Below are 57,614 nucleotides of genomic sequence, written 5' to 3' on the forward strand. Positions count from 1 at the left end.
GGCGTCCAGCCGGGCTACCGTGACGGCGGTGACCCGGTCGACCCCGGTCGCCGCACGCCGCTCGGTCCGTTTCGGTCCGCTACCGCTTTCCGGGGAGGGTCAGTTGACCCAGATGGGCGGGTTGCCCGGGCGGGAGATGTCGAGGACCTGCCCGTAGGTGGCGGTGAAGTAGCCGGCGGCGAAGCAGGTGCTGGGGCCGGAGTACTTGCTGAAGGCCTGGGAGGCGAAGCCGATGGTGTTACCGGTGTTGTTGGTGGTGCCGGAGAGGCTGCCGGGCGCGCGGTAGACGCAGGTGATGGTGCCGAGGATGGTGTTCAGCACCATGGTGGTCTGGATCGGCGCGGCCGCGCTGGACGGGCTGAGCGTCACGGGGTTGCCCGCGGCATCGCTCACCGAGTTGGTGAACGGCAGGTTGTTGACCGTGATGCTCTGCACGCCGGTGAGGCCGAGCACGTTGGACGTGCAGGAGGCGAAGGTCTGGCTGTTGAGCTGCTCGGTGGCGACGCCCGGCGCGGCCGGGTTGGCGGTGACGGTCGCGGAGAAGGAGGAGCCGGCGCACTTGATGCCGCTCGTCCCGGTCGCGCTGGAGTAGAAGCTGGCGTAGGTGCCGGGGACCAGGTTGGCGCTGAGGACGTCGCCGACGGGGACGTCGGTTCCGGCCGAGCCGGCACCGCCGTAGGTCAGCACGGCGGAGCCGGCGGCCTGGGCGGGGGTGACGGCGGCGGTGGCCAGGGCCACGGCGGCCAGGGCTGCGGTACCGAGGGTGCGGCGGATGCGCATGAGGGTGTGCCTCTCTCCGTGAGGAGCCGGGTGGGGTGCCCGCCGGAACGCGTGGAGGTGCGCGCGGACGTGGGCGGGGGGCGCGCCGACGTGAGCACGACGTGAGCACGGCGGGTGCGGTGCGGGTGTGCGTCGTTCGTGCGTCGTTCGTGCGCCGGACGGGCGTTGGACGTGCGGCACGGTGGACGGCGACTCGGCGGGCCCGGCGCCACGGGCCCGCCCGTACGGCGAGAAGGTGCTGGCGGTGCAGGAAGGTGCAGGGAGGTGCGAGGTGGTGCGGGGAGTGCGGTGGGGGTGCACGTCGACGGCTGCCACCGCCGGGTATGCGTTCGCCGTACTGAACAGCCGGAACGCGTGGAGGTTTCCGGCGGCTCGTCGCCGTCCGATTGGAAACCTGCGAGTGTTGTAAACCAGCCCCTGCTTCAATGTCAAGGCAGAGAACAGGAGTTGGCCATGGACCTGAACACCGTCCGGAGTGACGGGACGCCGCTGCTGCCCGGTGCCCGCACCGGGCGTGACCCGGCCCGGTCGATCAAGCGAGGCCCGAGCCGGCTGCCGCCGGACGTGGTCGCCGCCACCCAGCGGGAGCGCCTGCTCGACGGCCTGGTCCACACCGTCGCCGAACACGGCTACCAGCGCGCCACGGTGAGCGACATCTGCCACGCCGCCGGGGTGACCAGGCCGGTCTTCTACGAGCTGTTCAGCGGCAAGGAGGATGCCTTCCTGGCCGCCCACCGGCACGGCACCGGTGTGGTGATCCGGCGGATGGCGGCCGCCTTCGCGGCGGCGCCCGACTGGTGCTCCGGCATCCGTGAGGCGCTGCGCGCGATGCTCTACCTGCTCGCCGGCGTACCGGCGTTCGCCACCATGGCGGTGATCGAGATCGACGCCGTCGGCCCGGCCGGGCGTCGCGAGCGCGACCAACTCCTCACCCGATTCCGGGCGTTCTTCGCCGAGGTGCCACAACCTCCGGGCGGGGTACCGGTGGAGGCGTTGGTGGATGCGGTGGTCGGCGGTGTCTACAGCGCGCTCCACCGCCGCATCGATGCCGACCGGACGGATGAACTCCCTGATCTGCTACCGGCCTTGAGCCTGTTCTGCCTGGCGACCTTCCTCGGGCCGGCCGAGGCCGCCCGGCGGCTGGGCGGTGCCGTCGGCGGACGATGATCCTTCGTGCACCCGTATTGACCCGTCGGATACCGGGCAGTAGCTTCCCAGTTACCCAACTGCGGTCCGTCCGGCCCGCCCCGCTGCCGAGGGGCGTCCGAACCGGTCGGGCCCGCAGAACGCTGTCCGCGCCAGGACAACGTGCCAGTGCCTGCCCATCCCACTCATCGAGGGAGCACACATGGCCACGTCCGAGGACGCAGCCCCCACGCCCGAAACCGCCGGGACGCCCGCCGGGACACCTGCCGGGTCCAGAGGCCGGGTCCGGCTGCGGCGTACGGCCCTGATGGCGGTACCCGCCGTCGTTGCCGGCGCCGTGCTGATGACCCTCACCGCGCAGGGTGTACTCGCCGCCCAGTTCTCCATCTCCGGAATGCCGTTCACCGTCACCGCCGACAGCCTCGACGGTGTGGGCTTCGAACAGTTCGGCAGCCTGGACCACATGATCGACGACAGCCCGAACGCCGGGGACACCGGCGGGCAGGTCCTGGTCGCGGTCTCGGCGATCAAGAACGCCTCGCTCACCAAGCTCTGCCAGAGCGTCGACCTCGGCGGCATCAACCTGCTGATCAAGGCCGGCGACGCGGGCACCCCCGTCACCGCCACCGACCTCACCACCGACTCGGACCTGTTCTCCGGTGACGCGTCGTTCACCAACATCGAGATCGGCGGCGACGCCAGCACCTACACCAAGGCCGGGGTCAAGGGCCTGCCGGGTGTGTTCGGGCAGCAGGCCGACACCGTCACCGTCCACAACCTGCGGCAGCACAACTATGCCACCACCGCAGGGGCGTTCAGGCTGCCCAACCTGCGGCTGAGCTTCAGCTCGGAGGGCTGCTGACGGTGTCCGATCCCGTACCCGACGGCGCGGTGCCCGGTGCGGCCGAGGCCGTCGAGCCGGTGGTTCCGGTGCCTGACGCCGCCGTGCCCGAAGCCGTCGTGCCTGAAGCCGCCGTGCCGAGCGCTGTCGTGCCGAGCGCCACCGTGCCGGGTGTCGCCGGTGCCGAGGCCGTCGAGCCGGTGGCCGTCGAGCCCGGGGCCCCGGCGTCCGCTGGGGCCCCGGCCGGCCGAACGGGCTGGCGTGGCTGGCGGGGCCGGCGGCCGTTCTGGGGCGGTCTGCTGGTGCTGCTGGGCGGCGCCGAGATCCTCTTCACCCTGCGGGCCCCGCTGCCCGTCGTCCTGCACATCGGGATGCAGGGGCTGACCGGCTACCTGGTACCGGCCCTGATGGTGGTCTGCGGCGCGCTGATCCTGTTCAACCCGGCCCAGCGGCTGTTCTACTCGGTCCTCGCCGTGCTGAGCTCGCTGGCCAGCTGGATGACCTCCAACCTGGGCGGCTTCCTGCTCGGCATGCTCACCGGTGTGGTCGGCAGCTGCCTGGCCTTCGGCTGGCTGCCCGACCAGCCCCCGCGCCGCCGCCGGCTTCGGCGCGCCGCGCGCGGCAAGACCGCCGGACCGGCCGAGGTGGGGCCGCCGGCCAGGGCCTGAGCTCCGGCCCCGGCGTCACCCGGCCCCGGCGGGCGACGCGGGCCGGAACCCGACGCGGCGCCCCGCCGCCGGTGATGGGAGAGCACCGGCGGCGGGGCGCCGTACCGGGCGGCGGCCTCCGCCGGCCCGCCCCCAAGGGGCCGTGGGTCCTCACCACGAGCCCCCCGTTGGGCCGGTGGTCCCGGTCTTCCCGGGACCACCGGCCCTTCTCCGGGCGGTGCGGGCGGCCGTTTACTGGACCTGTCAGCCCCAGGGCCCGACCCTGCCCGGAACCGGTCCGGAAGTGGACGGCGAACATGAACATCCGCTTTCCAGAAGGTGTCTGATGAATGGTTAGGCTGCTGGCCATGGAGATCACCAGCACCACCACCGAGTACGACCGGTTGATCGCGCGCCACCACGCCATGCGCCTTCGCCGGCAGATCCTCGCGCCGGCGTCGTCCTTCCAGACCGGGCCGGACCAGTCGGCGCCCGCCGGCCCCACCGGCCACCCGGCCGGACCGCAGGGCGGCTACCCGGACGGCTTCGACGCGGCCGCCGACCAGCGGCTGATCCTGGACACCCTCGGGCTGGTGACCCCGCTCGCCGACCTGATCGACCACCTCTACGCGTTCATGTTCCGGCGCCGGCCCTACCTGCGCTCGCTCTTCCCCGAGTCCATGGAGTTCCAGCAGACCCATCTGGAACGGATGTTCAACCACCTGATCGATCACCTCGACCGCCCCGCCCAGCTCGCCGCCACCCTCAGCCAGCTCGGCCGCGACCACCGCAAACTGGGCGTCCGCCCGGTCCACTACGAGGCCTTCGAGGAAGCGTTGTGCCAGGCGATCCGCCACCGCGCCGGCGCCCGGTGGAGCGATGGCCTGGAGGCCGCCTGGATCCGGATGCTGCGCTTCGCCGTCCGGGCGATGGTGGCCGGCGCCGAGTCCGCGCTCACCGAACCCCCGTACTGGCACGCGGTCGTGGTCGGCCACGAACGCCGCCGCCCCGACCTGGCCGTGCTGCGCGTGCGGACCGGCGAGCCCTACCCCTACCGGGCCGGCCAGTACGGCACCGTGGAGCACCCGCGGCTCCCGCACACCTGGCGGCAGTACTCGATGGGCTGCGCCCCGCGCGAGGACAACGAGGTGGAGTTCCACGTCCGCCGCACCGGCCCGGGCGGGGTCAGCGAGGCGCTGGTCGAGCGCACCGCCGTCGGCGACGAGCTGCGCCTGGGCCCGCCGCGCGGCACGCTGATGCCCGAGGACGACACCCGCGATCTGCTGCTGGTGGCCGGCGGCACCGGGCTCGCCCCGATGAAGGCGATCGTCGAGGAGCTGGTCGAGCACCGCCCGCGTGGCCGCCGGGTCCATCTGTTCGTCGGCGCCCGGGACCGGGCCGATCTGTACGACTGGCCGGACCTCTCCGAACTGGTCGGCCGCAAGCCCTGGTTGGAGCTGATCCCGGTCGCCGACGGCGGCCCCCGCCCGGGCGGGGGCTCACGGCTCGCCGACGCGGTGAGCCGCAGCGGCGACTGGGCGGACCACCTCGCCTGCGTCAGCGGCCCGGCCGGGATGGTGGACGAGGTCCGCACCCGCCTGGTCGCCGCCGGCCTGCCCGCCGCGCACGTCCACCACGACCCGGTGCTGGGGCGGGTCTGACGCACCCGCGCGGCGAGCCGCCGCGGCGCCGAGGGTTTGTTACCGGTAGCAGTACGAGTCCGAGGAGGCGTCGCCGCCCGCGAGGTGGGTCTGGTGCACCCGCAGGCCCCGGAACTCGTCGCCGTGCGGGAAGAAGCGGTGGTCGACCGAGAGCCCGCCCGCGTCGGTGTCGGCGTCCAGCTTGATGATCCACGGCTCGATGCCGTCCGGGTAGAACTGGTCGTCCCACGAGCCGTACAGCGAGTTGGTGAGGTAGAGCCGCCGTCCGTCCCGGCTGATCTCGACCATCTGCGGCCCGCCGCTCAGCGGGCGTCCGGGCTCGGCCGGGTGCGGCGTCCTGGCCGTCACCCCGCCGAGTCGTACCGAGCCCGCCAGCCGCGGGTGGAACGGGTCCGACACGTCGTACTGGAACAGCTCGCCGGTGCCCCAGGCCGAGACGTACAGCCAGCGGTCGTCCACCGACAGGTTGATGTCGGTCACCAGCGGTGGCACGGCTCCGAAGGGCTGCAGGGCCGGCGGCAGGTCCTCGGCCTTCGCCGGCTCGGCCGGAATGTCGATCACCTTGCGCGCGGTGAACGCCGCGCCGTCCCGGTACCAGAGCCAGACCGAGGAGGAGAGGTCCTCGACGTTGGTTACCACCCCGGCGAACCCCCACTCGGCCTGCGGGTCGTGGGCCGGCCGCAGCTCCAGCACCATCTGGTACTGGTCACCGAGGTCGATCCGCTGGAGGTGGCGCCCCGAGTCCAGCTCCCAGAAGTGCAGCGCGTGCCCGTACTTGCGGCCCAGCAGCAGCTCCGGGACGACCCCGTCCTCGACCATCCACGGGGTTCCCCACTCGCTGGTGATGCCCACGTTGGTCCCCAGGTGCCACCACACGTCGTAGGCGAAGTGCTGCGGCCCGCGCTCCGTCTCCCAGGCGCGCAGCACGTCGAAGGTGGTGTGGTCGAGCAGCGCCACCCCGCCCGGCCCGTCGGAACCGTCCGAGCCGTCCGGGCCGTTCGCGCCCGCCGCCCCGCCGAGGCAGGAGAGGAACACGCCGTCCGGCCCGCAGTGCAGCGTGTGCGGACGCGAGTAGCCCGCTCTGGCCGCCAGTTCCTCGGCCTGGACGGTCTTGACCAGCCGGGGCCGCACCGGGTCCGGCCGGGTGTCCATCACATGCAGCCGGGACGAGCGCAGCCCGGGCAGCAGCAGGTAGCGCCGCTCCGGGTTCTCGTGGCAGGCGTGCGCGAGCGCGCTGGAGCAGGCGTTCCAGCCGAAGTGGTGCAGTTCGTCGCCCAGCCCCGGCAGTTCGGAGAAGTTCAGCACCCGGCCGTAGCTCGGCGAGTCCGGGTCGGTGTCGACGGTGATCAGCGCGTCCGGCCGCTGCGCGGACCGGTCGAACCCGGCGACGTACGCCAGCTTCTCCGGTGGCGCGGCGATCGCCTCGGCGGGGGTGCGGTAGAGGGACGGATCGGTGTGGCCGGCCTGCGGCTCGTGACCGTGTGGCATGCGGACTCCTCAACTCGCCTTGCTGGCACAGGGAGTGACAGTGGTCCGGGTAGCGTTCCACAGGAACACGGGCGCACAGCAGGCGCACGGGGAGCGGGGGAGGGGTGGCGCGACCTGCCGCCGGATTCGGGCGCGGGGCCAGGACGGGCTGCGGGGCCCGCTCGCAGGGGGCGCTCGTACCGGTGTGCGGTCCCGGGGTCCGCGGGGGCGCCCCGGGACCGCACACCGGAGGTGCTCAGCCCTCCACGCCGTAGTACTGCGCGAGGAAGTTGATCACCTCGGCCGCGTGCGGCAGCAGTTCGGGCAGCTGGGCGGCGAGGGCGGCGCGGGTGGCCTCGGCCAGCTCGGGCAGGCCGGTGGCGGCGCCCTTCACATACGGGTCCAGACGGCGGACGAGTTCGTAGTTGCTCTCCACGTCCACGTCGCGCATGGCCTTCTCCAGCGCCGGAGCCCCGGCCGGAGGCACCGCGGGCAGCACCCGGCTGACGAAGGTGACCCGGTGCAGCACCCGCCAGCACGGCGGCTTGCGGTCCGACTGGCGGGCCTGGCGCAGCGCCGCCGCGTCGGGGTCGCCGCCGTTCTCCAGCCAGCGCGGGTCGACCACCTTGTGGAAGAAGGTGTCGAAGTGCTCGCTGTCCTCGCCCAGGTAGAAGCTGAGGAAGCGGTAGGCGTCCACCTTGCCGGGGACCTTGACGGGTTGCCCGTCCTGGTCGAAGACGGGCTTGCGGTCCTGGTCGTAGCGCTGGAGGTCGCCGGCGGGGGCGACTTCCACGTTCAGTCCGAAGGAACGGGTGGCCTCCTTGCCGCGGGCCCGGGTGGCGGTCATCCCGCCGCCGACGGAGGCGTCCAGCTGGGCGCCGATGCCGATGCCGGCGATCCGGAAGGAGGTGCCGATCGAGGTGCCGACCGAGCCCGACAGGGAGTAGGAGCCCGCGGTGGTCTCGCTGACCACGTCGGTGGTCTCGGTGGTCTCGGCGAAGAAGCCGCCGGCGGCCGTCCAGACGTAGGTGTTGACCAGGTCCCGGCGGGAGAAGCCCTGGCCGGTGGCGCTGCCCGTGGTCTCCCGCCGCTGGGCCGGGGAGGCGTCGGCGCCGATCGCGCCGCCGAGCACCCGTCCGGCCCGCTGCGCGGTCGGGTCCGGGGCGTGGGTCTCGGTGGAGACGGTGTCGTAGTAGCTGTGCAGGCGCTGCTGGTCGCGCTGGATGCGGCGCTTGAGCGCGTACGCCTCGCGGGGCTTGAAGTAGCTGTACTCGCCCCGCTCACGGGTGCCCTGGTAGTCGGGGTCGGCGACCTTGCCGCGTTCGTTGAAACCGACGGTGCCGTCCAGGGTGCCCTGCTTGGTGTAGCGGGGGTTGATCGGGAACGGGATGACGTTCCAGTCCCTGGGGATGTCCGGGTTCGGCTGGATGCGGTAGGCCACCAGTGCCCCGCTGTGCGCCAGGCGCAGGGCGAAGACGTCGGCGGTCTGCGACTGGACCACGGCGAAGCCGGTGTTGGCCGGGACGTAGCGGCGGCCGGTGGCGGGGTTGAGGAGCCGGCCCGGGTCCTCCCAGTGGCCGGTGAGCGAGACCTTGGTGGTGCGGGCGGTGTTCTCGCCCTGGGAGACGGAGGTCTCCTCGGCCCAGCTGTTGGAGAACTCCAGGTTGCCGCGCACACCGGCGGAGACCCCGCCCTTGGCGATGGCCTTGGCGATGCCGAAGCCGAGCGGGGCGGTGATCATCCAGATGTCGACGTCCACCTCGTTGGACAGGGCGAAGCCGAAGGCGGCGTCCACGCTGCGCTCCTTGGCCGACGACAGCGAACGCACCACCTGCTCGGCCTCGGTCAGCTGGACCGAGGAGGCCCCCTCGAAGGTGTCGCTGCCGGGGTCGGTGAGCCCGGCGGTGAGGTTCTCCGAGGGCACCGGCGGCGCGCCCTCCACGTAGCCGACGAGCTGCGGGTCGAACTGGATCTGACTGACCCACTCGCTCACCAGCTCGCCGACCTTGTAACCGGTGACCAGGTGCCAGCGTCCGTCCCGCAGATAGCTGTAGGCGCGCTTGAGGACACCGAACGCCTCGCCGCGGGCGCCGTACTGCATGTCGGCGTACTCGGCCACCGCCGGGGCGGCGGTGACGGTCTCGTGGAACGGGGTGCGCATCCCGGCCAGCGCCGAGCGGACCTGCGCGGTGTCGGTGGAGACCGGCGCGCTGGAGAGGACCGTGCGCGGACGGGTCGCCTCGGCACCGAGGCGCAGGTGGTTGCCGCGCAGGCCGTCGTCGCGGACCTGGGCGACATCCGGTTCGGTGGAGTCCCGGTCGAACGGCCAGTAGGCGACCAGGTCCTCCTTCTCCCCCTTGAGCCGGGTGAAGAGGTTGTCCAGCAGCTGCTCGTGGGTGCGGGCGGTGCGCCAGATCCGCACCTCCTCCAGAACGCCGTTGAAGGACTCGGCGGCCTTGCCGCCCTTGAGCAGCGCACCAAGGCTGAGCTGGGCGTCGCCGGCGTCGGCGAAGGCGGCGGTGTCGGGGGCGCCCGGGTCGCCGGCCGGGTCGCAGGCCACCGCGACGCCGTTGCGGTAGAGCCGGAAGACGCTGCCGCGCGGGTCGGGGTTGCGCACCCAGCGGGCGCCGCGCAGCCGGGCGGGGTGCGATCCGGTGGCATCGGCCGCCGTGCCGCCGGCGTTCTCCTCGAAGCGCCAGTGCGCGACCAGACCCCGGTCGCGGGCGGTGACGGGGGTGCCGAGCCGGGCGGCATCGCGGGCGGCGCCCCAGATCCGGACCTCGGCGAGCACACCGGTCAACCGCTGGACGACGGAGCCTTCGCGGGCCCGGCCGAGCTCCAGCGGCGCGTCGTTGCCGCGCGGGCCCGGACCTTCGTAGCGGGCCGCGCCGATCTCCCGGCCGTCCAGGTGGAAGCGGATGTCCTGCCATTCGCGGACGGTGACCGACTCGACCAGTTCCACGCTCTGGGTGACCGGCTTGCCGTCGGCCCCCACCGCGCTGATCTGGCGGGTGCCCTTCTGCTCCTGCATCGAGCGCCCGCTCTTGCGGACCACCGCGATCCGGTGGAACGTCCCGGCCTTGACGCCCTCGGTGGAGGTGAAGCGCACGGCCCGGCCGTCCGGCTCCTCGAAGGCGAACTCCAGCCGGCCGTCCGGCAGCACCGCCAGCCGGTAGGGGACGCTGCCGCCCGCGCCGTCGGTCATCCGGCCCTTGGAGAGCAGACCCTGGGTCTCGCCGAGCCGCTCCAGACGGGCGAACACCTCCAGCGTCAGGTCGTCGGCGATGTCCAGGGCGTCGTCGTCGGCGACCTCCAGGTAGGCCTCGCCGTCCAGCTGGACGGCCCAGGACTGCTGGTAGGCGGCGGCGAAGTGGCTCCACTCGCGCAGCGGGAAGGTCTCCCGGCTGACCACCCGGCGGTCGCCGACGGTGGCGACGGCCCAGTAGCGGCCGTTCTCGATCGGCGACAGCGCGGGCACCGGGCCCGGCCTGCCGCGCAGTTCGGCGTGCCGCCTGTTGCCGGAGCGGTCGGTCAGGACGGGCTGCGCGCCGGGCGCCGGGGCGGAGTGGACCCAGTAGCCGAGCAGTCCGGTCTCGGCGCCGGTGAGCCGGCGCTTCATCGCGGCGCGCAGGTCGTCGCCGCCGCGCGCCCGGGACCAGAGCCTGACCTCGTCCACCTGGACGGAGGCGAATCCGGTGGGCTGGAAGGGCACCTGGGCGAGGGAGAGCCGCCCCTGGCCCTGGTAGGGGGCGCTCGCGGTGCGGCGGGCGATCTCCTGGCCGTCCCGGTAGACCACCTGCTGGCGGGTGCCGCGCTCGAAGACGCAGGCCCAGTGGTGCCACTGGGTGTCGCCGAACCGCTGGGTGGTGTCCAGGTCGTCGCCGTAGAAGGCGAAGGTGAACTTGCCGTTGTCGCGGAACCCGATGTGCAGGCTCTCGTTGTTGCGCCCCTGGTCGCCGCTGTGCCCCAGGACGAAGTGCGAGCGTTCGTCGACGGCGGTGCGGCGGGCCCAGAACTCGACGGTGAAGTCGCCGTCGCCGAACCCGAAGGCGCCGGGCACCACGGCGGCGGCGCTCACCCCGTCGTAGGCCAGCGCGGAGGCGGCGGGGCCGCCGAGCAGTCCCAGACCGTACGGAGTGTCCCCGGCGTTGGCGTGCACCACACGCACCGGGCCCTCGACCCGCTCGGGGTTGACCCAGGCCTCCACGGTGAGGTCGCCGGGGGTGGCGGCCCTGGCCGGCTGTTCGGCGGGCAGGGAGAGGAATCGCCCCTGGCCGTCGAAGGCGTAGGCGCGGCCCGGCATGTCGGCGCGCCAGCGGCCGCCGTGGCCGCGCAGCAGATCGGCGGCGGTGCCGACCGGGATCTCGGCCAGGGTGCCGGGGTCGACGGTGACCAGCCGGGAGCCCGCGGAGAGCGCCACACCGGGCCGGGAGTCGGTGGACCAGCGGTGGTCGTAGCGCACCCGCAGCACGCTCATGCCCGGCTTCAGCAGGGTCCGGTCCGCGCCCGCGCCCAGCCGCAGCGACTTGCTGCCGGTGGGGTGGCTGCCCTCGAAACGGAAGCCGTGGCCGCCGACGGTGACGAAACCGGGGCCGGTGAGCGGGGCGAGGGTGCCCTCGCTGAACTGCACCACGTCGCCGTCGATCCGCAGCACGGTGCCGATCGGCACGGGCTGTTCGGCGGCGCCGTTGACCACGGCGGCGAAGTCCTCGGCCCGCCGGGGCAGGTGGGACCACTGCTCGCTCCGCCCGTCCTGGCTGATGGTCAGGCTGACCTGCGCCGGGTTGTCCCCGGCCCCGACGGTGATCTCCACGGTGGCCAGGTCGGTGGCCGCGTCGCGGGCGGTGAAGGCCACCGCCGTGCCGCCGGAGGCCAGCTGCCGGGAGGAGCGCAGCACCTGGGCGTCGTAGTAGCCGGCGAAGAACTGGCCGTTGGCGCCCCGGAAGTAGAGCACCACGCTGCCGGTGGCGCTGTCCAGCAGGAACGGGCGGTCGGCGCCGCGGGCGAAGGCGAGCAGCGCGCCGGAGCTGCTGAGCCCGGTGCGGTCCACGGCGAGCCGGGGCATCGGGAGGGCGACGTCGTCGGAGCCGCGCACCCCGCCGGTGAGCCGGCCCAGTTCCTCCCGCTTGGCGGCCAGCAGGGCCTGGCGGGCCGGCAGGTCGCGGCGGTGGCGGCCGAGCGCCTCCTGCTTGCCGGCGAGGGTCAGCAGCCGGTTGTCGAGCTCCAGGATCTCCTGGTTCCGCTGGTCGGCGGTGGCTCCGGGCCTGCCGGAGGCGCCGTCCCGCTCCAGGACGACGAGGCCCTCGCCGGAGGCGTTCGCCGTCCCGTAGTCGTACTGCACGATGCGGTCGCCCTGGCTGTCCCGGGCGGCGACCAGCTTCCCGCTGCGGCGGACCACCAGGCCGCGGCCGTTCCAGGTGTCCAGCGCGAAGTGGGTGGCGTCGTTGTCGGCCTCCCGGCGGTACTGGATCAGCGGGGTGTCGTTGTCGGTCTTGCCGCCGGAGAGGTTCATGTCCAGACCGGAGTTGACGTTCCGCAGGAAGTAGCAGGTGACGCCGTTGAGGTTGGTGCCGGTGGGCTCGAAGGTCCACAGCGCGGAGGCGGCCGTCCGGTTGGCGGTGCGGACCAGCGGGGCCGTCGCGTCCCTGCGGTCGCTCTCCACCGCGAGGTACTGGTCCTTGCCGTCCTTGGGCAGCTTGAAGCGCAGCCGGTAGCGCCAGAGGGTGGGATCGTCCTCCTGGCCGGCCCTCAGCGCGGCGCGCCGGCGCTCCAGCTCCGGGATCTCGGCCGTCTCCTGCTGGAGGCGGGTGATCTCCGCCTCGGAGCCGGCCACGTCCCGGACCAGCCGGGCCACCTGGGCGTCCAGGTCGCCGACCGCGTCCACGGTGCCGCTGGACTCGGGGGCGGCGAGCACCGGCAGGGTCAGCTGGTCCGGGATCTCGGCCAGGCGGCCGTCGCGCCCGACGCCCAGGTCGAGGGTGGCGAGGTAGGCCTCGTCGGTGGCCTGGCCGTTCACCGGGTCGGGCCCGCCGGTGGCGCAGGCGAGCAGCACCCGGGCCTGGCGCTTGACGGGCCTGGCCGTGCCGTCGTACCCGGCGGGCGCGGTCTCCTGCTGGTGGTGCAGTACGGCGGAGAGACCGGAGACCACGCGGCGCCCGGTGAGGGCGAAGCTGTCGCGGCGCACCCCGGGGTTCTCGCCGATCGGGGCCTCGGAGGTGATCCAGGCCGGACCGCCGCGCAGGGCGGCGTGCCGGGCGTTGTCGGTCTGGTCGTACAGCTTGTCGCCCCGGCCCTCGTCGAAGCGGTAGTAGACGGCCAGCCCCGGCTCGTTGCCGATCAGGCGGCGGTTGCGGTCGGCGGCGATCTCCTCGCCGCCGCGGGGGCGGTTCCAGACCCGGACCTCGTCCAGCTCGGCGCGGCCGTACGAGCCGAGGGCGCGCCCCAGGGTCAGCGGGCCGAGACCGGCGTACGGCATCTCGGTGGTCCGGCGGCCGAGTTCGACGCCGTCGCGGTAGACGATCTGCTCGCGGGTGGCGCGGACGAAGACGCAGGCCCAGTGGTGCCAGTCGGTGTCGGTGGTGCGCTGAGCGGTGTTCAGGTCGTCGGCGTAGAAGGCGAAGGCGAAGGTGTCGTCCGAGCGGAAGCCGATGTGCAGGCTGCGCAACCGGGCACCGGCGGCGGCGCCGTGCCCGACCAGGAAGTCCTCGAGGCCGCCGGTCGCGGTGCGCCTGGCCCAGAACTCCACCGTGAAGTCGGAGTCGGCGAGCTGGAGGGCGGTGCCCGGAAGCTCGGCCACGTCGTCGGCGCCGTCGAAACGCAGGGCCGTCTCGGCGTGGCCGCTCCCGCTCACCACCGGTACCAGCGGCCGGCCGGTGAACGGGCAGCTGCCGGGGGCGGATTCGTGGACGGCGTCGCGGTAGCGCTCGTCGGGGCTGGTCCAGGCCTGCGAGCCCTGGGTGTTGAACAGGCCGTCGCGGCCGCGCTCGACGCTGAAGCCGTCGATCCGCCCGGTGGCGTCGTTGTGCGCGAAGAGCTGCCAGCGCTCCCGGCCGTGCACCGCGGTGGGCACCAGCAGCGCGGTGAACCGGCCGCCGGAGAGGTTGCGGACGAAGGACAGCTCCTGGGTGGGCTCGTGGAACGCCCGGCCCTCCATGTCCCGGGTGCCGAGGCTGTCCTTGGCGGAGTCGGGACGGCCCTTGTGGCGGCTGCGCCGGTAGCGGACCTCCAGCACCGGCTTCAACTCGCCGCCGGTCAGCACGAAACGGTCGCAGAGCAGGGTGGCATCGACCACCGCGGCCCTGGCCCCGCCGGTGCCGATGAGGTAGTCGCTGCGCGCCGGTTCGGCCGAGGACGAGCTGCCGTCGGCCAGCCGGAAGACCATGTCCTGGTGGTCGGCCCGGACGGACTGGCGCAGGACGTACAGGTGGGTGCCGTCGGAGACGACGTGGAACGGCGCGGCGGCACCGAGCCGGGCCGTGCTGGACAGGAAGGCGTCCAGCTCGTCCTCGTCGAGCCGCTCGGCCCGGTCCGCCTCGACCCGGCCGCCGCGCTTGACGGCGGGCATCCGGACCGCTCCGGCGACGGCGTAGCCGACCCGGGCGATCTCGCCGGGGAAGCGCAGCGGCAGCGGGTTCTCCGACCAGTAGGCCGCGTCGGCCTCCCCGCGCGCCTCGTCGTGCTGCGACAGGTCCAGCACCGTGTAGACGATGCGCCGTTGATCGTCCATCGCGAACGCGACCGTGCTGCCCTGGTGCCGCACGGTCGTCGTGTGCACGTAGGCGCGGTCACTGTAGACCTTCGCCAGATGCTGAATCTCCGTCAAGCCTGCCACCTCACCGATAATCGACCGCAGCACGGCGCTGACAGCCGCATGATCAATACGGAACGTGGTCACGTTTTCACTCGGAGCGATGGCCGGGCAAGATATTTTTCCGTCAGCCCAGGTCGAGATCTCCCGCGTTTCCGCCAGGCATCCCGCGCTGCTCCGGGTCCGCGCGCCACGGCCGGTCCCGGGCGGCGCGGCGCTGCCGCAGGGCGCCGGGAGGTGTGCGCCCCGGTGGCGTGGCGTGGGGGAACCGGTGAGGTCAGCGGCCCGGTGCGGGTCGACGGGCGGTGCGGCCGGGCGGCCCTCCCCGGCCCGGCGCCGTGCCGCGGGAGGGCGCCGGGCCGGCCTTCCGGGGGTGTCCGCGAGGTCGCCCCGGCGGTCCGACAGGTGGGACGGTGGCCGAAAAACAGATGCTCGCGCGAGCGCGTCGTTCACCCGGGAGTGTGGTCCGGCCGTGCTGGCGGTGGTAGCGGGGCGTGACCGGCCGCCGGTCCCGGGTGCCGCTCGCCGGGGGGGCGGGATCCTCTCCCCCCGGCCGGGGACCTACCCGGGCAGCCCCGGGAAGTAGGCGCCCGTCCAGCGGTCGAGCTCGGTGAAGACCTCGGTCCGGGCGGCCTCGCCGGACAGGACGAGGTCGTGCATACCGCCCTTGATCCGGACGGTGGTGACATGGCGGCCCAGGCGCGGGCCGACGGCCGCGATGTCGTCGGCGCGCAGCACGGCGTCGGCGTGGTGCAGTGCGGCGTGCCACTTGCTGGTGGCGACGGAGGCGGTGGAGGCCATCAGCAGCACGGGGCAGTCGATCACGAGGCCGCGGCCGACCCGCCGCTGCCCGCGCTGGACGGCGGCGAGCCAGCCGGCGTACAGCGGGAAGCCCTCGGCGGGCTTGAGGCGCAGGTCGAAGTCCCACTCGCCGCGGTGGTCCCGGTGCAGGCTGTGCACGTAGTGCGGGTTGAGCGCGCTGGGCAGCACCCGGGTGGGGGCGATCCGCCCGATCGCCTCGACGGCGGGCCCGCCGAGGGTGCGGACGGCCGGGGCGGCGGGCATCGCCAGGAACGGGCTGTTCAGGAAGAGGCCGTCCACCAGCCCGCGCCCGGACCGCCGGGAGGCCCAGAGCGAGGCGATCAGCCCGCCGGTGGAGTGCCCGTTGACCAGCAGCCGGGAGTGGCCGTCGACGTCCCGGATGATCCGGACCGCCTCGTCCAGCTCCTCGTCGTAGGCGGCGAGGTCGAGAATGAGGTTCGGCGACTGGTGCGGGCGCAGCGAGCGGCCGTACTTGCGCAGGTCCAGGGCGTAGAAGGAGAAGCCCGCCGCGACGAAGTGGTCGGCGAGATTGGTCTGGAAGAAGTAGTCGGTGTAGCCGTGGATGTAGAGCACGGCCCGCTCCGAGCCGGGCACCAGCCGCCTGACCAGGGTCGCGCTGACGGCGCCCTCCTCGTCGGGGGTGAGCGGAAGCTCGGCCGCCTCGTAGGGGGCACCCAGGATGTCTTCTTGGAACTCCACGTCCGCCGCACCCAATCTCTGCTCTGACCTGCCGTGACCGGATCCACAATCCGCCGGGGCACCGACGATACCGGCCGGTAGCCGGCGGCGTGGCACCGGCGCCGGACCAGGGGCCTATGCTGCCGACATGCCGCGAAACGCCGTCGCGGGGAGCCGCCGCCCGCCGACTCCCCGCCCATCACCCCTGGTCACCGCCGTGCGGGCCGCCCGCTCCGGCGCCTCCGTCGGACCCGCCGCCCTCCCGGAGGCGGCGTGACCGCGCCGGAGCCCGTGCCGGTCGCCCGCACGACCGACCTCGGCCGGGCCAGGCTGATGCCCGACATCGACCACGACGGCGGCTGGCTGCTCACCCTGGACGACACCCCGCAGTCCTACGTGGACCTCGGCGACCCCACCCACCTCGAATTCGAGTACACCCAGCGGATCGGCCACCTCGTCGACGCCCTGGCCCCCGCCGGCCGGCCGCTCGACGCGCTCCACCTCGGCGGCGGCGCCCTCACCGTCCCCCGCTACCTCGCCGCCACCCGCCCCGGCTCGCGCCAGCACGTGGTCGAGGTGGACGGCCCGCTGCTCGCCCTGGTCGAGGAGCACCTGCCCTGGCAGGGCCCGGGCGTGGACATCACGGCCACGGTCGGCGACGCCCGGGCGGCGCTCGCGGACCTGCCCGCCGCCTCCCTGGACCTCGTGGTCGCCGACGTGTTCCACGGCTCCCGCACCCCCGCGCACCTCACCTCGGTCGAGTTCCTCCGCCTGGCGGCCGCCGTGCTGCGTCCCGACGCCTGCTACGCCGCCAACCTGGCGGACGGCCCGCCGCTGGCCTTCGCCCGGGCCCAGGCCGCGACGCTGCGCGCGGTCTTCCCGCAGACCTGCCTGATCGCCGAACCGCCGGTGCTGCGTGGCCGCCGCTACGGCAACATCCTGCTGGTCGGCTCCGCCCGGCCGCTCCCGGTGGCCGATCTCGGCCGTCGGCTGGCCGCCGACATCTTCCCGGCCCGGCTCACCGACGGCGCCGACCTCGCGGCCTTCACCGGCCGCACCCCGGCGGTCACCGACGCCACCGCCCGGCCCTCCCCGCCACCGCCGGACGGTGCGTTCAGCGTCGGGTGAGCGCGGGGGAGCCGGGGGAGTGCCCGGCCCGGCGCGCGCCCGCGTCCCGGGGCGCTGACACGGCGCGCCGCGTGGCCGCGCGCCGGGTTTGCCCGCCGGGGGTGTCAGAATCGGCGGGTCCATGGCAGGACCACCTCCGAGGGAGCGAGTGATGAGCAGCGTGGAGCGGCCCGAGCTGGAGGCGGTACCGGAGACGGCGCTGTGGACGCTGTGGCACCGGGCGGTGGAGGCCCAGCGGCCCGACACGGTGCTCCCGGACCCGAAGGCCGTCGAGCTCGTGGAGCGGATCGACTACCCGTTCGCGGAGCGGTTCGGCCACGGCGCGCTCCTCTCCCAGCTCCAGGCACTGCGGGCGGCCTGCTTCGACCGCGAGGTGGCCGACTTCCTGGCCCGGGAGCCGCGCGGCACCGTCGTCTGCCTCGGGGAGGGGCTGGAGACCCAGTACTGGCGGGTCGACAACGGCAGGGCCCAGTGGCTCACCGTTGACCTGCCCGAGGCGGTGGCGTTGCGCGAGGAACTGCTGCCGCCCGGGCCGCGGCAGCGCTATCTGGCCGCCGACGCCACCGAGCTGGGCTGGACCGAGGAGGTGGACCGCAACCATGGGGTACTGGTCACCGCGCAGGGCCTGCTGATGTACCTCCAGCCGGCCCAGGTACGGACCTTGATCGCGGGCTGTGCCGAGCGGTTCCCGGGCGGCTCCCTGGTACTGGACGCCGTGCCGCGCTGGTTCAGCCGACTCACCCTGAGCGGAAAGATGCGCAGCCACGACTACCAGGCGCCCCCGATGCCATGGGCGATGGACGCGGGTGAGCGGGACAAGCTCCGCACCGCCGGTCCGGCGGTGGCCGCGGTACGGGACGTCCGGCCGACCGGCGGGCGCGGGCTGGTCGGCGCCCTGTTGCCGCTCGCGCTCACCGTCCCGCCGCTGGCCACCCGTCGTCCCTCGGTCACCGTCCTGGACTTCGCCGAGCGGCCCGAGCGGTCGTAACCGGCGGGCCGGCGCGCGCGGATCCCGTTCCCACGCGCGAGGCTTCCACCAGAGGCGGCGGCCAGGACCCGGCCGCCGACCGGATCCGGTGTGTCGCCACGGACCGTGACCTGCCCACCGCCGGGCCGTCGGACCGGTCATCGGTGACAACTACGACGTCAGGTACCCCCAGGAGTCCGGCAGTGAGTGCCCTGCACCACATCTTCGTTCAGCCCGTTGACGCCGGCGCCGAACTCGTGGCCGACATCGGTGCTGCCTGCGGAGGCGCACTGCATCGAGTCGATCACGAGTTCGTGGGCTGGGCCGCGAAGGTCGGCGGCAGGACCGGATCGAAGATCTGGCCGCCCGCGACGACGCGCGGCTGGGCCGGGTTCCAGCGGGGGCGGGGCGGAGGTGTGAACTTCCTTCCACCGGTGTGCCACATGACCGTCGGTCAACGGCGTTAGAAGAGCATGGATCACACAACGAGCGCCGAGCAGCCGGCCGAGCCGGTGCCGCCCGACTTCCCGGCCTTCGCCGCGTCCAGGGGGCGGCATCTGCTGCGTACTGCCTTCCTGCTCACCGGCGGTGACGCCCACCTGGCCGAGGACCTCGTCCAGGAGGCGCTTGGGCGGATCTTCGTGAGGTGGCGCAAGGTCGTTCGGCTCGACAACCCGAGCGGTTACGCCCAGACCGTGCTGGTCAACACCTTCCTGTCGTACCGCAGGCGGCGCAGCAGTTCGGAGCGGGTGACCAGCACCTTCCCGGAGATCGCCGTGGACGGGCCGGACCCGGCGCTGCGGCTGACGCTGCTGCGGGCGCTGGGCGGGATACCGGCGCAGGACCGCGCGGTGCTGGTCCTGCGGTTCTGGGAGGACCGCAGTGTGGAGGAGACGGCCGCCGTGCTGCAGCTGAGCAGTGCGGCGGTGCGCTCGCGCAGCAGCCGGGCGCTGGCCCGGATGCGCGCGGCCCTCGGCGACAGTCTCGGCGATGACGACAACGACGGCGGCAACAGCGATGGCCCCGGCCGCGGCCCGGCTCCGGCCGGGGCCGGTCGTGCGGCAACGGACTCCACCAGCGAGAAGGCGGTGCACGGCCATGTCCTTTGAAGACGACTTCGCCCTGGCCCTGCGCGGCGCGGCGGCCTTGGCGCCGGAATCGGCGCTGCACACGCTCGCCGCCGATGCCGAGCGGCGCGGCCGGCGCCGGCGCAACCAGCGGCGGGCGGTGCTGGCCAGTGGGCTGGCGGTCGCGGTCCTGGCCGCCGGAAGCCTCGCGGCATTCGGCGGCGGCATCGGGGCGGACGCGGCCCGGCCGGCCGTCGAGCCGGTGCGGCCGATGACCTCCGAGGAGGTGGTGGAGCTGATCACCTCGCTGCTTCCGCAGGGGAAGGTCCGGGTCACATACGCCGAGACGCCCGGCGTGCCCGGTCCGACCGGGGACAGGTACCGGACCGACGGCGGCCTCTTCTACGACGACGGCAAGGGGGAGAGCGCCATGTCCTACACCGTCGACCGCACCGAGATGACCCCGGGCGCGGCCGCCGTCTGCATGGATCCGTTCAACGGGCCGCAGGACTCCTGCGAGCGCACGATCGCCCCGGACGGTTCCGCGCTGGTGATCGACAAGCTGCGGGACCCGAACAACGAGGGCCGCCGGGAGTGGCGCGCGACCTGGGCGGCGGCGGACGGCCGCCGGGTGCAGATCGTCGAGCACAGCGAGGAGTCGGTCACACCCGCCCGGGAGGACCCGCCGCTCGACGCCGACCAACTGCGCGCCCTGGTCACCGCACCCGCCTGGGAGCGGCTCTTCGACGCGCTGCCGGCGCGGGACAACCCGCCCGGGCCGCCGGCTCCCGAGCCCGGCCCGAAGGCGGAGGAACTGCTCGCGACGCTCGTCCCGCTGCTGCCGCCGGGCGCCGTGCCGTCCGGACACGGGGGCGGGAGCGGACCGCACCTCACGGTGACGTACGAGGGTCGCACCAGCATGCTCGCGGTGAGCGTCACCGAGCCGGGCCGGCGGGGCATCGAGGACAAGGAGTACGCCGAGTCGACGGGCTCGGCCGGGCCGCTGGCGGTGCGGGAGCGGCGGGCCGACGGCAGCACCGTCGTCACCAACAGCTTCGGGAACGGCAAGACGGCGGTCGACACGGTCCTGCACTGGTCGGCCGCGGTCTACTACCCGGACGGCCGAAAGGTCGAGATCAACGAGTGGAACGGCGAGAACGGGTACACCGCCCGCCCCGGGACACCGGCGCTCAGCCTTGAGCAGCTCAAGGTGATCGCCACCGCCCCGGCCTGGCGGCCCTGACCCACCGGCTCCCACCCCCCCGCATACCACGGGGGTGGGAGCCGGATCGGCTCTCCGGGCGCCCGGTCGGCCACCGGGGGCGATGTCGCGGCGGCGCACCGGGTCCCGGCGCGATTCCCGCCTCCTGCGCTTCGCCGGACCCGAACCGGCCTGAGCTGCGCAGACCCGAACCGGGCGGCTGGAACCATGGCGGGTCGCCGTACGTCGTAATCGGGGGTTGTCGGCCGGGGGGACAGGCCGCCCGGCACGTTAGGCTGCCCTTTCGGGGAGCGGCCTGGTGCCGCCATCGGATCATTGTCGAGACCACCGGCCGGGCGTCGGTTCGTTCTGCCGCGAAGTCTCGTCCTGCCACGGAGGTACTGGCCTTGCACATCGACGCCTGGATCGAGAGCGTCCCACCGGGCGCGGTGTACGCCCTGGTCGCGCTGATCATCGGGCTGGAGTCCCTGGGCATCCCGCTGCCCGGCGAGATCGCGCTGGTGTCGGCGGCGCTGCTGTCCGCACGGGGCGTGGTCAGCCCGGTCTGGGTGGCCGTCTGCGCGATCCTGGGGGCGATCATCGGCGACTCGATCGGCTACTCGATCGGCCGCAAGGGGGGCAAGCCGCTGTTCGAGAAGCTCGGGCGGAAGTTCCCCAGGCACTTCGGCCCCGACCATCTGGCCAGCGCCGAGCGCTCGTTCCAGAAGTGGGGCATGTGGGCGGTCTTCTTCGGCCGCTTCATCGCCCTGCTGCGCATCTTCGCCGGGCCGCTCGCGGGCGCGCTGAAGATGCCGTACTGGAAGTTCCTGATCGCCAACGTGCTGGGCGGCGTGGTCTGGGCCGGCGGCACCACGCTGCTGGTGTACCAGGTCGGCAAGGTCGCCGAGCAGTGGCTGTCGCGGTTCTCGTGGGTCGGTCTGCTGCTGGCCGCGGCCGGCGGCGCCTTCTCGGCGTGGCTGATGAAGCGCCGGGCCGCCAAGGCCCGCGCCGCGCACGAGGCCGAGGACGCCGCCGCGGCCGAGTCCGCCGCCGCGGAGTCCGAGTCCGCGCCCGCCGTGCGCGCGGCGGACTGACGAGCCGCCGCCGAGGGGTTGTCGGCACGCCGGGATAGCATCGGGGACTGTCCCGGCGGTGACCGACAACCCGGCAGGTGGAGGACGGTATGACCCAGCAGACGTGGAACGCGGTGGACGCGTACTTCGCGGAGCGTCTGGTCGGCGACGACCCGGTGCTGGACGCGGCGGTGGCCGCCGCCGACGAGGCCGGCCTGCCGCACATCGCGGTCGCGCCCAACCAGGGCAAGCTGCTGCACCTGCTGGCCCTCACCCAGGGCGCCCGGCGGATCCTGGAGGTCGGCACGCTCGGCGGCTACAGCGCGATCTGGCTGGGCCGCGCGCTGCCCGCCGACGGCACGCTGATCACCCTGGAGATCGACCCGAAGCACGCCGGGGTCGCCCGGGGGAACCTCGCCCGGGCCGGTCTGGACAAGGTCGCCGAGGTTCGGCTGGGCCCCGCCGCCGACTCGCTCGCCGCGCTGGTGGCGGACGGCGCCGAGCCGTTCGACCTGGTCTTCATCGACGCGGACAAGCGGGGCAACCCGGAGTACTTCGCGTGGGCGCTGAAGCTGACCCGGCCGGGCTCGCTGATCATCGTCGACAACGTGGTGCGCGGCGGTGCCGTCGCCGACGCGGCGAGCACCGACCCGTCGGTCGTCGGCACCCGGCGGCTGCACGACCTGATCGCGGCCGAACCGCGGGTCTCCGGAACGTCCGTGCAGACGGTCGGCGGCAAGGGCTACGACGGCTTCACGCTGGTTCGCGTGCAGCGCTGAACCACCGGGGCCGGGGCCCGGGAACGGGATCCCGGGTGGGGTGGGAATCCCGGGGGGTGAGGACCAGAGCAAGGAGCGAGGAAACGTGCGGATCGGACTGCTGGGCACCGGCCCCTGGGCGGAACGGGTGCACGCACCCGTACTGGCGGAGCACCCCGGGTGGGAGTTCGCGGGAGTCTGGGGCCGCCGCCCCGAGGCGGCCGCCGCGCTCGGCGAGGCGCACGGCGTTCCCGGGTACCCCGACCTCGACCGGCTGCTCGCCGAGGTCGACGCCGTCTCCATCGCGCTGCCCCCGGCCGTCCAGGCCGGCCTCGCGGTGCGCGCCGCAGAGGCAGGCTGCCACCTGCTGCTGGACAAGCCGGTCGCGCTGACCGTGCCCGACGCCCGGCGGGTGGTCCGGGCGGTGGAGGCCAACGAGGTGGCCTCGGTGGTCTTCTTCACCGTCCGCTTCGGCGGCGACCAGATGCCGTGGATCGAGAAGCAGGCCGCCGTCGGTGGCTGGTTCACCGCCCGCTCCGACTGGCTCGGCTCGGTCTTCGCCCCCGGCAGCAGCAGCCCGTACGCGGCCTCGCCGTGGCGGCAGGAGAAGGGCGCCCTCTGGGACGTCGGCCCGCACGCGCTCTCCGTCCTGCTGCCGGTGATGGGCGACGCCACCCAGGTGACGGCCGTGTCCGGCCCACTGGACACCCTCCACCTCGTCCTGCGGCACACCGGCGGCGCGTCCAGCACCCTCGCCCTCAGCCTGACCGCTCCGCTCGCCGCCGGCGGCACCGGCATGGAACTGCGCGGTACCAGCGGCGTCGTCCAGCTGCCGGAACGCGGCGAAGGCCCGATCCGCGCCCTCCACCGGGCCCTTGACGCCCTGCGGGACAGCGCCCGCACCGGTGAGCGGCACGCCTGTGACGCCGCCTTCGGCCTGCGGGTGGTGGAGATCCTGGCCGCCGCCGAGCGCTCCCTCGCCACGGGGGGTCCGACCGAGGTCTGATCCCCGGGCCGCCGGGTGTTCGAGCCTCGGCGGTCGTACGGCAGCGGGGCCCGCACCGACCGGACAGCGTCCGACCGGTGCGGGCCCCGCTGCCGTGTCAGGGCCCTTTCGGCTGGACGGAGTTGGTTCGGCGGCGACCCTGGTAACAACGTTACCCATCAGATACGGTGTTACCCATGAGCACGCTCTACCAGGACGCCCTGCGGCGCGGCCAGGAGGCCGCGCGCGCCGCGATCCTCGACCGCGCGATCGCCCTGCTGGTCGAGGAGGGGTCCGCCGCGCTGACCATGCGGCGGATCGCCACCGAGATCGGTGCGTCGACCAAAGTCCTCTACACCATGTTCGGCGGCAAGGACGGGCTGGCCGACGCCCTGTACCGGGAGGGGTTCGCCCGGCTCCGCCGGGCCCAGGAGCGCGTCCCGCGCACCGCCGACCCGCTGGCCCACCTCGACCACCTCGGCACCGCCTACCGGCGGCACGCGCTGGCCGAACCCGCCTACTACCGGGTCATGTTCGAACAGGCCGTTCCCGGCTACCGGCCGAGCGCCGAGGCCCTGGCGGTGGCCGCGACCGCCTTCGACACCTCCGTGGCGGCCGTGGCCGCCTGCATCGAGGCCGGCGTCTTCCGCCCCGGCGACGCCCAGGAGATCTCGAAGCTCCTCTGGGCCGCCGCGCACGGGGCGGTGAGCCTGGAACTCGCCGGCCACTTCCCGCCGGACACCGCGGCCCGGTACTACGAGGCGCTGATGACGGCGGTGGGCCACGCCTTCCTCGCCCAGCCGGCTCCCATGACCGGCCAGGGCACGACCGACCAAGGACGGAACGCATGACCACGTCACTGACGTCCAACCGCTATCTGTCGGGCAGCTTCGCACCCGTCACCGAGGAGGTCACCGCCTACGACCTGCCCGTCACCGGCCGGATACCGGCCCATCTCAGCGGCCGCTATCTGCGCACCGGCCCCAACCCGCTGGGTGTCGAGGACGCCGCCGCGTACATCTGGACCCTCGGCGAGGGCATGGTGCACGGCGTGCGCATCCGCGACGGCCGCGCCGAGTGGTACCGCAACCGCTGGGTCCGCTCCGCCTTGGTCGCCGACCGGCTCGGTGAACCGCGCCGCGGCGCCCCCGTCGACGAGCGGACGGACTTCGCCCCGAACGTCCAGGTGGCCGGGCTGGCCGGCCGCACCTTCGCCCTCATCGAGGGTGGGCTGAAGCCGTACGAACTCACCTACGAGCTCGACACGGTCGGCCCCTGCGACCTCGGTGCGACGCCCGCGGTGCCCGCCGGCCCCCGGGACAGCCGGCCGGACGAGGGCTTCAGCAGCGCGCTGCTCAAGCACGACCTGCTCCGAGGCACCACCGAGGCACACGAGTTCGGGCGGTTCGGAGCCGTCGGGGAGGGCGTGTTCGTCCCTGCCGAGTCGTCCGCCGCCGAGGACGACGGGTACGTCATGGCCTACGTCCACAACCCCGAGCGTGGCGCCGCCGACCTGGTCATCCTCGCCGCCCAGGACTTCACCGGCGAACCGCTCGCCCGCGTCCACCTGCCCGTCCGCGTCCCGCTCGGTCTGCACGGCAACTGGGTCCCGGACGACCGGCTGAGCGCGGGCCCGCCCGCCGGCCGTCATGCCCCGCCGTCCGGAGGCGGGCGGCGGTCGGTGGGGCGGGCCGGGGGGATGGCGGCGGTGCGGAAGTCGCGGGGGCCGGTCCACAGGGCGGGCACGGCGTCGCTGCGGCGGGCCAGTTCGTAGGCCAGCGCCTCGTAGTTGACCCGCCAGCCGTGGAAGTGCGGCCAGGCCTCGGCGGCCGGGCGCTCGCGGGGGAAGCCGGCGGCGGTGATCATCGAGACGGCTGCGTCGAACTCGGCGAAGGTCAGGAGTACCGGGGTGTCCGGCGTCGGGTCCGGGTCGAAGCCGACCCGCAGCGAGCGGGCGATGTCGCGCATCGCCGTGAACCCGGCCCGCAGCACCAGCCTGGCCTCCGGCGGCGCGGAGCCCGGGGAGACCGCCAGATGGATCGCGGCCGCGTCCATCACCGTGACCAGGCCCACCACCCAGCTGCGGTGCGGCCGCGGGGAGCGGAAGGAGAGCAGCACCGGGTAGTTGGAGTGGCTCTCGCCGATGTCGGCGGCCAGCCGCTCCCAGTCGCGGTACAGCTGGGGGAGCGCCGTCTCGGTGTCCACCAGCCACTGCCGTGCCAGCAGTTCCGGCCCCCAGGCGGGCTCCCCGGCCCGGGACTGCAGCAGGGTCACCTCCACCTCGCGCCGGTTGTACGCGGCGTAGAGGGTCGGCAGATAGGCGATCTGCAGGGCGATCACCAGCGGCCCGCTGGCGGCGGCCAGGAAGTCCAGCGCGGACAGGTGCAGCCGCTCCCCGCTCGCGAAGCCCAGCGTGAAGAGGCTGGAACCGGCCTCCCGGAACGACACCGCCCAGTTCAGCTCCGAGATGCCGTGCAGCAGCAGGGTGTACGCCAGCAGCATCGAGCTCAGCCACACCGCGAGCATGCCCAGCAGGATCAGCGGCGCCAGCCAGGTCTGCGCCCGGTCCTGCGCGTGGTAGGTGCCGAACGGCGCTGCGGACAGCCGCAGCAGCGTCCGCAGCCCCCACCAGAGCCGGTACGCCAGCGCGGAGTACAGACCGCGCGGGACGACCAGGGTGCGCAGGATGCTGGCGATGGTGAGCAGCAGGATCAGCACGCCGGCCAGGGTGTGGATCAGCCTCATGACGCCATTGTGGCGGCCGGACGGGGGTGGCGGCGGCGCGGGCCCGGCGGGCGGCGCCGGAGCGCCGGGGCATTGACAGGGCGCGGTACCCGGTTGAATGCTAAGCAAGCGCTTAGTCAGCCACCCCGGACCCAGGAGCGAGCCCATGCCCGACACCCCCGCCGACCCGCCCGGCCTGGACCTCGCCCGGCTCCGCGCCCATCTCGACCGCGCGCTGCCCGGCACCGTCCAGGGGCCGCTGCGGGCCGAGTTGATCGAGGGCGGCCGCTCCAACCTCACCTACCGCCTCACCGACGGCACCTCCCGCTGGGTGCTGCGCCGCCCGCCGCTCGGGCACGTCCTCGCCACCGCGCACGACATGGGCCGCGAGCACCGGGTGATGACCGCCCTGCGCGACACCGGCGTCCCCGTCCCCGCCACCCTGCTGCTGGACCGGGGGACGGACGTGCTCGGCGCGCCCTGGTACCTGATGGAGCACGTCCCCGGGACGGCGCACCGCGACGCGGCCGCCCTCGGCGCCCTCGGGGAGCAGCGCGTCCACGCCCTCGGCCACCGCCTGGCCGACACCCTCGCCACCCTGCACCGGATCGACCCGGCCGCCGTCGGACTCGCCGACTTCGGCCGCCCCGAGGGCTACCTGGAGCGCCAGCTGCGCCGCTGGTCCACCCAGCTGGAGGCCTCCCGCAGCCGTGAACTGCCCGGCGTCGACCGCCTGCACGGCCTGCTCGCCGAACGGCTGCCCGCCTCCCCGGCGCCCGCCCTGGTCCACGGCGACTACCGGCTCGACAACGTGCTGGTGGACTCCTCGGACCGGTCCGGCGACACCATCACCGCCGTCCTGGACTGGGAGATGTCCACTCTGGGCGACCCGCTCACCGACGTCGGCCTGCTGGTGATGTACACCGAGCTCGCCGGCGTCGGCGGCGGCATCATCCCCTCCGCCGCCACCGCCCCCGGCTTCCCGGCCGCCGGGGAACTGGTCGCCCGGTACGCGGAGAACACCGGCCGCGACGCCGCCGACCTCCACTGGTACGTCGCCTTCGCGTCCTTCAAGCTCGCCGTGGTCGCCGAGGGCATCCACTACCGCTACCGGCAGGGCCGCACCCTGGGCACCGGCTTCGAACGGGCGGGCGAGATGGCGCCCGTCCTCGCCGAACACGGCCTCACCACCCTCGACGTCCTCAAGGAGCGCTGACCGATGGACTTCGCCCACGACGCCCGGACGCTCGAACTGCGCGAGCGGCTGCTGGCCTTCATGGACCAGCACGTTCATCCCGCCGAACCCGTCCTGGAGGCCCAGCTCGCCGATCCGGCCCGCGCCCCCTGGGCCGTTCCGCCGATCGTCGCCGACCTCCGGACCGAGGCGCGCGAACAGGGCCTCTGGAACCTTTTTCTGTCAAAGCAGCACAGCCTGTCAAACGGGCACGGCCTGCCCGGCGGCGAGGGCGCCGGCCTCACCAACCTCCAGTACGCGCCGCTCGCCGAGATCACCGGACGCAGCCCCCAGCTCGCGCCGCCCGCCCTCAACTGCGCCGCGCCCGACACCGGCAACATGGAACTCCTCGCCCAGTTCGGCACCGCCGAGCAGCGCGAGCGCTGGCTGCGCCCCCTCCTCGCCGCCGAGATCCGCTCCGCCTTCGCGATGACCGAGCCCGACGTCGCCTCCTCCGACGCCGCCAACATCGCCACCCGGATCCGGCGCGACGGGGAGACGTACGTCGTCGACGGGCGCAAGTGGTACATCACCGGGGCGATGAACCCGGAGTGCCGGATCCTCATCGTCATGGGCCTGACCGACCCCGCCGCCGAGCCGCACCGGCGGCAGAGCATGATCCTCGTCCCGCGCGACACCCCCGGCGTCACGGTGCGGCGCGGCATGAAGGTCTTCGGCTACGACGACGCCGACCACGGCGGCCACGCCGAGATCCACTTCGACGGCGTCAGGGTCCCCGCCGCCAACCTGATCGGCGAGGAGGGCTCCGGCTTCGCCATCGCCCAGGCCCGGCTCGGGCCCGGCCGGATCCACCACTGCATGCGGGCCATCGGCATCGCCGAGCGCGCCGTCGAGCTGATGTGCTGGCGCACCCTGGAGCGGGTCGCCTTCGGCCGTCCGCTCGCCGACCAGGGCGTCGTCCAGGACTGGATCGCCGAGTCCCGGGTGCGGATCGAGCAGCTGCGGCTGCTGGTGCTCAAGACCGCCTGGCTGATGGACACCGTCGGCAACCGCGGTGCGCACACCGAGATCCAGGCCATCAAGATCGCCACCCCGCGCACCGTCGAGTGGATCCTCGACAAGGCCGTCCAGGCGCACGGCGCCGCCGGGGTCAGCCAGGACACCCCGCTCGCCCAGCTCTGGGCCGGGAACCGCACGCTGCGCCTGGCCGACGGGCCGGACGAGGTGCACAAGCGCTCGCTCGCCCGGCGCGAGCTGCGGCGCCACCGGGAGGGGGCCGCGGAGGGGGGCCGGTAGGGAGGAGCTGGAAGGGGGCCGTGTGCCCGGAGCCGTACTGCCGAAGCCGCCCGGCTTCGGCGGTACTCGTCCTAGGCTGAACCGTTCCCGGATCCGACCGGGACAGCGCGAGGGGAGGGGCGATCATGGGTGAACTGGACGGCAGGACCGCACTGGTGACGGGCGGTTCGCGCGGGATCGGGCGCGCGGTCGCCCTGCGGCTCGCCGCCGAGGGGGCGCTGGTCGCGGTCCACTACGGCGGCAACGACGCGGCCGCCGCGGAGGCGGTGGCGCTGATCGCCGGGGCCGGCGGGCGGGCGTTCGCGGTGCGGGCCCGGTTCGGCGAGAGCGGCGCGGTGGACCGGTTGTTCGAGGGGCTCACCGCCGGGCTGGCGGAGCACGGCGCGGACGGCCTGGACATCCTGGTCAACAACGCGGGCATCCACTCGGTCAGTTCGATCGGGCAGCTCACCGAGGAGGAGTTCGAGCGGCTGCTGGCGGTCAACGTGAGCACGCCGGTCTTCGTGGTCCAGCGGGCGCTGCCGCTGCTGCGGGACGGCGGGCGGATCGTCAGCATCGGCTCGGCGGCCACCCGGATCGCGGCCGCCGGCCAGATCGGCTACACCGTCACCAAGGCGGCGCTGGCGGCCCTCGGCCCGTCGCTCGCCAACGAACTGGGCCGGCGTGGGATCACCGTGAACACGGTCGCCCCCGGGGTGGTGCGGACCGACATGATCGCCGGCTACACCTCGGCTCCCGAGGCGATGGCCGGACTCGAGTCGATCACCGCGCTCGGACGGATCGGCGAGCCGGAGGACATCGCGGACGTGGTGGGCTTCCTGGCCGGTCCGCAGGGGCGCTGGGTGACCGGCCAGACCATCGACGTCTCCGGCGGCACCTACCTCGGACCGATCACGGCCGGGTGATCCCCGCCGGCAAGGGCCACCGCTCCGCCGGACTCGGCCGGGCCCAGCGCCGTCGGTGCCGGCAGCGCCTCGCCGACCGCGCCGGCGCCGGTGACCGCCACGCCCTGGCCGGTGAAGCCGCCGGCCGGGCCGTCCGCCCCGGAGCTCCGGTCGGTGCTCACAGGCCGCCGCCGAGGGTGACGCCGCCGTCCACCACCAGGGTCTGGCCGGTGATCCAGGCGGCGTCCGAGGAGAGCAGGAAGGCGACCGCGCCCGCGACGTCCTCCGGCACTCCGAGCCGCCCGAGCGGGTACGCGGCGGCGACCTGTTCCTCCCGGCCCTCGTAGAGCGCCTCGGCGAACCGCGTCTTGACCACGGCGGGCGCGACGGCGTTGACCCGGATCCCCTGGCCGCCGAGTTCGGCGGCGAGTTCGGCGGTCAGCCGGATCAGCGCGGCCTTGCTCACCCCGTACAGGCCGATGCCGAGCGAGGCGCGGATGCCCGCGACGGATGCCACGTTGACCACCGAGCCGCCGTGCTCGCCCATCCAGGCGGCGTGGGCGCGGCGGGTCCAGGCGAGCGGGGCCAGCACGTTGACGGCCAGGATCTTGGCGGCGACGGCGTCGTCGGTGGCCAGCACCGGGCCGTGGACGGGGTTGATCCCGGTGTTGTTGACCAGGTGGTCGAGCCGTCCGAAGGCCTCCATCGTGCGGGCGACGGCCTCCTCCTGGTGGGCCGGGTCGTCGGCCTTGCCGGCGATGCCGATCGCGACGTCGGGCCCGCCCAGGTCGCGGACGGCCTCGGCGAGCGGTTCGGGGGTGCGGGCGGTCAGGCAGACCTTCGCCCCCCGGGCGACCAGCTCGCGCGCGATCCCGAGGCCGATGCCCCGGCTGGATCCGGTGACGACGGCCACCTGGCCCTTGAAGGAGTGCACCACGGAGGGTCCTTTCGCACGCGTTCGACGGAGTCGACGGAGTCGGCGGTTCGGCGAGGGGTGGGGCGCGGGCCGGGCCCGGTGGCCTGGCGTGACTAAGCGCTTGCTCAGCATGCGGTCGGTGCGGGACGCTGTCAACAGTCCGCCGGGGCGTCCGGCCGGAACGTCTGTACGAGTCTTCTGCGAGGATGACGCCATGACGAGCACGCCCATCGCCGACCTCTGGCCCGCCCTGCCCGGCGGCCCCGACGCCCGCCCCGAGGCGGCCTACCGGCTGATCCAGGCGGCCGTCGAATCGTTCGCCGAGCGCGGCTTCCACGCCACCACCACCCGGGACATCGCCACCGCCGCCGGGATGAGCCCGGCCGCGCTGTACATCCACTACCCGTCGAAGGCCGCCCTGCTGGCCGAGATCAGCCGGGCCGGGCACGCGGCCACGCTGGCGCTGGTCCGGGCGGCGGCGGCCGGCGAGGGGGGCCCGGTGGCACGGATGCGGCGGCTGGTGGAGGAGTTCACGGCCTGGCACGCCCGGGCGCGGACGGTCGGCCGGGTGGTCAACTACGAACTGCACGCGCTGCCCGAGGACGCCTACGCGGTGGTCGCGGCGCTCCGGCTGGACATCGAGCGCGAGGTCAGCGCGATCATCGGGGCGGGCGTCGAGGCCGGGGTCTTCCAGGTCGCCGAGGTGCGGACGGCGGCCCGCGCCGTCACCTCGCTGGGCATCGACGTCTCCCGCTGGTACACCGACCGCAGCAGCGAGACACCGGAGGAACTCGGCCGCCGGTACGGCGAGTTGGTGCTGCGGATGCTGGGCGCCCGGGTGGCCTGAGCGGCGGCGCGGGCAGATCGTGGCACCGCGTCGGGTGCGATCGGCCAGGGCGGTGGCCTGCCCTGTCTTCCCGGCCGCCTCCTGAACCGCCGTCACGGGGCCGGGCCGGTCCCTGCCGGATCCGTGCTCCGCCCCCGGCCTCTCGGATCCGGCCCGCGGTGCCGCTGAGCTGCTGTGGCACGATTCCTGAGGGCCGACATCCGTGCGGCCGCCGCACCACCGAGGAAGGGGACCGCCGTGCCCGAGACCACCCGAGACGCCCAGCCCGCCACCGACCTGTCGGAGGCGGTCCGGCCCGCCGACCGGGGCGACACCGCCGCGCCCGCCGCCGTCGCCCCGGTCGGCGGGCCCGCCTTCCGCCCGGCGACCCTGGCCGATGTGCCCGCCCTGGTCGAACTCGTCGAGTCCGCCTACCGGGGCGACGCCAGCCGGGCCGGCTGGACCACCGAGGCCGACCTGCTGGAGGGGCAGCGGACCGACGCCGAGGGCGTCACCGCCGCGATCACCCACCCGGACGGCGTCGTCCTGATCGCCGAGCAGGATGGTGAACTGCTGGCCTGCTGCCAGCTGGAACGCCGGGGCGAGCGCGCCTACTTCGGCATGTTCTCGGTGCGCCCCGGCCGCCAGGGCGGCGGCCTCGGCCGGGCCGTTCTCACGGAGGCCGAGCGGGTCGCGGGGGAGTGGGGCGCAGCCGAGCTGGAGATGACGGTGATCGAGCAGCGGTCCGACCTGATCGCCTGGTACGAGCGCCGGGGCTTCCACCGCACCGGTGTCCACACCCCGTTCCCGTACGGCGACGAGCGCTTCGGCATCCCGCTCCGGCCCGACCTGCGGTTCGAGACGCTGACCAAGTCCGTGGCCGGGCGCTGAGGGGCCGCGGACCGGCCCGCTCCCGGCCGCCCCGGCCCGGGGCGGCCGGGTCCTGGGCCGTCCTCCCGCCGCCCGCCGGCCCGACGCGGGCGGCCAAATTCCGTTGCCCGCCGCCGGGCGTGCGGCGGATGATCCTCTGATGTCCGATATCGCATCCCAGCCCCCCGCCCTGCTGCCCTACCCCAAGATTCCCGCCGGCGGACGGCTCGGCGGCTTCGCGGTCCGGGAATGGGTCGCCGCCGAGAAGGTGCACGGAGCGCACTTCGCCGTTGTCTGCGATCGCTCCGGAGTCCGTCCGGCCAAACGGCGCGAGCTGCTGGGCGACGAACTGCTCGACGGTTTCTTCGGCGTCAGCAGGATCTGGCCCGCGCTGGCCGTGGCCGCGGCCCGCTTCGCCGCGGTACTGCGCACGGCCCGGGGCGGGGCACCTGGCGAACCCGGCGGCGCGACGGACGCGGACGGCGACGACGCGGTGGTGACCATCTACGGCGAACTGGCCGGCGGCCGTTACCCGCACCCGGACGTTCCCGCGGAGCCCGGAAGCGAGCCGGTGCAGACCGGGGTGTGGTACGCGCCGGGCCTGCACTGGCTGCTCTTCGACGCCCATGTCGCCACCGCCTCCGGCGACCGCCGCTGGATCTCCGACCGTTCCCTTCGCCGAGCCGCCGCGGCGGGGCTCACCTGCGTGCCCGCACTCGGGCACGGTCCGCTGAACACGCTGCAGCAGCTGCCGAGCACATTCCGCACCAAGGTCCCCGCCGCCCTCGGACTGCCCGAACTGGACGACAACCTCGCCGAAGGCTACGTCCTCAAGCCGGCCGGGGAGTGGCACGAGACCGACACCCCGGAGGCCGAAAACCGCCCGGTCGCCAAGGTGAAGCAACCCGCGTTCGCGGAGGACGCGCGCTACAACGGCGCACGGCCCTACCTGCCACCGCCGCACGGTGTGACCGGGGTGCCCGCCTGGCTCCTGATCGAAGCCACGGCCCTGCTCACCCCGGCCCGCGCCGCCGCGGCGGTCAGCAAACTCGGCCCCTCCACCCCCGCGGCCGTGGTGGCCGCCGAAATCGCCCAGGACGCCAGGGAGGAGATCGCCTCGGCCATCGGGGGCCTGGAGGAGGCGCCCGCCCGGTCCCTGGAACAGGCACTGCTCCCGGGCGCCCGCACCCTCGCCCTGCTGGACGCCGCCGACCGCCGCACGGGCGGTGAGCGCCGCGGACAGCACCGCCAACGGGGTGGCGGCAGCGTTGACGAACCGTCACGACCTGCACGTTCGGATGATCGTGCGGGGAATGGCGGCGATCCCCCGCGCCCACCGACGAGTTCGCCCGAACCCCCGACCAGCACTCGGACACTTGTGCGGACTGATCCACTCCTGTGTGGTCATGATGGACCGTCAAAGTCCTGACCTGCGGCAATACGCAGATGTCATACCTTGTTAACGATTGGTCTAGGCCAATATGAGAGGCTGACGGCAGAACGGCCACGTCCCGTCCCAGCCCAGGGGGCTATCTCCGCATGCCCGTACTCCATGGCACCGCCATGCCCGCATCCGACACCGGTCCGCGCCGGATACCCGCGGACCCGTCCCTGCGACTGCCCAGTCCGCCCGACGACGAGGAGCTCTACTGGTACTTCGGCCCGCAGCGCCGCTGGGTGCTGCTCTGCGCCACCCTCTCCTACGCCGGAGCCACCGCCACGCTCGGCCTGTTCGCGCTCAGCCGCCCGCTGCTCTGGCCGTTCCTGCTGCTGACCGTGCTCAACGCCGTCACCTGGCTGCTCTCCCTCACCGACGGCCAGCGCTCGCGCCGCTTCACCCGTGACTCGCACGACCTGCTGCTGGGCGCCTGGCGGCCCGCCCGGTGCCCCGGTGTCGACGTGCTGCTGCCGACCGCCGGCGAACCGCTCGCCGTCCTCGACAACGCCTACCGCCACACCGCCGCCGTCCGCTGGCCCGGCCGGCTGACCGTCCTGGTGCTCGACGACGCGGACCGCCCCGAGGTGCGCGAACTCGCCGAGTCGTACGGCTTCCAGTACCGAGCCCGTCCCGACCGCGGCCGGTTCAAGAAGGCCGGCAACCTCAACCACGGCCTCGCCGAGGGCAACGGCGACATCATCGCCGTCCTCGACGCCGACTTCTGCCCGCGCCCCGACTTCCTGCACCACCTGGTGCCCTACCTCGACAACCCCGAGGTCGGCATCGTGCAGAGCCCGCAGTGCTTCGACACCGACCCCGACATGTCGTGGCTGGAGCGGGCCGCCGGCGCCACCCAGGAGATCTTCTACCGCTGGATCCAGCCCTCCCGGGACGCCCAGGACGGCACCGTCTGCTGCGGCACCAACGCGCTCTACCGGCGTGCCGCCCTGGAACGGGTCGGCGGCTTCGCGGAGATCGACCACAGCGAGGACCTCTACACCGGCCTCTCGCTGGCCCGTGCCGGCTGGACCACCCGCTACGTCCCCGCGCTGGTCGCCAAGGGAATGTCGCCGACCGGACTGCCCGCCTTCATCAGCCAGCAGTACCGCTGGTGCCTCGGCTCGCTCGCGCTGGTCCGTGACCCGGGCTTCCGCCGCGGCCCGCTCTCCCGCTCCGCCCGGCTCTGCTTCTGGAACGGCATCCTCGGCTACCTCACCAGCGCGGTGAACGTCTTCGCCATCCCGCTGCCGGCGCTGATCATGCTGTTCTTCGCCCCCTCCGAGATCGAGCCCTGGCAGGTCCTGCCGTTCCTGCCGCCGATCTGGGTCGCGCTGGTGCTGCTGCCCGCGATGTCCCGCACCCGGTGGCGATTCGAGGTCACCCGGGTCCAACTCCTCGGCGGGCTCTGCCACGTGGTCGCCATCGCGCACGCGCTGCGCCGCCGCAGCGCCGACTGGGTGCCCACCGGCGCGGTGTCGGGCGGCAGTTCACTGGCCCGGGCGGTCGCCCGGATCGGCGTCGGCTGGCTCGGCTTCGTCATCCTCGCCGGGATCGCAGGTCTCGCCCGGGCCGTCGCGCTGCGCGGCTGGCAGCCGTACTGGGCGCTGATCGCACTGCTCTCGCTGACCGCCTACACCATGATCCCGCTCATCCGGTCCCTGTGGCCCCTGCTGCGCGGTGGCGACGGAGCCGCCGTGGCCGAGGTCGCCCCGCCCGTCCGGCGCAGCTCCGACCTGCGCTTCGGCCGGGCGGAGGCGGTGGCCGTCACCGCCGTGCTGCTGCTCTGCGGGCTGCTGGCGTCCGGCTGGGCCGACCCCCTGATGTTCTGACCGGCCCTCGCCCTCCGGTTCCTCCCGCTTCACCTTCCCTCTGCTCCACCCTCCCTCTGCTCCACCTTCCTTGCGCGTCGCCCCACCGGCGCGGACCCGCCGCCCGGCCGCCCCATCGGCCCGGCAGCCCCGACCACCGCTGCCAGCCCTGCAAGGAGCACCGCCGTGTCAACGGCCGTACCACCGTCGAGCGCCGAGCCGTCGAGCGCCGAGCCGTCGAACCCACCGCAGTCGGCGGACGCCGTCCTGCCGGACGTCGTGCTGTCGACCGCCGTCCTGTCGAGCGCCGCCCCGTCGGGTGACGTGTTACCGGACACCGTGCGCATCGACCGCGCACCCGACCCCGGCCACCGGACCGCCCTGGCGGCGCCACCGGCCGAGGAACCACGCAAGCGGGCGGCCTTCCGCCCCGACATCGAGGGCGTGCGCGGCATCGCCGTGCTGTCCGTCCTCGCCTTCCACGCCTCCGTCCCCGCCTTCACCGGCGGCTACGTCGGCGTCGACATCTTCTTCGTCATCTCCGGCTTTCTCATCACCGGGCTGCTGCTCGGCCGGCCCATCGGCCTCTGGGACTTCGCCGCGCGCCGAGCCCGCCGCATCCTGCCCGCCGCCGCCGTCGTCCTGGTCGCCACCGCGCTCGCCGGCGGCGCCCTGCTCGACCCGCTGCGCGGCACCGACCTCGCCCGCGACCTGATCGCCGCCGCCGGGCAGTTCGCCAACTGGCGGTTCGTCGGCCAGCAGACCGACTACCTCGCCGCCGAACGCGACCCCAGCCCACTCCAGCACTTCTGGTCGCTCGGCGTGGAGAACCAGTTCTACCTGCTCTGGGGCGTCCTGTTGCTCGGCCTGGTCCGCTACCTCCGGGGCCGCCGCCGCACCACCGCGATCACCCTCGCGACCGTCGCCATCGGCGCCGTCTCGCTGCTGCTCTGCATCCGCTGGACGGCCGGCTCGGCGCCACTGGGCTACTTCTCCACCGCCAGCCGCCTCTGGGAGTTCGCGGCCGGCGCCTGCGCCGCCCTGCTCGGCTCCGCCCTCGCCGCCCGGCTGTCGAACGGCGGCCGCGCCGCGGGCCCGGCCGACCGGGCACTGCGGTTGCTCGGCTGGGGCGGCGCGGCGGCGGTCGTCGTCGCGGTCTTCCACTACGACCGCAACACGCCCTTCCCCGGCAGCGCCGCCCTGCTGCCGGTGCTCGGCACCGCCGCCGTCCTGCTCGCCGGCCCGGCGCACCGCGCACTCGGTGCCACCGACGTCGGCCGGCTGCTCTCCGTCCGCCCGCTGCGCGCCGCCGGCCGGCTCTCCTACGCCTGGTACCTGTGGCACTGGCCGGTGCTGACCATCGCCCAGGCCAGGTACGGCAGCCTGCCGTGGACCACCCTGGTCGCGCTCACCGCCGCCAGCGCCCTGCCGGCCTGGCTCACCATGCGGCTGGTGGAGCAGCCGCTGCGCTACGGCAGCAGCCCGGCGCCGCGCCGGGGCCTCGCCGTCGGTGCCAGCGCACTGGTCATCCCGCTGATCGCCGGGCTGACCCTGGGCGGCGGCACCGTCCGGGCCCTGGGCACGGCCGAGGCGTCCACCGTCGCCCCGGCCGGTGCGGTGGAGGGCCCCGACCTGCTCGCCCCCGGCGTCCGGGTGCTCAGCCTGACGCCCTCGCTGGCCCGGGCCCGGGAGGACTTCCCGCCCGGCAGGGGCTGCGAGATCGCGCTCGGCGCCGACAGCAGCCCGCGCTGCCTGTTCGGCACCGAGGACAGCCCGGACCGGATCGTCCTGATCGGCGACTCGCACGCGGGCCAGTGGATCTCGGGCGCGCTCGCCCTGGCCGAGCAGCGGCACTGGGCGCTGGAGGTGCTGGTCAAGCCCGGCTGCCCGCTGGCCACCCTGACCGTGCGCAACAACGTCCTCGGCCGCACCTTCGACGAGTGCGACCGCTGGCGCGAGAACACCTTCACCCGGCTGGCCACCGGGCCCAAGCCGCGGCTGATCCTGATGGCCGGCCTCAACCGGTACGGCAGCCAGGAGGAGCGCGCCACCGGCTGGACCCGCACCCTGGACCGCCTCACCGCCACCGGCGCCCCACTCGCCTACCTGGGCGACACGCCGATGCCCGGCAAGGACATCCCGACCTGCCTCGCCGCCTCGGACGGGCGTTCGGACGCCTGCTTCTTCCCGCGCGAGACGGCCTTCGAGCGTGACCCGCTGATCGACGGCGGACTCGCCGAGCGCTACCGGGTCCGGGTGCTGGACCTCGGCCCGCTGCTCTGCCCGGGCACCGGCCCGGACTGCCCCGCGGTGCTGGAGGGCGTGGTGCTCTACCGCGACACCGGGCACATCACCGACACGCTGGCCCGGGTGCTGGCGCCCCGGCTGGACCGGGGGCTGCTGCCGGCCGGGTGAGCCGCGCCGCGCCGCGCCGACCGGCCGACGGCGGCCCGTCCCCGAACCCCGGGGGCGGGCCGCCGTCCGTTCGGGCCCCACGGGCGTCGCGGGCGCCCCCGAACCCGTCGGCACTCGGCCCCGGGCGGGCCCGCGCGGCCGGTGGCCGCCGCGCTCAGCCGTAGACGCTGTGGCAGAGCCGGGACTGCTCCGAGCCGGGCTTCCATCGGCCGAGGCGCTCCGCCTGGTCGCAGACCGTGCCCGCCCCCGAGCCCGCACCCGCGCCCTGGCCGCCGCCCGGCTTGCCGGCACCCGCACCGTTCGCCGGGGCAGCCGGGGCCGCCGGGGCCGCCGAGGCCGCGGGGGTGGGCGCGGACGCACCGGCGGCGCCGGTGCCGTGGGACGGCGACGGGTGGGGCGTCCGGCCCGGCTTCGGCCGGGCGCTCGCGGAGCGGTCCGGTCCGGAGGGCGTGGCGTTCGACGCCGGGGCGGCCGGTGCCGCCCCGAGGTCGGCCGTTCCGGCGCCGAGCGAGGTCGGGGCGTTCTCCGGCGAGGGTGACGGTGTGGCGGACACCAGCCGCGGCGACACCGGCAGCAGCGCGGGCGCCGCGGACCCGGACGGCGAGGGCGAGGCCTCCGGGACCGGCACCGCCCCGGACAGTTCCTCGTCCGATCCCGGTCCGCACATCACCAGCACGGTCGCCATCACCGCGAGGGTTCCGATGGCCGACGCGCCCCACACCCGGCGCGAGCGCCGGGGCGGTGCGGGCGGGCGCGGCGTGGGTGGCGGCACCGCGGATGCCCCCAGCGGCGGGGGCTGCCACGCCTGTTGCGGCCACTGCCATTGCTGTGCGTGCGTCGGTTGCCCGCTCATCGTCTTGTCCTCCTGCCGCCGAACCCCCCACCGAACCGTGTGCAGTGCTCAACGAGCGTTCCGCCGTCGGGATATGACCCGGAAGAGGGTTCTCCGAGGCCCGCCCGGTCGGCCGTACGCTGCCTGCCGTACCCCGGGTGCGGAGCCCGGGAGCCGACCACATGCTGAGGACATGGAAACCAACAGCACGACGAAGCCCCTGGTCGAGGTGGCCGAGTTCCGTACCGACAGCCGCTACCGCCTGGTGTACTTCGAGGGCCACGGCTGGGAACCCCTGGCGCCGGAGGAGTTCGAGCCCCGGATCCGGCAGCTCTTCCCGGATCTCGACGCGCACGACCCCGTCCGGGTCCACTGGGCCGACCGTCCCTGGGAGTGGCCCGCCTGGCACCCCGGCGAGGCCTGAGCGCTCCGGCCGGGCGCCGGCGGCGCGGGCCCTTCGGCGGGCGCTTGCCCACCTGCGACCGGGTCCTCCTTCCGGGCGACCCGGACCGGCGGTCACCTGGGGGAGAATCGTCCCGACCGCCCGTACCGCGCCCCGGAGGAACCGTGAACCAGCTCGCGAGCACCGCCGGTTACGGGGAGGAGGCCGAGCGGCTCGCCGTGCAGTACGAGAGCGTGACGTTCGCCGAGGTCCACCGAGAGGTGCTGCACCTCGTCCCCGAGCCGCCGAGCGCCGTTCTGGACATCGGTGCCGGCACCGGGCGGGACGCGGCCGCGCTCGCCGGGCTCGGCCACCGGGTCGTCGCCGCCGAACCCACGGCGGAACTGCGCGGTATCGGCCACCGCCTCCACGCCGGACGCGGCATCCGCTGGGTGGACGACGCGCTGCCCTCGCTGCCCGTCCTCGGCGGCGGGCGCGAGCGCTTCGACCTGATCCTGCTGACCGCCGTCTGGATGCATCTGGCCGACCGGGAGCGGCCGTTGGCGATGGACGCGATCGCCGGGCTGCTCGCTCCGGCCGGGCGCGTCCTGCTTTCCCTGCGGCACGGGCCCGTTCCGGCCGGGCGCCGGATGTTCGACGTCCCGGCGGACGAGACGGTGGCGCTGGCCCGGGCCCGCGGGCTGGAGCTGCTGCACCGTGCGGAGCGCGGGGACCTGCACGGCCGGGCCGGTGTGCGGTGGAGCATGCTCGCGTTCCAGCGGGCGAGCGGGGCGAGCGGGGCGAGTGGGGCGAGTGGGGCGAGTGGGGTGCGGCGGGCCGATCCGTCGGCGTCGCGCTGAGTTCCCGCGGCCCGGGCCGGCAACCGGACGGCCCGGCGGCCGCGTCCTCGTCCGCGAGGCTCGCGCCCGGTGCCGTATGGAAGCGAACCGGCCAGATACCGCAAGGAATTCGCCATCGACGCGAATCGCACCCCCAATGGTCATGGACGGTTTTCGGAGCCGTGGCTTCCGGTTCGATCGCCATCCCTAGCGTGCGGGCATGACACAGAGTCACCACCCCAGCCCCGTCGGCGCGCACGCCGAGCTCCCCCCGGTCCACCTCGGGCACCAGCCCGTCCGCCGGGCCACCGGCCGGACGGCCCGTCGGACCTCCGCCCTGGTCGCCGCCGTGGCCGCGGTCGCCGCCCTCGGCCTCACCACCGTCGCGCTGAGTGCGCCGGCCGCGGTGTCCGCGACGACCGCGGCGGCCGCGCAGGCCCCCGGCGAGGTCGTCGTCTCCGAGGACTTCTCCGGCTCCGGCCTCCCGGCCGGCTGGAACGCCGTCGAGGGTGACTGGAAGGTGGAGAACGGCCGACTGGTCGGCAGCTCCGCCAACTCCGGCCAGCAGAGCCGGATCACCTTCGGCCGCCACCTGGACGACTTCCGCTTCGAGGCCACCGCCCGCTTCGAGAGCGTCCAGGACACCGCCCGCTGGACGGCGCTCGGCCTGGACGTCCCGGCGAGCGGATCGACCCCCTGGTCGATCGCCACCATGCGCACCGGCACCACGGCCGCCAACGGCCTGGAGTTCGCGCAGCGGACCACCGGCAACGCCTGGAACGTCACCAACACCGGCTCCGCCCCGTCCACCGCGGGCACCGGCCGCGATGTGCGGATCGCCGTCGAGGTGCACGGCACCAGCGCCCGCTGGATCTTCGAGGGCAAGGAGGTGCTGCGCACCACCCAGGTCGCCCGCAGCGCGGACGGCGGCCAGGCGCTGGTGGTGAACGGCGCGAAGGTGTCGTTCGACGACATCAGGGTCACCGCGCTCGCGCCCGGCGCCTGGATACGCCCGGCGGGCTCGCCGCTGACGGTGTTCGCCCACCGCGGCGCCTCCTCGGCCGCCCCGGAGAACACCCTGGTCTCGGACGAGATCGCCCGGCGTGGCGGCGCGGAGTGGATCGAGAACGACGTCCAGCCCAGCAAGGACGGCGTGCCGTACGTGCTGCACGACGACACCGTCGACCGCACCACCAACGGCAAGGGCCGGATCCGCGATCTGACGGCCGCGCAGATCGACGCGCTGGACGCGGGCTCCTGGTTCGGTCCGGCGTACACGGGCACCCGGGTCCCGACCCTGGCCGCCCAGCTCGACGACCTGCGCACCCGTGGCGGCAACCTGCTGCTGGAGATCAAGGGCCAGCACAGCCGCGACGAGGTGGCCCGGATCGTCAAGGAGGTGCGCGACCACGGCATGACCGGCCGTGTCTTCGTCCAGAGCTTCGAGGTGGACGCGCTGCGCTACACCCGCGAGCTGGCACCGGAGCTGCCGCTCGGCCTGCTCCGCGGTGACCTGGACGCCGACCCGGTGGCGATCTCCAAGGAGCTGGGGCTGGCCGCCTACAACCCGTCGGACGGCGGTCTGTCGGCGCGCGCCGGCGTGGTGAAGGACCTGCACGCCGCCGGGGTCGCGGTGAACGTCTGGACGGTCGACGCGGCCGCCCGCTGGAAGGCGCTGGAGGCCGCCGGGGTGGACGGCGTCATCACCAACCGCCCGGCCGAGCTGTCCGGTTGGAACTCCGCCTGGCTGCAGGGCGGCGCCGTGGCGCCGCCGGCCGCGCCGAAGGTGGAGATCACCTCGCCGGTGGCCGGTGCCACTCTGGACCGTGCCCAGCAGCCGGTCACCGCCGTGCAGGCGACCGGTGCGGAGACGGTCCGGCTGACCCTGGACGGCAAGGAGATCCCGGCGGGCGCCCCGCTGGACACCGCCACCCTGGCCCTGGGCAAGCACACCCTGCGCGCCGAGGCCACCGGCCCCGGCGGCAGCGCCCAGGCCACCGCGGAGTTCACCGTCGCCGCCACGCCGACCGGCCTGGCCTCGCTGATCCTCACCTCGGGCGCGGACCGCAACGCGGTGGCCACGCTGACCGTGATGCTCGGTCAGGGCCAGTACCAGCCGCTGGCGAACTGGGCCGAGAACCAGGCCGGCCGGACCGTTCCGGCCGACCGGGCGCAGCTGATCGCGGCCGACGCCCGGGCCCTCGGCCGGAGCTGATCCGCCGATCGTCCGACCCCCTGTGCGACGGGCTCCCGTGCCACCCGGCACGGGAGCCCGTCGCGCGCGTGCGATCCATCAGGTTGTCTGAGGAGTTAGGTGGCCCTTAGGGTGCCGGTGGAACCGTTGAGCGCGGGCCTGGGGTCACACATGTCAGACAAGCGGACAGGTGTGCCCCGGTGCGGCGCCGACGGATCCGGCCATGACCGGTGACCCATGACCCGTGACTCATGCCCCGTGACCACGACCTGCGATCCACGGCTCATGACCACGCTCCCCGGCCGGAGAGCCAAGGCCCGGGGGCAATTCCCGGACCCGGACCCGGACCCGGACCCAAGACACCAGACCCAAGCGCCAGAGAAGGGCACGCCCGTGAAGAAGGGCCAACTGGGGTTCCTGACCTCGACCCATGCCGTGAACGACCTCTACCAGGGTTTCGTCCCGGCACTCCTGCCGTACCTCGCCTCCGAGCGTCACTACAGCTACGCCGCCACCACCGGTATCACCCTGGCGGCCACCGGGCTGTCGAGCGTGGTGCAGCCGGTGTTCGGCGTGGTCGCCGACCGGCGGTACCGGGGGTGGCTGATCCCGGCGGGCTTCCTGGTCGCGGCGGCCGGGATCGCGCTCGCGGGGGTGAGCGGCAGCTATCCGCTGACCTGGCTCGCGGTGGCGCTCTCCGGCATCGGGGTGGCGGCGTACCACCCGCCGGCGACCAGCGCGGCCCGTGCGGCGGGCGGCAGTTCGCAGCAGGCGATGAGCTGGTTCTCGGTGGGCGGCACGGTGGGCGGGTCGCTGGCGCCGCCGCTGGTCACGCTGGTCGTGGGGGCCACCGGGCTGTCGGGCGCGTGGCTGCTCGCGACGCCCGCCGCGGTGATGGCGGCGCTCTGGGCGCTCAGCGGCCCGTGGATGCGGCTGCGCGGGTACGAGCCCGCCCGGCCGCTGGTGCGGGCCGGCGGGGCCGGGGGACGGCAGGCGGTGCACCGGGACGACTGGCGGGCGTTCGGGCGGCTCGCCGCCACCACCGTCGGCTGGTCGGTGCCGTATGTGACGACGACGTCCTTCCTCTCCCTCTACATCAGCCGCGACCTGGGCGGCTCGGGCGCGGTCGCGGCGCTGGCGCTCACCGCCTTCACCGCGGCGGGCGCGGTCGGCACCCTCCTGGGCGGCTGGCTGGGTGACCGGTGGGGGCGGCTGGTGCCGGTGCGGATCGGGTACCTGGCGGCGCTGCCCGCGCTGGGCGCGCTGATCCTGGCACCCGGTGCGGGGGTGGCGCTGGTGTGCGCGCTGCTGTTCGGGCTGGCGATGTTCCTGCCGTTCGCGCCGCAGGTGACGCTGGCCCAGGACTATCTGCCGAACCGGCCCGGTACGGCGAGCGGGGTGACGCTGGGGCTGGCGATGTCGGTGGGCGGGCTGCTCTCTCCGCTGTTCGGGATGCTGGCCGACGCCCGGGGGCTGACGGTGACGCTGACCGGGATGCTCGCCGTCCTGGCCGTCGGCTGCGTCCTCGCGCTGCGGCTGCGGGACCGGGATCTCTCGGCGGAGGCGGTCGGCGCCGTCCCCGAGGACGGGCGCGAGCCGCTGGCCGGCAGCGCGGTCTCCGACGGCTGAGTCCGGCGGCTGAGTCACGGGGCCGAGTCCGGCGGGCGGTGCCGGGCACCGCCGGCGGCGCCGGCCGGCCGGGGGAGAACGGGCCCTGAGCTGTTCGGACATGGAATGGAACACCCGTGCCGGGCAGCGGAATCGACTGGAACGATTCCCCGCGCCGCGCGCCTGGCGGGAATTGTCGGACACGCCCTACGATTCGCCGTCATGAACCAGAGCATCAGCGTGGGCGGTCACCGGATATCCGTGGCCGAGGCCGCCAAGTGGGTCCGCGCCTACTTCGACGAGCAGGCGAACACCGCCGCGGCCGCGGCCAAGGGCGGCAAGCCCTTCGCCTACCCCGTGTACGACCGGATGGACACCGGCAGCGGGCCGGACGAACTCAACGACGGTGACCTGCTCGCCCCGCTGCTCCTCAATGTGGCGCCGAGCATCGCGGCCGTCTTCAACCTGCGGGCCGTCCGCCCGGAGCTGGAGGCGGCCCTGGCCCGCATCCCCCGGGACCTCACCCTCCAGGAGGCGGTGGCCCGGGGCGCCCACCGCGAGCTGATCGAACCACTGGTCGGCGTGCTGGACCGGGCCGCAGGGGTGCGCGGAGTCCAGGGCACGATCCTGATGAAGATCCTGCACCGCAAGCGCCCGCTGTTCCTCCCGCTCTACGACACCCAGGTCTACGCCTGCTACTGCGGCGCCGCCGAGGAGTTCCCGATCAAGCCCGAAACCGGGCGCGGCTGGGCCGAGTTCTTCTGCCGGCTGGCCGAGGCCATGGCCCACGACCTCGACCGCCAGACCGGGCAGTGGGCGGTGCTCGCGGCGGCCGCCCCGGCCGACGTGTCACCGCTGCGCGTCCTCGACGTGGTCGCCTGGCACCTCGGCAAGCCGGAGTAGCGGGGCCCCACCGTCTCCGTGTGCGCCCCGGCCGGGTCGGCGGCCGGGGCCGTCTGCGAGAGTGCGGGCATGAAACTTCGCTGCGCCGTTCTCGACGACTTCCAGGGTGTCGCCACGAGCATCGTCGACTGGTCACCGGTCGCCGACCGGGTGGCGGTGACCGCCTTCCGTGAGCACTTCGGCTCGGAGGACGAACTGGCCGAGGCCGTCGCCGACTTCGACATCATCGTCACCCTGCGCGAGCGGGTGGCGTTCCCCGCCTCGCTGTTCGCCAGGCTGCCCCGGCTCAGGCTGCTCGTCGCCTCGGGCATGCGGAACTCGGTGATCGACCACGCGGCCGCCCGCGAGCACGGGGTGACGGTCTGCGGCACCGCCAGCTCCGCGACCCCGCCGGTGGAGCTGACCTGGGCGCTGCTGCTCGGCCTCGCCCGGGGCATCGTGCCGGAGAGCACGGCGCTGCGCGCCGGCGGCCCCTGGCAGAGCACCGTCGGCGCCGACCTGGCCGGGCGGCAGCTGGGGCTGCTCGGCCTCGGGAAGATCGGCAGCCTGGTCGCCCGGGTCGGCCTCGCCTTCGGCATGGAGGTGGTCGCCTGGAGCCAGAACCTCACCGGCGAACGGGCCGCCGAGGTCGGTGTGCTCAAGGCCGCGTCCAAGGAGGAGTTGCTCGGCGGCAGCGACTTCGTCTCCGTGCACCTCGCCCTGGGCGAGCGCACCCGGGGCCTGGTCGGCGCGGCCGAACTCGCCCTGATGAAGCCCGAGGCCTATCTGGTCAACACCTCCCGCGCGGCCATCGTCGACCAGGACGCCCTGCTCGCCGCCCTCACCGAGGGCCGGATCGCGGGCGCGGCCGTGGACGTCTTCGACATCGAGCCGCTCCCCGCCGACCACCCGCTGCGCACCGCACCGCGCCTGCTGGCGACCCCGCACCTCGGCTATGTCTCGCGGGACAACTACCGGACGTACTACGGTCAGGCGGTCGAGTCCATCGCGGCGTTCCTGGCCGGCGCGCCGATCCGCCGACTGGGCTGACACGCCGGAAGGTGCGCCGTCCGGGGCAACGGCCCCCGCATACTGGCCGCGTGACGAGCCGAGACGGGGTGCGCGGGGCGGGCGGCGGACTGCCGGGCCGCCGGGGACTGCTGCTGGCGGGCGCCTCCGCCGTGCTGCTCGGCTCGGCCGGCTGTTCGAGTAGTGGCGTCAGGCGGGAGACAGCAACGGCGAGTTCGGCCGGGCAACCGGCGCAGTCAGGGCAACCAGGACAGCCAGGGCAGACCGGTCCGGCCGGCACCACCCCGGAGGCGACGGCCGCGCCCTCGGCCCCGACCGGTACCCCCACCGCACTGCCCCGGCCGCAGCCCTGGCAGCCCGGCCCGTCCGACGTGCAGCCGGACGTCAAGCGCCGGGCCGTCGAACTGGTCACCGCCATCGGCTCCTGGCCGGCCGGCGGCCAGGGGGCGGACGCGGCGAAGGCACGGGTGGCGGCGCTGGGGCTGCCCCCTGGCCTGGTGGACCAGGCCGGCCCGCTCGCCCCGGCGGCCGACGAGGCCGCGCTGGAGGTGATCGTCGCCCAGTACGGCGGCATCCTCGCCGGCTCCGCGAGCGTGCTGGTGGTCTGCCGGCAGTGGACCCGAGGGCCGGACGGCTCCGTCGTGGAGGGCGGGACCACCGTCGACGTCCGGCTGAGCCGCGCACAGCCCCGCTGGACCGTCACCGACCTGCTCCCGGGCGATCCGGGGGCCCCCGCCGCCGCGCCCTCGCCCGCCGTCGGCCAGGTGCTGGCCCAGCCGAGGATCCAGCTGCCGCCCGAGGCCGCCGCCGACCTGCGCAGCGGCACCGTGCACGACAGCGTGCCGCGGGCGATGCTCCAGCTGGCGGGCGGCTACCAGCTGTACGTCAGCGTGGTGCGGTCCGGCCACCCGCTGGACGTGTTCGGCACCACCCGGCCCAGTGACCACCCGCGCGGGCGGGCCTTCGACGTCTGGCGGATCGACGGCCGGGCGGTGGTCGATCCGGCGACCCCGCGTCAGCTGATCGAGTCCTTCATGCGGGACGCGGCGGCGGCCGGCTCCTACAACGTGGGCGGTCCGATCGCGCTGTCGGGCGGTACCGGCAACCAGTTCTTCACCGACGACACCCACCACGACCATGTGCACATCGGGTTCACGTCCTGACAGCGGCCGTGACGTGAGCGGCCCGCCGCCGGGGCGACGGGCCGCTCACAGGACTCACGGGACGGCTCAGCCGACCGAGACGGCGCTCCAGGCGGCGGCGACCGCCTTGTACTCGGTGCTGTTGAGGCCGTAGAGGTCCTTGGCGGCGCTGAGGGTCGCGGTGCGGGCGCCCTTGTAGTTGGTGGTGGACGTCATGTAGACGGTCAGAGCGCGGTACCAGATCCTGGCGACCTTCTGGTTGCCGATGCCGGCCACCGTGGAGCCGTTGCAGGTGGGGCTGTTGTAGGTGTAGCCGTTGATGGTCCTGGTGCCGCTGCCCTCGCTGGCGAGGTAGAACCAGTGGTTGCCGACGCCGGAGGAGTTGTGGACGTCGAGCTGCCCGACCTTGCTGGTCCAGCAGTCGGCGGACCGGCCGTCGAGCGAGGGCTTGTCGAAGCGGCGCAGCCACGGCGGGGTGGACTGGTCGCTGAAGAGGTAGTCCGGGGTGTCGATCGGGTTGTTGGCGTACCACTCGACCATGGTGCCGAGGATGTCGCTGGTGGCCTCGTTGAGGCCGCCGGACTCGCCGCTGTAGCGGAGGTTGGCGGTGGCGCTGGTGACGCCGTGGGTCATCTCGTGGCCCATGGTGTCGAGGTCGACCTGCTCGGGGTCGGTGGTGCCGTCGCCGTCGCCGGTCATCATGCAGAAGCAGTCGTCGGACCACTGGGCGTTGTCCCAGTTGGTGCCGACGTGCACGAAGACGGTGGCGCCCTTGCCGTCGTTCTTGATGCCGTTCCGGCCGAAGGTGTTCTTGTAGTAGTCGTACGTCCAGGCGGTGTTGGCGTGGGCGTCGACGGCGGCGGTGGCGCGGTTGGTGGAGAACTTCCTGCCGTCGCCCCAGACGTTGGTGGTGCTGGTGAACGCCGTTCCGGAGCTCGCGGTGAGCAGGTTGGCCGAGACGTTCTTGGCGTCCTTGGTGATGTGTCCGCGCACCGGGTCGGTCAGGGTGTAGCCGCCGGACTTCTGGGTGGTGTCGATGGTGATGTCGCCGGTGTACTCGGAGTGGCCGGTGCCACTGGCCCGGTGCTCGGAGTCGTAGGCCTCGATCTGCTCGCCGGTGGTGGCGTCGGTGACGACGACCCGCCCGGTGGGCTCGCCGTGCTCGCCGGCGCCCTTGACGGTGGTGCGCCAGGCCAGCCGGGGCGTGCCGTCGGCGGCCCAGACGACCAGCTCAGGGGTGCTGGTCGCGTTGACGACGCCGGGGGCGGCCTGGAGCGCGCGGCCGGCGGTGGCCTGCGCGGGGACGCTGGGGACGGTGGACGTCACGGCGGCATCGTGGGCGGCGGCGTGGGAGGAGTCCTTGAGCCGGCCGCGCGCGTCCTGGTGCACCACCAGGTCGCCGCCGACGACGGGCAGTCCCTGGAAGGTGCGGTCGAAGCGGACGTGCTGGGTGCCGTCGGCGTCGAGGACGAGGTCCTTGACCACGAGGGCCTGGCCGTCGCCGAAGCCGAACACCCCGGCGTTGTGGGCGACGTTGGCCCGGGCCCGGTCGATCGCCGCGGCCCGGTCGGTGGGGGCGGCGGCGGCCGAGCCGGCCTGGACGGTGGTGGCGACGAGGGCGGCGGTGGCCGCTACGGCCGCGGCCGCGAGGTAGCGGCGGCGAGAGGAGGTGGGGCTCACTCTGACTCCAGTCGGGGTAGCTGCAGGGAAGGAGCTGCGACTGAGATTGACGGTGGGCAGTCAGATTGAGCTAGGGGTAGGGTCGGATCTTGACCAATTCGTGTCCTGTACTGATCAAATCCGATCGAAGGTGAGGCCCTGTTCTACGATCGCGCGGTGACGATCACATACCTGTGGCGCGGCGCCTTCGATGACGACGAGGTCGGCGCGCTGCATGCCGAGGCCTTCGGCCACCCCGTCGTCCCGTCCGGGTGGCGGGCCCGGCTGGAGCGGCACAGCCTCGGCTGGGTCTGCGCCCGGCGGGCCGGCGACCGCGCGCTGGCGGGCTTCGTCAACGTGGCCTGGGACGGCGGCCGGCACGCGTTCGTCCTGGACACCGCGGTCGCGGCGGCGGTGCGGCGCTCGGGCGTCGGCGCGCGGCTGGTGGCCGCCGCCGCCGAGGGGGCCCGGGTGGCCGGCTGCGACTGGCTCCACGTGGACTTCGAGGAGCACCTGCGCCCGTTCTACCTGGACGCCTGCGGATTCCGCCCGACGGAGGCCGGGCTCATCCGGCTCTGAGCCGCCCCCGGTCCGCCGTCGGGCACCCCGCGCCGGGGGGAGCCGGCGCGGGTCCTGGCCCGATCCAGTCGCCAACCGGCAAGCGCCGCCCGGGTTCTGCACCCGGGCGCCCCGTCCACACCTCGGACGCCCCCGGCCGTCGCCGCGCCGACGGTTGTACCGTGCAGGTGGACGGTCGGCGCCTGCCCGCCCGGTGCGGCGCCGCGCCCGCACCCTGCCAGGAGCCAGCCACCGGAGGCCCGTCACCCATGAGCACGTCCACCCCCCTGCCCGACGGTCCACTGCTGCGTACCAAGGACGTGGACGTCGTCCGCGACGGACGCCACCTGCTGCGCGGGATCACCCTCGCCATCCAGCCGGGCGAGCACTGGGCCCTGCTCGGGGCCAACGGCGCCGGCAAGTCCACCCTGCTCGGTCTGCTCGGCGCGGTCTCGCACCCGACCCGGGGCGAGGTGGACGTGCTCGGCCGCCGGCTCGGCCGGGTGGACATCCGCGACCTGCGTGCCCACCTCGGGCACGTCAACCCGCGCCACCCGCTGCGCTCGCCGCTGACCGTGCGCGAGGTGGTGCTCACCGGCCTCACCAACAGCATCGAGCCGGACCTGCACCGCAAGCCCGGACCCGAGGCCCTGGACCGGGTCGAGCAGCTGATCGAGACCCTCGGTATGACCGCGATCGCCGAGTCCCCCTGGACCACCCTCTCCCAGGGCGAGCGCGGCCGGGCCCTGATCGCCCGCGCCCTGATGCCCAGCCCCCGCCTGCTGCTGCTCGACGAGCCCGCCACCGGGCTGGACCTGACCGCCCGCGAGCAACTGCTCGACAGCCTCGACCTGTTGCGCCACCAGCACCCCGAGCTGGCCAGCGTGCTGGTCACGCACCACCTGGAGGAGCTGCCGGAGAGCACCACGCACGCGCTGCTGCTGCGCGGCGGCGAGTGCGTCGCCGCCGGTCCGGTCGACGAGGTGATGACCACCGAGCTGATCAGCGCCTGCTTCGGCCACCCGATCCGGATCAGCCGGCACGAGGGCCGCTGGACCGCCCGCGCGGCCACCCGGCGCACCCCGCTCCGGTGAGGCTCGTCGCCCGGTGACCGGTTCTGGTCCTCCGGGGGTTCCGGGCCGGTGGTGGTCGGTAGGCTGACGACCCGCTCGGCACAAGGGGAGGCGGGGCCTGCGGCGGACCGTGGTGCGTCGCAGGTGGGGGCCGGTGTAGACGGCCAAAAAAGATATCCCTAAGGTATGCCTTAGCTAAGTGGGTGGGGGCACCGGTGGCTCCGGTGCCATTACCCACGCTCAGCCCTGCCCCGGTACCGCCTGTCCTTCCCGTTGGAGCCTTCATGTCCGCCCGTCGTTCCACCGCAGCCACGCTGCTCACCCTCGCTGTGGCAACCGCCGCTCTGGCCGGCTGCTCGCAGAAGAAGGACGACAAGGCATCCTCCGACGCCGTCAAGGTGAACGCCACCGACTCCGCCTGCGAGGTCTCCAAGACGACCTTCCCGGCCGGCCACGTCGTGATCGACATCACCAACAAGGGCTCGAAGACCACCGAGGTCTACGTCTACGGCGACGGCGACAAGATCATCACGGAGCGCGAGAACATCGGCCCCGGCACCAAGGCGACGATCAACGCCGAGATCAAGGCCGGTTCGTACGAGGTCGCCTGCAAGCCGGGCATGGTCGGCGACGGCATCCGCCAGAAGATCACCGTCACCGGGGACGGCGCCACCGCCGCCGCCTCGGCCGACCCGCGCCTGGTCTCCGCCGTCGCCGCCTACCGCACGTACGCCCAGGAGCAGGCCGACGCCACCATCCCGGCCGTCGAGGCCTTCGCCGCCGCGATCAAGGCCGGCGACCTGGAGAAGGCCAAGTCGCTGTACGCGCCGTCGCGCACCGGCTGGGAGCGCACCGAGCCGGTCGCCGAGAGCTTCGGGGACGTCGACCCGAAGACCGACACCCGCGAGGACAAGCTGGAGCCCGGCCAGCAGTGGACCGGCTGGCACAAGCTGGAGAAGTCGCTCTGGGCCGATGCGAAGATCGGCGACGAGGAGAAGACGCTCGCCGACCAGCTGGTCAACGACCTGAAGGACTGGCAGAAGAAGATCCCCGAGGCCGAGATCACCGCGACCAGCATGGCCAACGGTGCCAAGGAGCTGCTGGACGAGGTCGCCACCAACAAGATCACCGGCGAGGAGGACCGCTACAGCCACACCGACCTGGCCGACTTCGCCGCCAACGTCGAGGGCGCGGAGAAGGCCTACGAACTGCTGAAGCCGGTCGCCGCGGAGAAGGACGCCGAGCTGGCGAAGACTCTGGACGCCGAGTTCGAATCGATCCAGGCGCTGCTCGCCAGGTACAAGCAGGCCGACGGCACCTACACCTCCTACGACAAGGTCACCGAGGCCGAGCGCAAGACCTTCTCCGACGCGGTGAACTCGCTGGGCGAGCCGCTGTCGAAGCTGGCCGCCGCCGTGGTCGTCAAGTAACGCGCACCCGTCAGCCGGCTCGCCAGAGCCGCCGGTACCACCTCGTCACAAGTACCACCTCGTCACACCGCCGTGGCGGCCCCAGCGGCCGCCACGGCATCCGTGAGTCAGCACAGAGAAGGGCCCGCCCGCCGATGGACGTCGAGAACGAGCAGCAGAACGGGACGCCGGCCGGTACCGACGCCACCGCCACCACCAGTGCGCAGCGCGACGCCGCCCGCAGCCCGATCAGCCGCCGTGCCGTCATCGGCTGGGCCGGCGCCGGGGTGGCCCTCGGCGCGGCCGGGGTGGGCTCGGTCGCCGCCGCGACCCGCCAGGACGACGACGCCCCGGCGCAGGCCGCCGCGGGCGGGGACATCCCGTTCTACGGCGAGCACCAGTCGGGCATCTCCACGCCGGTCCAGGACCGGCTGCACTTCGCCGCCTTCGACGTCTCCGCCACGGCCACCCGCGACTCGCTGGTGAAGATGCTCAAGGAGTGGACCAAGGCCGCCGCCGCGATGACCGGCGGCCGTGACGTCGGTACCGGCGCCGTCAGCGGTCTGCCCGAGGCGCCGCCGGACGACACCGGCGAGGCCCTCGGCCTGCCAGCCTCCCGGCTCACCCTCACCATAGGCTTCGGTCCCACCCTGTTCGAGAAGGACGGTGTGGACCGCTTCGGCCTGCGGGCCAAGCGCCCCGAGGCCCTGATCGACCTGCCGAACTTCAAGGGCGACAAGCTCGATCCGCAGCGCAGCGGCGGCGACCTCTGCGTCCAGGCCTGCGCCGACGACCCGCAGGTCGCCGTGCACGCGATCCGCAACCTGGCCCGGATCGGGATGGGCACGGTCAACATCCGCTGGTCGCAGCTCGGCTTCGGCAAGACCTCCTCCACCACCCCGGACGCCCAGACCCCGCGCAACCTGCTCGGCTTCAAGGACGGCACCCACAACATCGCGGGCACCGACACCGCCCGGCTCGCCGAGCACGTCTGGGCCGGCCCGGGGGACGGTCCGGAGTGGATGACCGGCGGCTCGTACCTGGTCGCCCGGCGGATCCGGATGCACGTCGAGACCTGGGACCGCACCTCCCTCAAGGAGCAGGAGGACGTCTTCGGCCGGACCAAGGGCGAGGGCGCGCCGTACGGCAAGGCCAAGGAGCACGACGCGCCGGACCTCAAGGCGATGCCGGCCGACTCGCACGTGGCCCTGGCCCACCCGGACGCCAACAACGGCCTGATGATCCTGCGCCGCGGTTTCTCCTTCACCGACGGCACCGACGGCCTCGGCCGCCTGGACGCCGGCCTGTTCTTCCTCGCCTACCAGCGCGACAGCCGCAAGGCGTTCGTCCCGCTCCAGCAGCGGCTCGCCGCCAGCGACAAGCTCAACGAGTACATCCAGCACGTCGGCTCCGCCCACTTCGCCTGCCCGGCGGGCGTCCGCAAGCCCGGTGAGTGGTGGGGCCAGGCCCTCTTCGGCTGATCCCCGCCCGACCCGTACGTACCACCTCTTCACCCCCCAGGAGCCAGCGTGTTCGGCAACTACCTGATCGGCCTGCGCGAGGGCCTCGAAGCCAGTCTCGTCGTCTGCATTCTGATCGCCTATCTGGTCAAGACCGGCCGCCGGGACAAGCTTCCGCCGGTCTGGGCGGGCATCGCCGCCGCGGTCGTCCTCAGCATGGTGTTCGGCGCCGTGCTGCAGTACGGCTCGACCCAGCTGACCTTCGAGGCCCAGGAGGCGCTCGGCGGTTCGCTGTCGATCATCGCCGTCGGCCTGGTCACCTGGATGGTGTTCTGGATGCGCCGCACCGCCCGCCATCTGAAGACCGAGCTGCACGGCAAGCTCGACGCGGCCCTCGCCATGGGTACGGTCGCGCTGGTGGTCACCTCCTTCCTGGCGGTCGGCCGCGAGGGCCTGGAGACGGCGCTGTTCATCTGGTCGGCGGTGCAGGCCACCAACGACGGCTACAACCCGATCATCGGTGCGGCGCTGGGCCTGCTCACCTCGGTGGTGCTCGGCTGGCTGTTCTACCGCGGCGCGCTGAAGATCAACCTGGCGAAGTTCTTCACCTGGACCGGCGCCATGCTGGTCGTCGTCGCGGCCGGCGTGCTCGCGTACGGCGTGCACGACCTGCAGGAGGCCGGCTGGCTCGGCGGCCTGCACAACGTGGCCTTCGACATCAGCAGCACCATCCCCAAGGACAGCTGGTACGGCACCCTGCTGAAGGGCGTGTTCAACTTCCAGCCGGACCCGACGGTGCTCCAGCTCGTGGTCTGGGCGCTCTACCTCGTCCCGACGCTGGCGATCTTCCTCGGCGTCTTCGGCGGCAAGCCGGCCAAGCCCGTCACCCCGGGCGCCGGCTCCGCCAGGCCGGCCGCCTGACCGGCCCGCACCCCAGGACCAGCCTCCCGCCCCGCCCGGCCACCCGCCGGGCGGGGCGGTTCGCGTTCGGCGGCAGGTGCCCCGCTACCGGCCGTTGCGGTAACTCGCCATCACCACCAGGAAGACGATGAAACCGATGACGCCGAGGACGATCGGCCAGGCCCGGATCTCCTGCTGGAAGTCGCCCGCGCCGTGCGACTCGGACAGGTGCTGCTCCGCCTTGGCCCGCGCGAACGTCCCGGCGCGCTTGCGGTAGCCGCAGCTGTCGCAGACCACGTACCGCTGGTTGTTCCCGCCGTGGGTGATCCGCATCGTGTGCTGGTGCCCGTCCGGGCCGTCGCCCGTGATCCTGCTCGTCTCCATACCGGACCCCCTGTCGTTCCCCATTGCTCCGTATCGGAACATCGTCGCACGTGCCACCGACAACCGGCCCAGGGGGAGGGGGCGTTCACGGCGGATCGCCGCCCCGGAGGCGTGACCCGGCCGAGGCCGTGCCGGCCACCCCGGCGGTCGCCCAACTGCCGCTTTCCGAAGCGGGGTTCACCACCGGCTCGCGCCAACCGCCCAGCCGGGGCGTGGTGTTCGCGGCGCCGTGGGGCCGGACCGGAACTGAGGGCCGGTCAAAAGTTCACCTCCAGGGTCTACCCGCGTAAACCGGCGAGCGTCATGCTGGTTGCCAGCCCGGGCCGCTCCGCCCGGGGGCTTCCGCCTGCCCTCACCGATTCTGGAGTCCCCGCATGCCTGCGATACGTCCGCTCCACCGTGCCCTGGTGGCCGCCGTCGGCGCCCTGCTGCTGCTCGCCGCCACGCTGCTGGCCGGCGCCGGCAGCGCCCAGGCCGCCCTCCCGAGCCCCGTCTCGGCCGCCACCGCCCGTACCTACCTGGCCTCCATGGCGGCCATCGCGGAGTCGCACGCCGACAGCTACGACCGTGCGCTGTTCCCGCACTGGATCACCATCTCCGGTACCTGCGACACCCGTGAGACGGTCCTCAAGCGCGACGGCTCCGGCGTGGTGACCAACGCCAGCTGTGCCGCCGTCAGCGGCAGCTGGGTCTCGGTGTACGACAACGCCACCACCTCCAACGCCTCCTCCTTCGACATCGACCACCTGGTGCCGCTCGCCGAGGCCTGGCGCTCCGGCGCCTGGGCCTGGACGACGGACCAGCGCAAGGCTTTCGCCAACGACCTCACCCGCCCCCAGCTGCTCGCCGTCTCCGCGAGCTCCAACCGTTCCAAGGGCGACCAGGACCCGGCCCACTGGCTGCCCCAGGCGTCCTACCGGTGCACCTACGCCCGCGCCTGGGTGCAGGTGAAGTACTTCTACGGCCTGACCGTCGACAGCGCCGAGAAGAGCGCCCTCACCGGCATCCTCAACGGTTGCTGAGGAAACGTTCCCTCCGTACGCCGGAGCCCCGGCCGCCAGGACTCGGGTGAATCGAGTCCGCTGCGGCCGGGGCTCCGGCGCTTCGCGCGGTCGGCTACGCGCCCTTGATCGCGCCCAGGATGTCCAGGCGGGACGCCCGGCGGGCCGGCCAGACGGCGGCCAGCAGGCCGATCAGGGCGGCGCCGATCAGGAAGCCCACGATCTGCACCGGCGGCACCACGGTCGTGATGTTCTTGATGCTGTCCGCCAGCGTGCGGTTGCCCGCCCAGGCGACCACGATGCCGAGCAGCACACCGACCACGCCGCCGAACAGCGCGATCATCAGCGACTCCAGCCGGACCATCCGGCCGATGCCGCGGCGGTCCAGACCGATCGCTCGCAGCATGCCGATCTCCCGCCGGCGCTCGAACACCGACATCGCCATGGTGTTCACCACGCCGAGCACCGCGATCACCACGGACATGCCCAGCAGCCCGTACATCATGTTCAGCACGGCGGTGACCATCTGACTGGTCTCCGCCTTGATGTCCTTCTCACCCTTGACCGCGATCAGCGGATTGCCGCCGGTCGCGTCCCGCAGCGCCTGCTTCAGCGCGGCGTCGGCACCGTTGGCGCCCTTGACGAGGACCTTGGTCAGACCGGAGCCGGCCGAGGCGTGCGGGCCGACCACGGCGTCGGGGGCGATCATGCCGGCCAGCACGGTGTTGGCCTCCAGCACGCCGCCGACCGTCAGCGAGCCCTTCACACCGTCGGGGTAGGTGACGGCCAGGGTGTCGCCCACCTTGAGGCCGTTGTGCTCCGCGGAGCCCGAGCTGATCAGCAGCTTGCCCTGCTTCAGGGCGTCCGCCGAACCGTCCGTGACCTTGACGGTGGCCAGCTGGTCGATCGTCGTGGCGTCGACGCCGGTCAGCCACTCGGTGCCGTCGTCGGTCTCGACCGACACGCTGCGCATCACGCTCATGGCGGTGACGCCGGGCGCCTTGGCGATCTGGGTGGCGACCTCGGGGGAGAGCGTCGAGAAGTTCTGCATGGCGACCGTGTAGTCGGCCTTCATGTCGATCGCGGTGGCCTCGTCCACGGCCTTGCTCACCGAGGCGCCGACCACGGTCAGCGCGGTGATCAGGGTGACGCCGATGGTCAGCGCCGAGGCGGTGGCGGCGGTGCGGCGCGGGTTGCGGACGGCGTTCTCCTGGGCCAGCTTGCCCGGGGTGCCGTACAGCCTGCGCAGGGCCGGGGCGAGCAGCGTGATCAGCGGCCGGGACAGCAGCGGGGTCAGCACGAAGACGCCGATCATCAGCGCACCCGCGCCGAGGCCGACCAGACCGACCGCCTTGGCCGCGGAGCCGGCCAGCAGACCGCCGACGCCGACCGCGGCGAAGAGGAGGCCGATCGCGTTGCGCACCCGCAGGCTCTTGTGCGAGGCGGGCTGCTCGACCGAGCTCATCGCGGCCACCGGGGCGATCCGGGAGGCCCGGCGGGCCGGCAGCCAGGCGGCCAGCACCGTCACCACGACCCCGACGCCGACCGAGGCGATCACGGTGGACGGGCCGATCACCAGCGGACCGTCCGGCAGACCCGCGTCCAGCGGGCCGTTCAGCAGCGACTGCAGGCCCGCGGCGATGCCGATGCCGGCGAGCAGGCCGGCCAGCGAGGAGACCAGGCCCACCAGCAGCGCCTCGATCAGCACGGACCGGGTGACCTGCTTGCGGCTGGCACCGACGGCGCGCAGCAGCGCGAGTTCCTTGGTGCGCTGGGCGACCAGCATGGTGAAGGTGTTGGCGATGATGAAGATGCCGACGAACAGCGAGATGGCGGCGAACACCAGCAGTGCCCTGCCCAGGCCCTTGGTGCCCTCGGCGATCATCCGGTCCTGCTCGTCGGCCAGTTCACGGCCGGTCTTCGCCTCGATCGAGTCATTGCCCTGCGGGACGGTCTGCCGCACGGCGGCGAGCAGCGCGCTGTCGTCCGCGCCGGGCTTGCCCTTGACGTCGATCTCGGCGAACCGGCCGGGGGCCAGGTAGAGCTGCTGGGCGGTCGCGGTGTCGAAGGCGGCGAGCGAGCCGCCGGAGAGCACCCGCGGGTCGTTGGCGTGCAGCGTGCCGGTGAGCTTCAGCTCCATCACCGGGCCGTTGACGGCCACCCGGACGGTGTCGCCGACGTTGAAGCCGCCCTTCTCGGCGGTCTTGGTGTCCAGGGCCACCTCGCCGGAGGTGCGCGGGCCGCGCCCGTCCACCAGCGGGTAGCGCGGGTCGGTGCCGTCGGCGCCGGGCACGAAGTTGGTGCCGGTGGTGGTGAAGCCGTTGCCGATCAGGGCGCCGTTCCGGTCGGCGATGCCGGCGAAGCCGCTGACCACGCCGCGCGCCTCGGCGGCGCCGGGCAGTGCCGCGATCGCCTTGCGCGTCTCCTCGTTCAGGGTGGGCCCGCCGGTCGCCTTGGCGCCGCGGTCGTAGCCCCGGACGACGGCGTCGCGGTCGCTGACCGTGACGGCTATGTCGGTGTAGCTCTTGGCGCTCTGGGACCTGAGCGCGTTGCCGAGGGTGTCGGTGAAGACGAGGGTGCCGGCCACGAAGGCGGTGCCCAGCATGACGGCGAGGGTCGTCATCAGCAGCCGGGCTTTGTGGGCCAGCACATTGCGCAGTGCGGTGCGGTACATGAGGGAGTGTCAGTCCTGAGGTGTCTGGGGGCGGCCGGAACGGGGTCGGAGCCCGGACGGGTGGGTGCGGGGGCCGGCCGGCTCTAGCTGGTGCGGCCCTTGGCGTCGAAGCGGCGCATGCGGTCCAGGACGGTGTCGGCGGTGGGGTTGACGAGTTCGTCGACGATGCGGCCGTCGGCGAGGAAGAC

The 57,614-nt window shown here is 73.8% G+C and carries 45 protein-coding genes and 1 pseudogene; 35 read left to right on the forward strand and 11 right to left on the reverse strand.

Annotated elements, in window-relative coordinates; genetic code table 11:
• Positions 1-99: 99 nt before the first annotated feature.
• Positions 100-780 (reverse strand): Tat pathway signal sequence domain protein, encoded by a 681-nt coding sequence (locus AB0P06_RS27930; protein ID WP_363612028.1) that lies wholly within the window; start codon positions 778-780, stop codon positions 100-102.
• A gap of 453 nt (positions 781-1,233) precedes the next feature.
• Between AB0P06_RS27930 and AB0P06_RS27935 the strand changes: the two genes are divergently transcribed.
• The 4 genes from AB0P06_RS27935 to AB0P06_RS27950 all read left to right on the forward strand — a co-directional run bounded on the left by AB0P06_RS27935 (position 1,234) and on the right by AB0P06_RS27950 (position 5,075).
• A complete protein-coding gene (locus tag AB0P06_RS27935) occupies positions 1,234-1,947 on the forward strand; it encodes a TetR/AcrR family transcriptional regulator (protein ID WP_363612030.1) in 714 nt (237 codons plus the stop codon).
• 181 nt (positions 1,948-2,128) lie between these two features.
• On the forward strand, positions 2,129-2,788 hold the full coding sequence (locus tag AB0P06_RS27940) for a DUF6230 family protein (protein ID WP_363612032.1): 660 nt from the start codon (positions 2,129-2,131) through the stop codon (positions 2,786-2,788).
• Between the two features lie 179 nt (positions 2,789-2,967).
• A complete protein-coding gene (locus AB0P06_RS27945) occupies positions 2,968-3,435 on the forward strand; it encodes a DUF6114 domain-containing protein (RefSeq protein ID WP_363612112.1) in 468 nt (155 codons plus the stop codon).
• A 347-nt stretch (positions 3,436-3,782) separates the two neighbouring features.
• Positions 3,783-5,075, forward strand: coding sequence for a globin domain-containing protein (locus AB0P06_RS27950; RefSeq protein ID WP_363612034.1), 1,293 nt, complete (start codon positions 3,783-3,785; stop codon positions 5,073-5,075).
• 39 nt (positions 5,076-5,114) lie between these two features.
• Here AB0P06_RS27950 and AB0P06_RS27955 read toward each other — a convergent pair whose 3' ends face one another.
• From AB0P06_RS27955 to AB0P06_RS27965, 3 genes are all read right to left on the reverse strand, one after another.
• Positions 5,115-6,563 carry a selenium-binding protein SBP56-related protein gene (locus AB0P06_RS27955; protein ID WP_363612036.1) on the reverse strand — a complete coding sequence of 483 codons (1,449 nt, stop codon included), beginning with the start codon at positions 6,561-6,563 and terminating at the stop codon, positions 5,115-5,117.
• Between the two features lie 235 nt (positions 6,564-6,798).
• Entirely contained in the window at positions 6,799-14,364 is a 7,566-nt protein-coding gene (locus tag AB0P06_RS27960) for a LamG-like jellyroll fold domain-containing protein (protein WP_363612038.1), read from the reverse strand.
• A gap of 546 nt (positions 14,365-14,910) precedes the next feature.
• On the reverse strand, positions 14,911-15,870 hold the full coding sequence (locus tag AB0P06_RS27965; protein WP_363612040.1) for an alpha/beta hydrolase: 960 nt from the start codon (positions 15,868-15,870) through the stop codon (positions 14,911-14,913).
• A gap of 312 nt (positions 15,871-16,182) precedes the next feature.
• Here AB0P06_RS27965 and AB0P06_RS27970 point away from each other — a divergent pair, with 312 nt between their 5' ends.
• From AB0P06_RS27970 to AB0P06_RS28030, 13 genes are all read left to right on the forward strand, one after another.
• A complete protein-coding gene (locus AB0P06_RS27970) occupies positions 16,183-16,977 on the forward strand; it encodes a fused MFS/spermidine synthase (RefSeq protein ID WP_363612114.1) in 795 nt (264 codons plus the stop codon).
• 151 nt (positions 16,978-17,128) lie between these two features.
• Positions 17,129-17,965, forward strand: coding sequence for a class I SAM-dependent methyltransferase (locus AB0P06_RS27975; protein ID WP_363612042.1), 837 nt, complete (start codon positions 17,129-17,131; stop codon positions 17,963-17,965).
• A 182-nt stretch (positions 17,966-18,147) separates the two neighbouring features.
• Positions 18,148-18,411 carry a hypothetical protein gene (locus AB0P06_RS27980; RefSeq protein WP_363612044.1) on the forward strand — a complete coding sequence of 88 codons (264 nt, stop codon included), beginning with the start codon at positions 18,148-18,150 and terminating at the stop codon, positions 18,409-18,411.
• Between the two features lie 6 nt (positions 18,412-18,417).
• Positions 18,418-19,053 (forward strand): SigE family RNA polymerase sigma factor, encoded by a 636-nt coding sequence (locus tag AB0P06_RS27985; protein WP_363612046.1) that lies wholly within the window; start codon positions 18,418-18,420, stop codon positions 19,051-19,053.
• Positions 19,043-20,254 (forward strand): hypothetical protein, encoded by a 1,212-nt coding sequence (locus tag AB0P06_RS27990; protein ID WP_363612048.1) that lies wholly within the window; start codon positions 19,043-19,045, stop codon positions 20,252-20,254. Before AB0P06_RS27985 ends, AB0P06_RS27990 begins: the two co-directional genes overlap by 11 nt.
• A gap of 365 nt (positions 20,255-20,619) precedes the next feature.
• On the forward strand, positions 20,620-21,306 hold the full coding sequence (locus AB0P06_RS27995; RefSeq protein ID WP_363612050.1) for a DedA family protein: 687 nt from the start codon (positions 20,620-20,622) through the stop codon (positions 21,304-21,306).
• 89 nt (positions 21,307-21,395) lie between these two features.
• The gene (locus AB0P06_RS28000) at positions 21,396-22,064 is read left to right on the forward strand and encodes an O-methyltransferase (RefSeq protein WP_363612052.1); all 669 of its coding nucleotides are present in this window, start codon (positions 21,396-21,398) and stop codon (positions 22,062-22,064) included.
• An 85-nt stretch (positions 22,065-22,149) separates the two neighbouring features.
• Positions 22,150-23,049: a Gfo/Idh/MocA family oxidoreductase gene (locus AB0P06_RS28005; RefSeq protein ID WP_363612054.1), complete on the forward strand. Its 900-nt coding sequence runs from the start codon at positions 22,150-22,152 to the stop codon at positions 23,047-23,049.
• A 176-nt stretch (positions 23,050-23,225) separates the two neighbouring features.
• Positions 23,226-23,879 carry a TetR/AcrR family transcriptional regulator gene (locus AB0P06_RS28010; protein ID WP_363612056.1) on the forward strand — a complete coding sequence of 218 codons (654 nt, stop codon included), beginning with the start codon at positions 23,226-23,228 and terminating at the stop codon, positions 23,877-23,879.
• The gene (locus AB0P06_RS28015; protein WP_363612058.1) at positions 23,876-24,802 is read left to right on the forward strand and encodes a carotenoid oxygenase family protein; all 927 of its coding nucleotides are present in this window, start codon (positions 23,876-23,878) and stop codon (positions 24,800-24,802) included. Before AB0P06_RS28010 ends, AB0P06_RS28015 begins: the two co-directional genes overlap by 4 nt.
• 1,116 nt (positions 24,803-25,918) lie before the next feature.
• Positions 25,919-26,968 carry a phosphotransferase family protein gene (locus tag AB0P06_RS28020; RefSeq protein WP_363612060.1) on the forward strand — a complete coding sequence of 350 codons (1,050 nt, stop codon included), beginning with the start codon at positions 25,919-25,921 and terminating at the stop codon, positions 26,966-26,968.
• A 3-nt stretch (positions 26,969-26,971) separates the two neighbouring features.
• Entirely contained in the window at positions 26,972-28,243 is a 1,272-nt protein-coding gene (locus AB0P06_RS28025) for an acyl-CoA dehydrogenase family protein (protein ID WP_363612062.1), read from the forward strand.
• A 125-nt stretch (positions 28,244-28,368) separates the two neighbouring features.
• On the forward strand, positions 28,369-29,148 hold the full coding sequence (locus AB0P06_RS28030) for an SDR family oxidoreductase (RefSeq protein WP_363612064.1): 780 nt from the start codon (positions 28,369-28,371) through the stop codon (positions 29,146-29,148).
• Here AB0P06_RS28030 and AB0P06_RS28035 read toward each other — a convergent pair.
• The gene (locus AB0P06_RS28035) at positions 29,121-29,309 is read right to left on the reverse strand and encodes a hypothetical protein (protein WP_363612066.1); all 189 of its coding nucleotides are present in this window, start codon (positions 29,307-29,309) and stop codon (positions 29,121-29,123) included. The two genes, AB0P06_RS28030 and AB0P06_RS28035, sit on opposite strands and share 28 nt — an antisense overlap.
• Positions 29,306-30,064: an SDR family oxidoreductase gene (locus AB0P06_RS28040; RefSeq protein WP_363612068.1), complete on the reverse strand. Its 759-nt coding sequence runs from the start codon at positions 30,062-30,064 to the stop codon at positions 29,306-29,308. Before AB0P06_RS28040 ends, AB0P06_RS28035 begins: the two co-directional genes overlap by 4 nt.
• Positions 30,065-30,257: 193 nt before the next feature.
• Here AB0P06_RS28040 and AB0P06_RS28045 point away from each other — a divergent pair, with 193 nt between their 5' ends.
• From AB0P06_RS28045 to AB0P06_RS28065, 5 genes are all read left to right on the forward strand, one after another.
• Complete coding sequence (locus AB0P06_RS28045; RefSeq protein ID WP_363612070.1) at positions 30,258-30,890, forward strand: TetR/AcrR family transcriptional regulator; 633 nt, start codon at positions 30,258-30,260, stop codon at positions 30,888-30,890.
• A gap of 369 nt (positions 30,891-31,259) precedes the next feature.
• The gene (locus AB0P06_RS28050) at positions 31,260-31,760 is read left to right on the forward strand and encodes a GNAT family N-acetyltransferase (protein ID WP_363612116.1); all 501 of its coding nucleotides are present in this window, start codon (positions 31,260-31,262) and stop codon (positions 31,758-31,760) included.
• 139 nt (positions 31,761-31,899) lie between these two features.
• Positions 31,900-33,168, forward strand: coding sequence for an RNA ligase family protein (locus AB0P06_RS28055; protein ID WP_363612072.1), 1,269 nt, complete (start codon positions 31,900-31,902; stop codon positions 33,166-33,168).
• 110 nt (positions 33,169-33,278) lie between these two features.
• Positions 33,279-35,006 (forward strand): glycosyltransferase family 2 protein, encoded by a 1,728-nt coding sequence (locus AB0P06_RS28060; protein ID WP_363612074.1) that lies wholly within the window; start codon positions 33,279-33,281, stop codon positions 35,004-35,006.
• A 165-nt stretch (positions 35,007-35,171) separates the two neighbouring features.
• Positions 35,172-37,400 carry an acyltransferase family protein gene (locus AB0P06_RS28065; RefSeq protein WP_363612076.1) on the forward strand — a complete coding sequence of 743 codons (2,229 nt, stop codon included), beginning with the start codon at positions 35,172-35,174 and terminating at the stop codon, positions 37,398-37,400.
• A 154-nt stretch (positions 37,401-37,554) separates the two neighbouring features.
• On the opposite strand, the gene AB0P06_RS28070 is transcribed toward AB0P06_RS28065, so the two are convergent.
• Positions 37,555-38,085 carry a hypothetical protein gene (locus tag AB0P06_RS28070; protein ID WP_363612078.1) on the reverse strand — a complete coding sequence of 177 codons (531 nt, stop codon included), beginning with the start codon at positions 38,083-38,085 and terminating at the stop codon, positions 37,555-37,557.
• Between the two features lie 340 nt (positions 38,086-38,425).
• Between AB0P06_RS28070 and AB0P06_RS28075 the strand changes: the two genes are divergently transcribed.
• The 7 genes from AB0P06_RS28075 (at position 38,426) to AB0P06_RS28105 (ending at position 46,329) form a co-directional block, all read left to right on the forward strand.
• Entirely contained in the window at positions 38,426-38,656 is a 231-nt protein-coding gene (locus AB0P06_RS28075; protein ID WP_363612080.1) for a hypothetical protein, read from the forward strand.
• Between the two features lie 143 nt (positions 38,657-38,799).
• Positions 38,800-39,474 carry a class I SAM-dependent methyltransferase gene (locus AB0P06_RS28080; protein ID WP_363612082.1) on the forward strand — a complete coding sequence of 225 codons (675 nt, stop codon included), beginning with the start codon at positions 38,800-38,802 and terminating at the stop codon, positions 39,472-39,474.
• Positions 39,475-39,673: 199 nt separating this feature from the next.
• A complete protein-coding gene (locus tag AB0P06_RS28085) occupies positions 39,674-41,668 on the forward strand; it encodes a glycerophosphodiester phosphodiesterase family protein (RefSeq protein WP_363612084.1) in 1,995 nt (664 codons plus the stop codon).
• 372 nt (positions 41,669-42,040) lie between these two features.
• Positions 42,041-43,276, forward strand: coding sequence for an MFS transporter (locus AB0P06_RS28090; RefSeq protein WP_363612086.1), 1,236 nt, complete (start codon positions 42,041-42,043; stop codon positions 43,274-43,276).
• 201 nt (positions 43,277-43,477) lie between these two features.
• The gene (locus tag AB0P06_RS28095; protein WP_363612089.1) at positions 43,478-44,158 is read left to right on the forward strand and encodes a DUF6308 family protein; all 681 of its coding nucleotides are present in this window, start codon (positions 43,478-43,480) and stop codon (positions 44,156-44,158) included.
• Positions 44,159-44,227: 69 nt separating this feature from the next.
• A complete protein-coding gene (locus AB0P06_RS28100) occupies positions 44,228-45,187 on the forward strand; it encodes a D-2-hydroxyacid dehydrogenase family protein (protein ID WP_363612091.1) in 960 nt (319 codons plus the stop codon).
• A gap of 50 nt (positions 45,188-45,237) precedes the next feature.
• Positions 45,238-46,329, forward strand: a complete 1,092-nt coding sequence (locus tag AB0P06_RS28105; RefSeq protein ID WP_363612092.1) for a hypothetical protein — start codon at positions 45,238-45,240, stop codon at positions 46,327-46,329.
• 66 nt (positions 46,330-46,395) lie between these two features.
• On the opposite strand, the gene AB0P06_RS28110 is transcribed toward AB0P06_RS28105, so the two are convergent.
• A complete protein-coding gene (locus AB0P06_RS28110) occupies positions 46,396-47,988 on the reverse strand; it encodes a M4 family metallopeptidase (protein ID WP_363612094.1) in 1,593 nt (530 codons plus the stop codon).
• A 156-nt stretch (positions 47,989-48,144) separates the two neighbouring features.
• On the opposite strand from AB0P06_RS28110, the gene AB0P06_RS28115 reads away from it, so the two are divergent.
• From AB0P06_RS28115 to efeU, 5 genes are all read left to right on the forward strand, one after another.
• Positions 48,145-48,546 carry a GNAT family N-acetyltransferase gene (locus AB0P06_RS28115; RefSeq protein WP_363612096.1) on the forward strand — a complete coding sequence of 134 codons (402 nt, stop codon included), beginning with the start codon at positions 48,145-48,147 and terminating at the stop codon, positions 48,544-48,546.
• Between the two features lie 248 nt (positions 48,547-48,794).
• Positions 48,795-49,619, forward strand: coding sequence for an ATP-binding cassette domain-containing protein (locus AB0P06_RS28120; protein ID WP_363612098.1), 825 nt, complete (start codon positions 48,795-48,797; stop codon positions 49,617-49,619).
• Positions 49,620-49,882: 263 nt separating this feature from the next.
• Complete coding sequence (gene efeO, locus AB0P06_RS28125; RefSeq protein WP_363612100.1) at positions 49,883-51,028, forward strand: iron uptake system protein EfeO; 1,146 nt, start codon at positions 49,883-49,885, stop codon at positions 51,026-51,028.
• A 134-nt stretch (positions 51,029-51,162) separates the two neighbouring features.
• Positions 51,163-52,488, forward strand: a complete 1,326-nt coding sequence (gene efeB, locus AB0P06_RS28130) for an iron uptake transporter deferrochelatase/peroxidase subunit (protein WP_363612102.1) — start codon at positions 51,163-51,165, stop codon at positions 52,486-52,488.
• 48 nt (positions 52,489-52,536) lie between these two features.
• Positions 52,537-53,388, forward strand: coding sequence for an iron uptake transporter permease EfeU (gene efeU, locus AB0P06_RS28135; protein WP_363612104.1), 852 nt, complete (start codon positions 52,537-52,539; stop codon positions 53,386-53,388).
• Between the two features lie 84 nt (positions 53,389-53,472).
• Here efeU and AB0P06_RS28140 read toward each other — a convergent pair whose 3' ends face one another.
• On the reverse strand, positions 53,473-53,751 hold the full coding sequence (locus AB0P06_RS28140; RefSeq protein WP_363612106.1) for a hypothetical protein: 279 nt from the start codon (positions 53,749-53,751) through the stop codon (positions 53,473-53,475).
• 374 nt (positions 53,752-54,125) lie between these two features.
• On the opposite strand from AB0P06_RS28140, the gene AB0P06_RS28145 reads away from it, so the two are divergent.
• Positions 54,126-54,773 carry an HNH endonuclease family protein gene (locus tag AB0P06_RS28145; protein ID WP_363612108.1) on the forward strand — a complete coding sequence of 216 codons (648 nt, stop codon included), beginning with the start codon at positions 54,126-54,128 and terminating at the stop codon, positions 54,771-54,773.
• A gap of 94 nt (positions 54,774-54,867) precedes the next feature.
• On the opposite strand, the gene AB0P06_RS28150 is transcribed toward AB0P06_RS28145, so the two are convergent.
• Both AB0P06_RS28150 and AB0P06_RS28155 read right to left on the reverse strand, forming a co-directional pair.
• Entirely contained in the window at positions 54,868-57,426 is a 2,559-nt protein-coding gene (locus AB0P06_RS28150; protein WP_363612110.1) for an FtsX-like permease family protein, read from the reverse strand.
• 83 nt (positions 57,427-57,509) lie between these two features.
• A pseudogene (locus AB0P06_RS28155) lies at positions 57,510-57,614 on the reverse strand (ABC transporter ATP-binding protein); the annotation flags it as partial.

Origin of the sequence: Kitasatospora sp. NPDC088351, assembly GCF_040685575.1 — a bacterium.
Classification (GTDB): Bacteria; Actinomycetota; Actinomycetes; order Streptomycetales; family Streptomycetaceae; genus Kitasatospora.

Bases quoted from the DNA above. Each gene is read 5' to 3' on its own strand.
- AB0P06_RS27930 (WP_363612028.1), bottom strand. From the start codon at position 780: ATGCGCATCCGCCGCACCCTCGGTACCGCAGCCCTGGCCGCCGTGGCC.
- AB0P06_RS27935 (WP_363612030.1), top strand. From the start codon at position 1,234: ATGGACCTGAACACCGTCCGGAGTGACGGGACGCCGCTGCTGCCCGGT.
- AB0P06_RS27940 (WP_363612032.1), top strand. From the start codon at position 2,129: ATGGCCACGTCCGAGGACGCAGCCCCCACGCCCGAAACCGCCGGGACG.
- AB0P06_RS27950 (WP_363612034.1), top strand. From the start codon at position 3,783: ATGGAGATCACCAGCACCACCACCGAGTACGACCGGTTGATCGCGCGC.
- AB0P06_RS27955 (WP_363612036.1), bottom strand. From the start codon at position 6,563: ATGCCACACGGTCACGAGCCGCAGGCCGGCCACACCGATCCGTCCCTC.
- AB0P06_RS27970 (WP_363612114.1), top strand. From the start codon at position 16,183: ATGCCCGACATCGACCACGACGGCGGCTGGCTGCTCACCCTGGACGAC.
- AB0P06_RS27975 (WP_363612042.1), top strand. From the start codon at position 17,129: ATGAGCAGCGTGGAGCGGCCCGAGCTGGAGGCGGTACCGGAGACGGCG.
- AB0P06_RS27985 (WP_363612046.1), top strand. From the start codon at position 18,418: ATGGATCACACAACGAGCGCCGAGCAGCCGGCCGAGCCGGTGCCGCCC.
- AB0P06_RS27990 (WP_363612048.1), top strand. From the start codon at position 19,043: ATGTCCTTTGAAGACGACTTCGCCCTGGCCCTGCGCGGCGCGGCGGCC.
- AB0P06_RS28000 (WP_363612052.1), top strand. From the start codon at position 21,396: ATGACCCAGCAGACGTGGAACGCGGTGGACGCGTACTTCGCGGAGCGT.
- AB0P06_RS28010 (WP_363612056.1), top strand. From the start codon at position 23,226: ATGAGCACGCTCTACCAGGACGCCCTGCGGCGCGGCCAGGAGGCCGCG.
- AB0P06_RS28015 (WP_363612058.1), top strand. From the start codon at position 23,876: ATGACCACGTCACTGACGTCCAACCGCTATCTGTCGGGCAGCTTCGCA.
- AB0P06_RS28020 (WP_363612060.1), top strand. From the start codon at position 25,919: ATGCCCGACACCCCCGCCGACCCGCCCGGCCTGGACCTCGCCCGGCTC.
- AB0P06_RS28025 (WP_363612062.1), top strand. From the start codon at position 26,972: ATGGACTTCGCCCACGACGCCCGGACGCTCGAACTGCGCGAGCGGCTG.
- AB0P06_RS28030 (WP_363612064.1), top strand. From the start codon at position 28,369: ATGGGTGAACTGGACGGCAGGACCGCACTGGTGACGGGCGGTTCGCGC.
- AB0P06_RS28045 (WP_363612070.1), top strand. From the start codon at position 30,258: ATGACGAGCACGCCCATCGCCGACCTCTGGCCCGCCCTGCCCGGCGGC.
- AB0P06_RS28055 (WP_363612072.1), top strand. From the start codon at position 31,900: ATGTCCGATATCGCATCCCAGCCCCCCGCCCTGCTGCCCTACCCCAAG.
- AB0P06_RS28060 (WP_363612074.1), top strand. From the start codon at position 33,279: ATGCCCGTACTCCATGGCACCGCCATGCCCGCATCCGACACCGGTCCG.
- AB0P06_RS28070 (WP_363612078.1), bottom strand. From the start codon at position 38,085: ATGGCGACCGTGCTGGTGATGTGCGGACCGGGATCGGACGAGGAACTG.
- AB0P06_RS28075 (WP_363612080.1), top strand. From the start codon at position 38,426: ATGGAAACCAACAGCACGACGAAGCCCCTGGTCGAGGTGGCCGAGTTC.
- AB0P06_RS28085 (WP_363612084.1), top strand. From the start codon at position 39,674: ATGACACAGAGTCACCACCCCAGCCCCGTCGGCGCGCACGCCGAGCTC.
- AB0P06_RS28095 (WP_363612089.1), top strand. From the start codon at position 43,478: ATGAACCAGAGCATCAGCGTGGGCGGTCACCGGATATCCGTGGCCGAG.
- AB0P06_RS28100 (WP_363612091.1), top strand. From the start codon at position 44,228: ATGAAACTTCGCTGCGCCGTTCTCGACGACTTCCAGGGTGTCGCCACG.
- AB0P06_RS28120 (WP_363612098.1), top strand. From the start codon at position 48,795: ATGAGCACGTCCACCCCCCTGCCCGACGGTCCACTGCTGCGTACCAAG.
- efeO (WP_363612100.1), top strand. From the start codon at position 49,883: ATGTCCGCCCGTCGTTCCACCGCAGCCACGCTGCTCACCCTCGCTGTG.
- efeB (WP_363612102.1), top strand. From the start codon at position 51,163: ATGGACGTCGAGAACGAGCAGCAGAACGGGACGCCGGCCGGTACCGAC.
- AB0P06_RS28140 (WP_363612106.1), bottom strand. From the start codon at position 53,751: ATGGAGACGAGCAGGATCACGGGCGACGGCCCGGACGGGCACCAGCAC.
- AB0P06_RS28145 (WP_363612108.1), top strand. From the start codon at position 54,126: ATGCCTGCGATACGTCCGCTCCACCGTGCCCTGGTGGCCGCCGTCGGC.
- AB0P06_RS28150 (WP_363612110.1), bottom strand. From the start codon at position 57,426: ATGTACCGCACCGCACTGCGCAATGTGCTGGCCCACAAAGCCCGGCTG.